The organism is Turneriella parva DSM 21527 (assembly GCF_000266885.1).
GTDB lineage: Bacteria > Spirochaetota > Leptospiria > Turneriellales > Turneriellaceae > Turneriella > Turneriella parva.
The window spans coordinates 1,599,114-1,656,784 of the sequence record NC_018020.1 but is presented as its reverse complement, the minus strand read 5'-3'; the positions used below and the strand labels follow the sequence as shown (position 1 = coordinate 1,656,784).

At 52.6% G+C, this 57,671-nt stretch carries 50 protein-coding genes and 2 tRNA genes (2 of these 52 cut by a window edge); 21 read left to right on the top strand and 31 right to left on the bottom strand.

Translation table 11 applies throughout. The features are described 5' to 3' along the window. The 7 genes from TURPA_RS08060 to tpx all read left to right on the top strand — a co-directional run. A protein-coding gene (locus tag TURPA_RS08060; protein WP_014802805.1) for an ankyrin repeat domain-containing protein crosses the window boundary here: on the top strand, positions 1-13 show its 3' end. 995 nt of this gene lie to the left of the window's left edge; the window shows 13 of its 1,008 coding nt (coding positions 996-1,008); its start codon lies beyond the left edge, outside the window; the stop codon is at positions 11-13. Between the two features lie 98 nt (positions 14-111). Next, on the top strand, positions 112-2,172 hold the full coding sequence (locus TURPA_RS08055; RefSeq protein ID WP_014802804.1) for an acyltransferase family protein: 2,061 nt from the start codon (positions 112-114) through the stop codon (positions 2,170-2,172). A gap of 120 nt (positions 2,173-2,292) precedes the next feature. Next, on the top strand, positions 2,293-3,153 hold the full coding sequence (locus TURPA_RS08050) for an HDOD domain-containing protein (protein WP_014802803.1): 861 nt from the start codon (positions 2,293-2,295) through the stop codon (positions 3,151-3,153). Beyond that, positions 3,150-4,928 carry an adenylate/guanylate cyclase domain-containing protein gene (locus TURPA_RS08045; protein WP_014802802.1) on the top strand — a complete coding sequence of 593 codons (1,779 nt, stop codon included), beginning with the start codon at positions 3,150-3,152 and terminating at the stop codon, positions 4,926-4,928. Before TURPA_RS08050 ends, TURPA_RS08045 begins: the two co-directional genes overlap by 4 nt. Positions 4,929-5,246: 318 nt before the next feature. Then, positions 5,247-6,074: an acyl-CoA desaturase gene (locus tag TURPA_RS08040; protein ID WP_014802801.1), complete on the top strand. Its 828-nt coding sequence runs from the start codon at positions 5,247-5,249 to the stop codon at positions 6,072-6,074. A gap of 42 nt (positions 6,075-6,116) precedes the next feature. Further along, entirely contained in the window at positions 6,117-6,869 is a 753-nt protein-coding gene (locus TURPA_RS08035; RefSeq protein WP_014802800.1) for a TetR/AcrR family transcriptional regulator, read from the top strand. Positions 6,870-7,139: 270 nt separating this feature from the next. After that, positions 7,140-7,646, top strand: a complete 507-nt coding sequence (gene tpx / locus TURPA_RS08030) for a thiol peroxidase (protein ID WP_014802799.1) — start codon at positions 7,140-7,142, stop codon at positions 7,644-7,646. A gap of 21 nt (positions 7,647-7,667) precedes the next feature. On the opposite strand, the gene TURPA_RS08025 is transcribed toward tpx, so the two are convergent. The 8 genes from TURPA_RS08025 to TURPA_RS24325 all read right to left on the bottom strand — a co-directional run bounded on the left by TURPA_RS08025 (position 7,668) and on the right by TURPA_RS24325 (position 15,909). Beyond that, positions 7,668-8,570: a class I SAM-dependent methyltransferase gene (locus TURPA_RS08025; protein ID WP_157210443.1), complete on the bottom strand. Its 903-nt coding sequence runs from the start codon at positions 8,568-8,570 to the stop codon at positions 7,668-7,670. A gap of 105 nt (positions 8,571-8,675) precedes the next feature. Beyond that, positions 8,676-9,020, bottom strand: coding sequence for a hypothetical protein (locus TURPA_RS08020; protein WP_014802797.1), 345 nt, complete (start codon positions 9,018-9,020; stop codon positions 8,676-8,678). Continuing rightward, positions 9,017-9,814, bottom strand: coding sequence for a hypothetical protein (locus TURPA_RS08015; protein WP_014802796.1), 798 nt, complete (start codon positions 9,812-9,814; stop codon positions 9,017-9,019). The genes TURPA_RS08020 and TURPA_RS08015 overlap by 4 nt, the downstream gene beginning before the upstream one ends. A 5-nt stretch (positions 9,815-9,819) precedes the next feature. Further along, positions 9,820-10,179 carry a DUF2237 family protein gene (locus TURPA_RS08010; protein WP_014802795.1) on the bottom strand — a complete coding sequence of 120 codons (360 nt, stop codon included), beginning with the start codon at positions 10,177-10,179 and terminating at the stop codon, positions 9,820-9,822. A gap of 38 nt (positions 10,180-10,217) precedes the next feature. Then, positions 10,218-11,396 carry an NHL repeat-containing protein gene (locus tag TURPA_RS08005; RefSeq protein ID WP_014802794.1) on the bottom strand — a complete coding sequence of 393 codons (1,179 nt, stop codon included), beginning with the start codon at positions 11,394-11,396 and terminating at the stop codon, positions 10,218-10,220. 106 nt (positions 11,397-11,502) lie between these two features. Further along, positions 11,503-15,129 (bottom strand): putative Ig domain-containing protein, encoded by a 3,627-nt coding sequence (locus TURPA_RS08000; RefSeq protein WP_014802793.1) that lies wholly within the window; start codon positions 15,127-15,129, stop codon positions 11,503-11,505. Between the two features lie 46 nt (positions 15,130-15,175). Next, positions 15,176-15,727: a 2'-5' RNA ligase family protein gene (locus TURPA_RS07995; RefSeq protein WP_014802792.1), complete on the bottom strand. Its 552-nt coding sequence runs from the start codon at positions 15,725-15,727 to the stop codon at positions 15,176-15,178. 5 nt (positions 15,728-15,732) lie between these two features. Continuing rightward, positions 15,733-15,909 (bottom strand): zinc ribbon domain-containing protein, encoded by a 177-nt coding sequence (locus TURPA_RS24325; RefSeq protein WP_217157640.1) that lies wholly within the window; start codon positions 15,907-15,909, stop codon positions 15,733-15,735. 203 nt (positions 15,910-16,112) lie between these two features. On the opposite strand from TURPA_RS24325, the gene gcvT reads away from it, so the two are divergent. Then, a complete protein-coding gene (gcvT, locus tag TURPA_RS07990) occupies positions 16,113-17,183 on the top strand; it encodes a glycine cleavage system aminomethyltransferase GcvT (RefSeq protein WP_014802790.1) in 1,071 nt (356 codons plus the stop codon). Between the two features lie 38 nt (positions 17,184-17,221). Continuing rightward, on the top strand, positions 17,222-18,079 hold the full coding sequence (locus TURPA_RS07985) for a hypothetical protein (protein WP_014802789.1): 858 nt from the start codon (positions 17,222-17,224) through the stop codon (positions 18,077-18,079). Here the strand turns inward: TURPA_RS07985 and TURPA_RS07980 are convergent. The 10 genes from TURPA_RS07980 to TURPA_RS07935 all read right to left on the bottom strand — a co-directional run bounded on the left by TURPA_RS07980 (position 18,071) and on the right by TURPA_RS07935 (position 28,941). Then, positions 18,071-19,186, bottom strand: coding sequence for an RNA polymerase sigma factor (locus TURPA_RS07980; protein ID WP_014802788.1), 1,116 nt, complete (start codon positions 19,184-19,186; stop codon positions 18,071-18,073). The two genes, TURPA_RS07985 and TURPA_RS07980, sit on opposite strands and share 9 nt — an antisense overlap. A gap of 1 nt (position 19,187) precedes the next feature. Then, positions 19,188-21,017, bottom strand: a complete 1,830-nt coding sequence (gene glmS, locus TURPA_RS07975) for a glutamine--fructose-6-phosphate transaminase (isomerizing) (RefSeq protein ID WP_014802787.1) — start codon at positions 21,015-21,017, stop codon at positions 19,188-19,190. A gap of 102 nt (positions 21,018-21,119) precedes the next feature. After that, a complete protein-coding gene (locus tag TURPA_RS22525) occupies positions 21,120-22,010 on the bottom strand; it encodes a TatD family hydrolase (RefSeq protein WP_157210442.1) in 891 nt (296 codons plus the stop codon). Beyond that, positions 21,984-22,067, bottom strand: a tRNA-Leu gene (locus tag TURPA_RS07965). The genes TURPA_RS22525 and TURPA_RS07965 overlap by 27 nt, the downstream gene beginning before the upstream one ends. A 54-nt stretch (positions 22,068-22,121) precedes the next feature. After that, positions 22,122-22,192, bottom strand: a tRNA-Cys gene (locus tag TURPA_RS07960). 281 nt (positions 22,193-22,473) lie between these two features. Beyond that, positions 22,474-25,083, bottom strand: coding sequence for a hypothetical protein (locus tag TURPA_RS07955; protein ID WP_014802785.1), 2,610 nt, complete (start codon positions 25,081-25,083; stop codon positions 22,474-22,476). Positions 25,084-25,666: 583 nt separating this feature from the next. Next, complete coding sequence (locus TURPA_RS07950) at positions 25,667-26,395, bottom strand: aspartyl/asparaginyl beta-hydroxylase domain-containing protein (RefSeq protein WP_014802784.1); 729 nt, start codon at positions 26,393-26,395, stop codon at positions 25,667-25,669. Positions 26,396-26,495: 100 nt separating this feature from the next. Beyond that, positions 26,496-27,176: an aspartyl/asparaginyl beta-hydroxylase domain-containing protein gene (locus TURPA_RS07945; protein ID WP_014802783.1), complete on the bottom strand. Its 681-nt coding sequence runs from the start codon at positions 27,174-27,176 to the stop codon at positions 26,496-26,498. Then, positions 27,173-28,003 (bottom strand): UbiA family prenyltransferase, encoded by an 831-nt coding sequence (locus TURPA_RS07940; protein ID WP_014802782.1) that lies wholly within the window; start codon positions 28,001-28,003, stop codon positions 27,173-27,175. Before TURPA_RS07940 ends, TURPA_RS07945 begins: the two co-directional genes overlap by 4 nt. 23 nt (positions 28,004-28,026) lie before the next feature. Beyond that, positions 28,027-28,941 (bottom strand): hypothetical protein, encoded by a 915-nt coding sequence (locus tag TURPA_RS07935; RefSeq protein ID WP_041948396.1) that lies wholly within the window; start codon positions 28,939-28,941, stop codon positions 28,027-28,029. Between the two features lie 102 nt (positions 28,942-29,043). On the opposite strand from TURPA_RS07935, the gene TURPA_RS07930 reads away from it, so the two are divergent. After that, the gene (locus tag TURPA_RS07930) at positions 29,044-29,688 is read left to right on the top strand and encodes a GNAT family N-acetyltransferase (protein WP_014802780.1); all 645 of its coding nucleotides are present in this window, start codon (positions 29,044-29,046) and stop codon (positions 29,686-29,688) included. 29 nt (positions 29,689-29,717) lie between these two features. Here TURPA_RS07930 and TURPA_RS07925 read toward each other — a convergent pair whose 3' ends face one another. Continuing rightward, complete coding sequence (locus TURPA_RS07925; protein WP_014802779.1) at positions 29,718-30,482, bottom strand: class I SAM-dependent methyltransferase; 765 nt, start codon at positions 30,480-30,482, stop codon at positions 29,718-29,720. Between the two features lie 309 nt (positions 30,483-30,791). Here TURPA_RS07925 and TURPA_RS07920 point away from each other — a divergent pair, with 309 nt between their 5' ends. From TURPA_RS07920 to TURPA_RS07900, 5 genes are read left to right on the top strand one after another with little or no spacing between them, the layout of a single operon-like run. After that, positions 30,792-32,384, top strand: coding sequence for a hypothetical protein (locus TURPA_RS07920; protein ID WP_014802778.1), 1,593 nt, complete (start codon positions 30,792-30,794; stop codon positions 32,382-32,384). Positions 32,385-32,386: 2 nt separating this feature from the next. Beyond that, entirely contained in the window at positions 32,387-33,070 is a 684-nt protein-coding gene (locus TURPA_RS07915; RefSeq protein ID WP_014802777.1) for a glycosyltransferase family 2 protein, read from the top strand. 50 nt (positions 33,071-33,120) lie between these two features. Continuing rightward, a complete protein-coding gene (locus tag TURPA_RS07910) occupies positions 33,121-33,789 on the top strand; it encodes a GNAT family N-acetyltransferase (RefSeq protein ID WP_014802776.1) in 669 nt (222 codons plus the stop codon). 12 nt (positions 33,790-33,801) lie between these two features. Next, entirely contained in the window at positions 33,802-35,373 is a 1,572-nt protein-coding gene (locus TURPA_RS07905; RefSeq protein ID WP_014802775.1) for a hypothetical protein, read from the top strand. Positions 35,374-35,376: 3 nt separating this feature from the next. Next, positions 35,377-36,060, top strand: a complete 684-nt coding sequence (locus tag TURPA_RS07900; RefSeq protein WP_014802774.1) for a glycosyltransferase family 2 protein — start codon at positions 35,377-35,379, stop codon at positions 36,058-36,060. 785 nt (positions 36,061-36,845) lie between these two features. Here TURPA_RS07900 and TURPA_RS07895 read toward each other — a convergent pair. The 3 genes from TURPA_RS07895 to TURPA_RS07885 all read right to left on the bottom strand — a co-directional run bounded on the left by TURPA_RS07895 (position 36,846) and on the right by TURPA_RS07885 (position 43,651). Next, positions 36,846-37,316 (bottom strand): hypothetical protein, encoded by a 471-nt coding sequence (locus TURPA_RS07895; RefSeq protein WP_014802772.1) that lies wholly within the window; start codon positions 37,314-37,316, stop codon positions 36,846-36,848. Continuing rightward, on the bottom strand, positions 37,313-37,837 hold the full coding sequence (locus tag TURPA_RS07890) for a hypothetical protein (RefSeq protein ID WP_157210440.1): 525 nt from the start codon (positions 37,835-37,837) through the stop codon (positions 37,313-37,315). Before TURPA_RS07890 ends, TURPA_RS07895 begins: the two co-directional genes overlap by 4 nt. A gap of 81 nt (positions 37,838-37,918) precedes the next feature. Beyond that, positions 37,919-43,651 (bottom strand): hypothetical protein, encoded by a 5,733-nt coding sequence (locus TURPA_RS07885; RefSeq protein WP_014802770.1) that lies wholly within the window; start codon positions 43,649-43,651, stop codon positions 37,919-37,921. Positions 43,652-43,892: 241 nt separating this feature from the next. On the opposite strand from TURPA_RS07885, the gene TURPA_RS07880 reads away from it, so the two are divergent. Genes TURPA_RS07880 through TURPA_RS07870 form a run of 3 tightly spaced genes read left to right on the top strand, consistent with a single transcriptional unit; the run spans position 43,893 to position 45,601 of the window. After that, a complete protein-coding gene (locus TURPA_RS07880; RefSeq protein ID WP_041948393.1) occupies positions 43,893-44,111 on the top strand; it encodes a hypothetical protein in 219 nt (72 codons plus the stop codon). A gap of 30 nt (positions 44,112-44,141) precedes the next feature. Continuing rightward, a complete protein-coding gene (locus TURPA_RS07875) occupies positions 44,142-44,516 on the top strand; it encodes a response regulator (RefSeq protein WP_014802768.1) in 375 nt (124 codons plus the stop codon). Positions 44,517-44,524: 8 nt separating this feature from the next. After that, positions 44,525-45,601 (top strand): PilZ domain-containing protein, encoded by a 1,077-nt coding sequence (locus TURPA_RS07870; protein ID WP_014802767.1) that lies wholly within the window; start codon positions 44,525-44,527, stop codon positions 45,599-45,601. Between the two features lie 169 nt (positions 45,602-45,770). Here TURPA_RS07870 and TURPA_RS07865 read toward each other — a convergent pair whose 3' ends face one another. From TURPA_RS07865 to TURPA_RS07825, 9 genes are all read right to left on the bottom strand, one after another. Beyond that, on the bottom strand, positions 45,771-46,970 hold the full coding sequence (locus TURPA_RS07865) for an LptF/LptG family permease (RefSeq protein ID WP_014802766.1): 1,200 nt from the start codon (positions 46,968-46,970) through the stop codon (positions 45,771-45,773). Next, positions 46,945-47,715 (bottom strand): type III pantothenate kinase, encoded by a 771-nt coding sequence (locus TURPA_RS07860; protein ID WP_014802765.1) that lies wholly within the window; start codon positions 47,713-47,715, stop codon positions 46,945-46,947. The genes TURPA_RS07865 and TURPA_RS07860 overlap by 26 nt, the downstream gene beginning before the upstream one ends. A 160-nt stretch (positions 47,716-47,875) precedes the next feature. Then, entirely contained in the window at positions 47,876-49,057 is a 1,182-nt protein-coding gene (locus TURPA_RS07855; RefSeq protein ID WP_014802764.1) for a trypsin-like peptidase domain-containing protein, read from the bottom strand. Positions 49,058-49,072: 15 nt separating this feature from the next. After that, a complete protein-coding gene (locus TURPA_RS07850) occupies positions 49,073-50,608 on the bottom strand; it encodes an NADH-quinone oxidoreductase subunit N (RefSeq protein ID WP_014802763.1) in 1,536 nt (511 codons plus the stop codon). Further along, entirely contained in the window at positions 50,608-52,089 is a 1,482-nt protein-coding gene (locus tag TURPA_RS07845) for a complex I subunit 4 family protein (protein ID WP_014802762.1), read from the bottom strand. Before TURPA_RS07845 ends, TURPA_RS07850 begins: the two co-directional genes overlap by 1 nt. After that, positions 52,089-54,062, bottom strand: a complete 1,974-nt coding sequence (nuoL, locus tag TURPA_RS07840) for an NADH-quinone oxidoreductase subunit L (protein ID WP_014802761.1) — start codon at positions 54,060-54,062, stop codon at positions 52,089-52,091. Before nuoL ends, TURPA_RS07845 begins: the two co-directional genes overlap by 1 nt. Next, positions 54,059-54,373 carry an NADH-quinone oxidoreductase subunit NuoK gene (nuoK, locus tag TURPA_RS07835; RefSeq protein ID WP_014802760.1) on the bottom strand — a complete coding sequence of 105 codons (315 nt, stop codon included), beginning with the start codon at positions 54,371-54,373 and terminating at the stop codon, positions 54,059-54,061. The genes nuoL and nuoK overlap by 4 nt, the downstream gene beginning before the upstream one ends. Positions 54,374-54,403: 30 nt before the next feature. Continuing rightward, positions 54,404-54,961 (bottom strand): NADH-quinone oxidoreductase subunit J, encoded by a 558-nt coding sequence (locus TURPA_RS07830; RefSeq protein WP_014802759.1) that lies wholly within the window; start codon positions 54,959-54,961, stop codon positions 54,404-54,406. Positions 54,962-55,041: 80 nt separating this feature from the next. Beyond that, positions 55,042-55,662, bottom strand: a complete 621-nt coding sequence (locus TURPA_RS07825) for an SET domain-containing protein (RefSeq protein ID WP_014802758.1) — start codon at positions 55,660-55,662, stop codon at positions 55,042-55,044. A 20-nt stretch (positions 55,663-55,682) separates the two neighbouring features. Between TURPA_RS07825 and TURPA_RS07820 the strand changes: the two genes are divergently transcribed. The 3 genes in view from TURPA_RS07820 to TURPA_RS07810 are tightly spaced (at most 45 nt apart) and all read left to right on the top strand, a layout consistent with a single transcriptional unit that may run on beyond the window. Next, on the top strand, positions 55,683-57,032 hold the full coding sequence (locus tag TURPA_RS07820; protein ID WP_014802757.1) for a saccharopine dehydrogenase C-terminal domain-containing protein: 1,350 nt from the start codon (positions 55,683-55,685) through the stop codon (positions 57,030-57,032). A 45-nt stretch (positions 57,033-57,077) separates the two neighbouring features. Beyond that, positions 57,078-57,392, top strand: a complete 315-nt coding sequence (locus TURPA_RS07815) for an ArsR/SmtB family transcription factor (RefSeq protein WP_014802756.1) — start codon at positions 57,078-57,080, stop codon at positions 57,390-57,392. A gap of 40 nt (positions 57,393-57,432) precedes the next feature. Beyond that, positions 57,433-57,671, top strand: the 5' portion of a protein-coding gene (locus TURPA_RS07810) for an SRPBCC family protein (protein ID WP_014802755.1). Its footprint extends 205 nt past the window's final position; only the first 239 of its 444 coding nucleotides appear in the window; it begins with the start codon at positions 57,433-57,435; its stop codon lies off the right edge, out of view.

The window sequence follows — 57,671 nt, the reverse complement described above, 5'->3', positions numbered from 1 at the left end:
ACTCGGTCGGTAAAAGATCACAAAGTAGTTCTGTAAATTTCAGTCTTGGCGCAGCATCTGCCATTTTGCAAGCTGCCCGCCAATGTCTGCTGATCAAGAGAGATTTTTCGCATGAGCAAGCAACTCGTCACGTACCGCGGCGACCTTCAGGGTGTGCGTGCCATCGCGGTCATTGCGGTGCTACTGTTTCATGTCTGGCCGTCGGTTTTTCGCGGCGGCTTCGTCGGGGTCGATGTATTTTTTGTGATATCGGGTTTTCTGATCACGAGCCTCTTGGTCGCCGAAATTGATCTGAAGGGAAAAGTCGACCTAATGCAATTCTGGGCAAGACGCATGATGCGCCTCTTGCCCGCAGCGACGGTCGTGCTGCTTGCGGCGCTCGCGGGTGCGTTGGTATTCTTGCCGCGTACCGAGTTCGTGAATTCGGCAAAACACGTACTGGCCTCTGCGCTCTATTTTGAGAACTGGGCGCTCGTCGCGCAGTCGGTAGATTACTGGGCGACGGGCCAGTCGCCTTCGCCGGTGCAGCATTACTGGTCACTCTCGATCGAAGAGCAGTTTTATTTTGTCTGGCCGCCCGTGATCGCTCTGACAGCATTTCTGAGCGGGCTCGGCTGGTTCGGTTTTCGCAAGGCCGCAACATGGTTACTTGCGGCCATCTTGCTCATTTCGCTCGCGCTCTCCATTTTGCCCGGACTCGATGCCGGCAGCACGTATTTCAAAACCACGACCCGCGCCTGGGAGCTGGCGCTTGGGGCATTGATCGCGGTCTGCTGGTCGAAGTTAGCTTTCGCGCAATGGGTGCGCAGTCTTCTGGGCTGGCTGGGGCTCACTCTTGTTGTGCTTTCCATTCTCTTTATCAATGAGCAGATGCGCTTTCCGGGTTGGGTGGCGCTCGTGCCGACCCTCGGCGCGGCGCTGCTGCTCGTGGCCGGTGATACACCGTGGTCGCCTTATCGACTGCTTGCTGCAAAACCCGTCGCGTATGTCGGCGACATCTCTTACGCGCTCTATCTGTGGCACTGGCCGATTGTTATTTTCGCGCGCCCTCTCGGCGAAGACGCGGGTAAAGCGGCGAATCCATTTCTGATTATCGGCCTGACGTTCGCGCTGGCGCTTGTGACGAAATATCTCGTCGAAGACCCGTTTCGTTACGGTCGCTTCAGTTTTCACCTGCGCTCGAGCACGCGTGCTCGCGGTATTCTGAAAGCTTTCGGCGCTGCTCTGGCGATGATTACTGTCACCGCAGGGCTCGCCGCCGCATTAGAGGTGCGGCAACTTCGCATCAACGACGAGCTCTTGCAGCAGAATTTTGCATCCGCCATTAAAGACCCCAACTACCCCGGCGCGGCAGCGCTCGACGCGCGTTGGCCCGCAAAAGTGCCGCCCGATATGCCGCTGCGGCCAAACCCGCAGATCGCAGAGACCGACATGCGCTACCGCTACCGCGACTGCATGAACATGGGCAAGGTGTGCGAGTTTGGCAACCCGCAGGGTAAAACTACCGTCGTGCTCGCGGGCGACTCGCATGCGATGCACTATGCACCCGCGCTCGAAACGATTGCGAAAAAGCACAACTGGAAACTTCTCGTGATGGTGAAGGTTGCGTGCCCGCTCGGTGACTTCGGCCTCTACAGCGAAGGCAAGTACCGCGGCGACTGCGACCTGTGGCGTGGCAAAATGACGAAGTGGATGCAAGACGCGAGACCCGATTTTATCGTGACCTCGGGTGGCCTGCAGGGGGTTTATGGCGGTTTGCCGCCGCTCGAAAAGCAGATCGAGGGTTACCGCCGCCTGTGGCAGTCGCTGAAAGGCGAGAAAGGCCGGCTCATCGTCATTCGCGACAACCCGCTGATTAAGCTGAACCCCGGCAAATGGCTCGAGGTACCGCCCTGCCTCTCATGGCACCCGAAAAACCCCGAGCGCTGCAACAAACCGCGCGAACTGACACTCGACAGCATGAAAGACGCAATGCTGCTCGCGGCAAAAGAACAGCCGCGCACCGGCACGATCGACCTGACTCAGTGGCTGTGTACGAAAGACACTTGCCCGGCGGTGATTGGCAATGTCGTCGTCTACCGCGATGCCCACCATTTGACTGAGACGTATATGAACACGCTGACGCCTTATATTGAGGCTGAGCTGCTGAGGGTGATGGCATCTCTCCATTAACCCGCTAAACAATAAACACCTGTATAGTTTTGCTTGACCGGGCGGGGTTACCGAACGACGTAGGTTTCGGCAAATTTACGACAAAAAAACAAATAGGTAAATTTGCAGGGGAACTGCAAGATGAAACTGACCGATATCGACTTCAAAACGCTGAAACTGCCGGTGCACCCACAGGCGCTCGCAGCCATTTTGCAGCTCGACGACCATACCGAGATGAATTTTAAAGAGCTCGATAGCCTCATCAGGGTCGACCAGGCGATCAGCGCCGGCATTCTGAAGCTCGCTAACTCTTCGTTCTATTCGCGCGGCAACAAAATCACCTCGCTGCAGAACGCGATCACGCTCTTGGGCTTCAAACTCATTCGCTCGATGGTTGTGTTGCTGACTACGAAGTCATTATTTGAAGAGGGCAAATACGAAAAGTTTCGCGTGCATGTCTACCGCCACTCCGTTGTCACGGCAATCGTAGCGAAAGGCGTCGCGGCGAGCATCGGCATGCCACACCTGCAAGAAGAGGCATTCGTTGCGGGCCTCTTGCACGACATCGGTAAAGTGATTCTGAACGTCTGCGACCGCACGAAGTTTATCGAGACTCTGAATCTGGTGATAGAGAAAGGTATCCCTGCAACCGAAGCTGAAATGCAAGTCTTCGGCATCACGCATGCCGAAGTGGGCAAGGCTGCCGCTGAAACCTGGCGGCTACCCGAAATATTAGTGAGGATTATCTCTGGCCATGAAGACCGCCGCTACAAAAAGCCCGACACCGACAGCGAGAAACTGGCGCTCATAGTGCAATATGCAGACCTGGTTGCGAAAAAGGCCGGCTACGGTGTCTACACGGCCCGTGTCGATCAGGAGTGTTCGGCCATCGCCACCGAGCTGGGGCTCACACCGGTTTTGCGCGACGCGAACGAAAAAGACCAGAAGGCCAGACTCGATGCCGACCCGTTCTTCAAGTTTTGCACGGGCATGGTAGCATGAGCAAAGCCATTACAGTCGCCGAACTCGACCCGCTCGCGCACCGCAACAAGGTTTTCAGAGTGCAGCTGTTCGATCTGTTCTCTTCTGAAGAGAAGCAGGTGCGTGACGCGATTTACAAGATCACCGACGCGTACGGCGGCCGCAAGCTCGCACCCGTCGTATACACCATGGTGCGCGAACTCGCAGTCAATGCACTCAAGGCTGTTTATAAAAAGATATTTTACGAACGCGTGATCGAAGAGCTCGGCATACCCGAAGTCAGCTACACCGAGTGGCTCGATCTCTTTAAAGCCGAAATCGACGCGCACCGCGCCGAGAATTTCTCGCGCATCGCACGCGAAGAGGGTGTCGGTATTTCAGTGTATTTGAAATTCAACGAAGATGCGCTCTCGATCAAGATTGTCAACCAGGGCAAGCCCAGCGAACTTGAATACGAGCGCATACAGAACGCTATAGAAAAAAGCCGTCAGGTTGCGAACATGCGCGCGCTGATGGAAGAACAAGATGTGCGCGATTCACACTCAGAGGGCGCCGGCATGGGAATTCCCATGTGTATCATGACGCTGAAGGGATTGCACATTTCACCCGACAACTTTCGTATCGAATTGAAATCGCGGGCGACGGTCGCGTCGCTTGAATTACCGTGGCAGAACCTGTTGCCGCCTTCGGCAAAAAAAGAAACTTCGATTCTGGCCCCCGAGGCTTTTTCGCGGGCAGGCTCTGATCTGATTGAAAAACTTGATTTCGCGATTCTTTGTTTCGACAGGTTTGAGAATCTAACCGAAGTCTCAGAGAGTTTTCTCGAAAAGCTGAAAATACCCAAAGAGCGCGTGGGCGAGGTGAAGGCGGTGATTCCGCAGCGGTTCTTTCGCGACATTTTTCGCGGTGTGCACAACATTCGCGTCGTGCAGCAATTCGAAAATTACCGCATTCGCCTGACGCTGCCGGGCGATGAAAAGCCTACTGAAGTACTCTATCACGTCAACGGCTACCTCGACGAAGACGGCACGCTGCGCACGATGTGGCAGCCCGTGGTGTTGCACGACATCAAGACACGACTCAGCGAAGGCAGTATTCTCGACAGCCTCAGAATTCAGAATATTATCAAACGCTATATACCCCAGAACGTGATGCGCAAGGCTGTCGAAATGACCGCTGCGGGCCGCGAAGAGCTGCCAAACGAAGTTGTGAACGCCACCGTACTCTTTGCCGATATTGTCGGCTTCACCCGGCTTTCAGAAAATATGCACCCGCTGGCGGTGATCGAAATGCTGAATCTGGCACTGGGCATGGTCGCAAACGCGCTGGTGCGCCATGGCGGCACGATCGACAAGTACATGGGCGATGCGGTCTTTGCGCTCTTCGACGACCCGCTGAAGGCTGTCGCGGCCGCCGTCGAGATTCAGAATCTTTACCTTGAGCTGAATGCAATGCGTGAAATCAGAGACCAGCCCCCGATTGAAATGCGCATCGGCATTCATAGCGGTAAAGTCATCATGGGCAACGTCGGCAGTGCAGAACGCCTCGACTGGACGGCGATCGGCGACGTGGTCAACACCGCCTCGCGCATCGAACAGAACTCAGCCGGCGGCCAGGTTCTGATCAGCGATTCAACCTATGCCATGATTCACGACCGGGTCGAATGGCAGCGCGAGATGCAGATCAGCGTCAAGGGCAAGGTCGAGCAGCTCAAGGTCTATTTTGTCAAATCGGTCAGTTTTCAACTGCGCGAAAAGACGCAGAAATTGCAGATTCCCGAACCATTGGCAGGTTAGGGAATATCTAAAAGTCGCGAACCGCGCAGCACATGCGCGGCGCTCAGGCGTAAACCGGCCTGCATAGGCCGTTTCGCGTGTATTTGCTGCAGGCAAATGCAGCGTTTTCGCCTGAGCGGCGAATTTTAGATATCCCCCAGAGAGAATCTGGCTTTACGTAATGAACAGCGTTAGATATCTGGTCATGCAATAACTAACGCCGTTAGATTCATATTTAACAGCGTTAAAAAATTTGCAACCTGAAGAGGCCCGAGGGCATCAAAGGGTGTAGAAATTGGGGGTTTTCGAAGAAAACCCCTTAGGAAAAAGGAGACAAGAATGGAAACAATCCTCATATTTTTCGCGGCGCATTGGTTCGCATCGGCTTTTGCGCAGACCTTCTTTCTGCACCGCTACGCTTCTCACAGCATGTTCACCATGAACAAAGGCTGGGAGAAATTCTGGCACCTGTTCACGATTATTGCACAGGGCCCTTCTTACCTGAACCCGCGCGGTTATGCGATTCTGCACCGCATGCACCACCAGTTCAGCGACACTGAAAAAGACCCGCACAGTCCGCACCATGCGAAGAACTTCTTCGACATGATGCTGAAAACGAAACACACCTACGACGACTACGCGTATGGCAGGGTGCAGGCATCAGCTGCATTTGTCGAAAACACACCGTCATGGCCGATTGTCGACAACCTTGGCCAATCGTGGGTTTTCCGCATTGGCGCTGGCGCGCTCTATGCATTCTTTTATATGGCGTATGTTCCCGAAGGCATGTGGTATCTGTACCTGCTGCTGCCGATGCACTGGTTAATGGGGCCGATTCACGGCGCAATCGTGAACTGGGGTGGGCATATGTACGGCTATGTGAATTTCCATAAAACGAAGGATCAATCAAAGAACACGCTACCGATCGACTTCTTGATTGGCGGCGAGCTTTACCAGAACAACCACCATGCATTCGGCACTAATCCGAACTTTGCCAAACGCTGGTTTGAACTCGACACGACATATCAGATTATGCGAGTGCTAAATCTATTCCACATTATTCGCCTCAAACAACCGGCTACGGAGCCGGCCGGTGCCGGCAGCAGCAAGAAAAAATCTTCGCAAGCTGTCGCACAACACAGTTCGAGCCGCCCTGTAGCGGCCTAACCGATCATGGCCGCGCCTGCCTCAAGGGGAGATCTTGACCCCATGAAGATCACCCCTGTGCAGCGGGCGGCGCGCATCAAGAACCTGCGCGAAAAGCGCAAACTCGAAAGAGAACTCAAAGTTCGTGACCGCGCCCTGAGGCTGCGTGCAAAAAAATCATCGGGCGGCGGCGATAGCGCCGAAGCGACTGAGAAAAAGCACCAACGGCGCGCCCGCGGTTCGCTGAGCCGTGACGAAATCGTCAAGGCGGCCTTCGACATCATCAGAGTCGAAGGCGTTGAAGGCCTGAGCATGCGCCGCATCGCCGATAAGCTCGGGTGTTCGGTCGCAAGCCCTTATGCACACTTCGAGAATCAAGAAGAGATTCTGCGCATTCTCATCACCAATGGTGAAAAGATTCTTACTCAAGACCTGCGCAGAGCGCAGACGAGCGCAACCGATGTGTACGACCAGCTCGACGCAATTGCGCATGCCTACTGGAACTTCGCGAGTGAAAATCGCCATCTGCACAGGCTGATGTTCAGTGCGAGCGGCGGCAAGTTGTATCGCAAGTCTTTTCCCACTTTGCCCACTTCGTACCGGGTCTTTCTCGAAACGATTCGCCGCGGCATCAGCTCGGGCGCGATACCACACCCTCGTAAGAGCTACCCGGCGATAGCGAGCACGATGTGGGCCTGGATGTACGGGCTCATCGTTCTCGACCTGAACGAAATGGTGCGCCAACCGAAAGGCGCTGACCCGGTAAAAGAAGGCATTGAATATTTCAAGCGCATGCTCAGGGTACCGCTCGATTAAACTCGCGTAAAAGAGCCTTTGGCGCTAGGGGCTGCGCGGCGGGTCGCCATATTCGAAATTTTAAAGCTTTAGCAAAACGCCGAATTTCGGGAAAAGCGGGAGTAAGCCCGTTCATAGAGCGATTTGCGCTTCGAAAATCGCGGAACTTTTCCTGAAATTCGTCGTTTTGCGGCCTGCCGCGTAGGCCCGCTTTTCAAGCTAGGTTTAAATAGCAGAGAACACAATATTTTATTATATTTTGAACAGTCAAAACAGAGGAGATTTTAATCAATGGCAAATGTAACACTTCGTGGCAAAGAGATTCACACCGTCGGCACCCTGCCCCCAATCGGCAGCAATGTACCCGATTTTCGCCTCACCAAACAAGACCTGTCTGAAATTAAGCCGGCAGACCTTGCTGGCAAAAAGGTCATCTATAACATATTCCCCAGCATCGACACAGCGACCTGCGCGGCGTCTGTGCGCAAATTCAACGAGCAGGCGGCGGCGGTTGAGAACACCACCATCGTCTGCGTCTCTGCCGATCTGCCGTTCGCGCTCAAGCGCTTCTGCGGCGCAGAAGGTATAAACAATGTCGTCGCTGCATCTGATCTTCGCGACAAAAGCTTTGGCAAAGTCTGGGGGCTCACCTTTACCGATGGTCCCCTCGAAGGCCTGCTTTCCCGCGCAGTCGTTGTCACTGACACCAACGGAAAAGTCGTTTATACCGAGCAAGTTGCCGAAATTGGCAACGAACCCGATTACGACAAAGCCCTCGCCGCCGCGAAGGGCGCGTAATGACTTTTCAGGCATGGTGCGTCAGGCACCATGTCTGATTTCATAACAGGTGTGTATCCACTTGTTACGGAAATCTTCGGGTATCGTCTGCGCGCTGATATTCTTCACCAGCGCACCTTCGGCATTACCATCATAGCGCAGGCTGAATTTGCGAAAATTCGTCGAGAAATAGAGAACTCCCCCCGGCTTTAAAGCCCTGAGGCAGTCGCGCACGAGCTGCGGGCTGTCGCGCAATACATCAAAGTCGCGCTCTTGCCTGCGGCTCTTGGAGAAAACCGGCGCATCGCAAATGATAATGTCGTAGAAACCCGGCGAAGCTGTCGCCAGAAATTCGCGTGCATCGAGACGAAAATTATCATGGGGCACGGCGCTAAGTTTATTCAGGGCAAGATTCTCATCAACGATACTCAGATAGCGCGCCGACAAGTCGACACTGTGCACCAAGGCTGCACCACCCGCAGCCGCGTAGACGCTGAATGAACCGGTGTAACAAAAAAGATTCAGAACATTATTACCGGCTGCAGATTCGCGCACAACCGAACGTAGGTTGCGATGATCGAGAAAGAGGCCCGTGTCGAGCCAGTTGTCTGGGTAGATTTTGAACTTCAGACCCGCTTCATGAACCACGACCCCCACCCCTTCGGAAAGCTTCTCGTACTGCTCGCCTTCGGTTCGCCTGACTCTGGTTTTGAGATGCAGATTTTCTGGGCGGATTTCCCACGTGCTGCGAAATATTTCTGTGGCCTGCTTTTTCCAGTCGTGATAGTCACGGCGCGACTGAATCGCTTCGCTCGCCATCTCGGTGAGAATCATGTGGTCTTCGTAAAGATCTGCAATGAACGGATATTCAGGTATGTCTTTTTCGTAGAGGCGGTAGCAGCTGATACCACGGCGGCGCGCCCACTTGCCGAGGTGCTTTTTCATGCGGGCAAGGCGGTTGGCAAGATCTTGCATCTGCTAAAAGAGAGGCTCGGGAAAAATTACGGCCGATGCAGCGACAAATTCAAGTCTATGGACGAGTTGCCAAAACTAGGGACTTGCCGGTGCTGTGATAACGACCTCAAGTCGATCTGCCCCTGAGGTATCGCACTTGATTTTTTTCTGCGAGTCAGACCTTGCCGGCGCTGTCGTGGTAAAACGGCAATCGGCGACGGCTCCCGGCTTTTTCGAGCTGCTCGCCACGACGCGGCCTTCTAACTGAACGTCTGCTTCTGCGCTGTTAACGATCTTGAGACCAACTTTTTTCTTCGGCCCCGGTAGTGCCACGGCAGTCACTTCGACTGAACCCCGCTTAACGACCAGCGACTCGAGCGGCGCTTCTGCATAGCCTGCACCGATGATCAGCGCGAGCGTAGTTATCGTGAGTTTTTTCATTTCGGCTTCTCCAGCTTTTTTCCATTCCACTTTAATGACACTTTCTCTTTTTTTACGGATTTTGGTACTTCATGTTCGCCTGTTTCGCGCAGTAGAATCACCATATCTTTTTTGCCGCCTTTGTCAGTGGGAAAAACCTGCTTTTCTGTCGCATAATACGGTGCATCTGAACCGTCGAATGAGCTGTGTGCATGAATTAGCTTTTCCCCTGTCCAAAAGAGAAACATCGTATTGCCTTTGCCACCGCAATATTCTTGCAAGAACTCGACCGCGAAAATATGCTGAACACCTTCGAGGCCACGACCGTCTGTCAGCGTCACTGTTTGCTTCGATTTGAAATCCACACCTTCTTTTATTTCAAGCTTCGCCAGCTCTTTGCCGTCTTTGGCGACACGAAACTGCGAGGTGTACTCGGTACCGACTGACAGATCTTTCTGTTTGCGACCGGTGCCAAACATGAAGATGAGACCGTCTTTCGATTTGGCCGCACCTTTCGCGATCAGGTTACCCCAGATGAAACCGTCTTTGGGTTTGCCTGCCTGCTTGAACTGGACCCGGTACCAGGGGGCTTCGACACCGTCGATGGTGGTAGCGTTGTTCACCTGCTCGGTCGGTATAACTTCGGCGCCGATGGGCAGCTCAGCTGCCACAGCTGCATTGATATCAGCCTCGACGCGCACCCGGGCTTTATTGCCGATGACGTAATGGGGTTTGTTCAGTTCGAGGTATTGAATACCAGAATCGTCGGCGTAGACGTTTAGCGCCACGCTGATTAGAAGCAGATATTTTTTCATGCAGCCTACGCGACTGCGAATCTCTGCAACAGGTCAAGATCAATATGCTCGAGCACAGAGACATGTGTTGCCTCGAGCACGACACGCGGGGCCGCGTTGGCGTTATACGCCTCAATCCACCTGGGCATGCAAAGGCACCAGCGATCGCCTTCGACAAGCCCGGTGAATTCGTATTGTGGCACCGGAGTCGAAAGGTCGTTACCCACCGATTTACTGAATTCAAGAAAGGCGTCCGTCACCTGTACACAGACAGTGTGCATGCCATGGTCGTCGGCATTCGTGTTACAGCAGCCATCGCGAAAGAAACCGGTCAGCGGTTCAAGGCTGCAGGGCGCAAGTTCGGTGCCGAGTACGTTGAGAGCCATGCGGGAGTTATAGAGTATTATTAGTTGGGCGCAATTTACTAGTTTATTCTCCGAATCTTGTGATTCCAATACTCGCCAACAAAGAGTCGATACCCGTCAGTAGTGATTCCATGTGGATTGAAAAATCTAGCAGATGTGCCAACGCCCTCAGTATCTCCCGAGGTCGTTGCACCTTGTGCGGGGCCGGCGACAGTCGTTACCGCGCCCGTAGCAATGACTATTTTTCGGATCTTTTGATTGGACGTATCGGCCACGTATAAACTTGTACCATCAGTTGTGATGCCGAGGGGATTATTGAAACGAGCGGAATTTCCCGTTCCATCGGTATCACCGCTCGTGGTTGTGCCCTGCGCAGGGCCTGCTAGAGTAATTACCTCGCCCGTCGCAATTACAATTTTGCGTATTTTATGATTTGATGAATCACACAGGTATAAATTGACGCCATCGGTTGTCATAGCCCCGGGAAGCCCGAATCGTGCGGTATTGGCCGAACCATCTGTATCACCAGACCCAGTTACACCTTGGGCTGGCCCGGCAAGAGTGCTGACAATGCCAGATGCGATGACGATTTTTCTTACTTTCCGATTGAGCGAATCAGCGACAAATAAATTGGTGCCATCGGTCACGATACCCTGAGGGTTGTTGAAACGTGCATCATTCGCAGTACCATCTGTATCGCCGCTGGTTGTATCGCCAGCAGCTGGCCCCGCGAGAACTGTCACTGCGCGTGAGGCTATAACAATTTTGCGAATCTTGTTGTTTGAGTTATCGGCCACGTAGAGATTAGTGCCATCTGTCGTGATTGCTCGCATAGAGCTAAAGCGAGCTGCTTCGCCAATTCCGTCGACATCGCCCGAAAGGCTTGTTCCTGGTCCGGGGCCAGCGAGAGTCGAGACCACGCCAGAGGAAATTACCGTCTTTCGTATTTTGTGGCCAAAATAGTCTGTGGAATAGATATTTTGTCCGTCTGTTGTCACCCCTGTAACCGCATTAAATCTCGCGGCACTGCCGGTACCGTCTGTATCACCACTTGCGGCCGTACCTTGTGAAGGGCCAGCGAGCGTATCAACTGTAAGGCTCAATGTTAGAGCACAATTGCTGCTTCGGCCTGCTTGTCTGGTCGGAACGCACCCAGAGGAATTTGATGAAGCAGCACTTGCTTCATCGTTGCGACTGCAATTTAGAATAAAGAACAGTAACACGAGGGCATATTTCATGACCGGCGATGATGAGGCTGTGCCGTTGCGTAAAGCGTTTTACGATGCAATATCCCATCATCTGCAAGTCGTATCGTCACTAAACCGGAAACCCATCGCGCAAAGGCTATGGCCGCAAGGTGCCCGTACTTGTTTCAACAATCGCCAGTCGATTCGCTGCGGTGCCCCCGTTCACGGTGGTGAACAAACCACCCACAACAACGGCAGTGCCCACCTTCGTAATTGCAAGAACCGAGCCATTGAAATTCGGGTGCCAGGCATTGGCGGTGTTCCCTGTCAAACCAGTCGAGCCCATAAAATTGCGGGTGGTACCGATGAATGCGTCGGTAGCAGTATTAAATGCGCCTCCGACATAGAGTGTGCTCGCGGCATTGTCGACGAAAAGCGCACTGACAACATCGTTTGCGCCAGTAAACGAGCCGTTGGCGAAACCTATGGAGCCACCGGTACTCGCCGAGACGGCCCCAAAATTATAGAATGTGATGCCACACGTGCCGTTAAAGCTGCCACCAAAATAGACATTGCCGCCCGAGGCCGCAATGGTATTTACGGGGAGGTCCGCACCTGCCGTGCACCAGCCTGTATAGGCACCACCTGCCCCTGTTGAAGCGTCGACCGCCGCAAGATAGTTGCGGCTGTTGCCACCCACTGTGCCGCCGGTAAAGGCCCCTCCGATTATCGCGGTGGAGCCAGCAATGGCAATGGCGTTCACCGCACCTGGCGCAGTTGAACTGGGATTCCACGCGTTCGGTGCATTGACACCCGCAGTAAATGCTGCCAGCTTGTTGCGACTGACAGAACCGTCGACCAGCGTAAATGAGCCGCCTGCGTAAATTATTCCCGAATCGACCGCGAGGGCATTGACGGCTGCGTTGGGTGCCGGCGACCATGCAGACTTTGCACCGGTCACGATGTTGAAGGCGGCAAGGTTCTGTGACCCGCCCGAACCAGCGTTGGTAAACGAACCCCCGACGATGAGTTCATTGCCATTTATCGCCAAAGCATTCACCGCACCATTTGTACCGAAAGCAGGCGGGGTAAAGCCGCCATTCAAGGGAAAACCTGTGGCAAGATCGATCGCGACAAGATTATTGCGACCTAACGACCCTGTTACCTGAGAGAAACTGCCGCCGACAAACAATGTGTTACATGAAATTGCCAATGCACGCACGTCGGTGCCTGTCGTAATCGCAGTTTTCATCAAAGCCTGCTGCGTGGTAAAGCCATGCACCGCATCGTACGGCGTCGGTAAGGGTACACCGTATGCGCTTTGAACGGCAGTGAGAATGCGCACGCGTATCGGGTAGTTGCCTTCAACGCAAAAGGGATTTGAAGGTGTAAAGGTTGCGCTCGACTGTGTCGGGTAAGCCATCGTGCCGCCCAGGCAGCTGGCAAAATTGTCAGTCGATACCCAGACAGTGCCAGAGCATGCGCCGTTTGCGCCCTGCGCATTGATAAGACCGGTATTCATATTCTGGTTAAAGTTGATCGTGACAGGGCTCGTGACGGGCCAATTCGTTGCACCGTTCGTCGGCGTGACGCTCGTGATGCCCGGCGGCGGGTTAACCACAATCGCTTTGCTGGCGCCCAATGAGTTGGCTGCCCCGGGAGTGGCGAGCGTCAAGACTGCATTGTTGCCGACGGCATCTTGAATTGTGCCTCCCGCAAGCGCCGCAGTCGAAACATAGTCGAGATCACCCGTCGTATTGCCATTGGCGACGACGTAATCGAATGTGAGCGTATTTGTACCCGTTCCCGAAACATAGTTTACTGGTGTCGTTGCGGGGTTGCCCGTAGCCAGTGACAGAACCGGCGTACCCGTTACATTGACGGGCTCACTGAAGACGACCTGTATCGAAATCGTCGCGCCGCTATTGTAGGTGCCGTCGGTAGTCGAAGCGGTGACACCCGTCACGGTGGGCGCCGCTGAATCTACAGTGTATGTGCCTGCGGTGACAGCAGAATCTGCGTAGGTTAGCTTGCAGCCGATCGCCTTGAGAGTTTGACCACCTGCGACCGCTACTGGCCCACTGTAAGATGTGCCCGAGGTACAGATCAGTTTCGTCAGCGCATCGCAAGACGGGTCGACACCGTTGGTCGAATAGCAGATGGTCGGCGAAGCGGGTGAGGCGACGGTGATTGTCACGTTCTGCGAGCTGTTATATGTACCGGCAGGCGGTGTAAAAACTGGATTGCTCACCGTACCGACAGGTGTTGTCATTGCCGAGATTTCACCCGACACTGTACTCAGGTTGGTCGCCTGGTCACGCGACCTGATGACGAAATAATAAGTGGTGCCGCCTGTGAGGCCCGTGACGCTGAAGTTGGTGGCACCGGCTGCAGTCGTGTGCGTCGCGGTGAACGTACCGCAACCACCCGAGGTCGTTGCCCGGCAGATTTCGTAGACAATGTTGCCTGGCGGCGTCAGATCATCTGAAGCGGCAGACCAGGTGAGATCGATCTGCGTCATACTAACGGGCGATGCGTTAAAGGGCGCCGGGGTAGACGGAGCCACATAATCAAACGTATACGTGCCCGTTGTGACGGCAGAGTCTAAATACGTCGGCTTGCATCCGACTGCTTTAAAGGTTGAGGTCGCCGACACCGCAACTGCCACCGAATAGAGCGTGCCGCTTGAACAGGCGAGCTTGGTGCCATCGCAGGCCGGGTCGACGCCGTTCGTCGAATAACAGACAGTCGAACTCGCGGGGGCAGCGACCGTCGCACTCACGTTCTGCGTAATATTGTAAAGCCCAGGTGCTGGCGCCAGTACAGGATTACTCACCGAACCGGCGGGTGTAGTCATTGCCGAGGCTTCACCCGAAATCGCGCCAAGATTATTTGCCTCGTCGCGTGCACGAACCACAAAGTAATACACGGTGCCTGCACTCAGCCCGGCAGAGCTGAAGTTGACGGCGCCTGCGCCGGTCGTGTGCGTCACCGTGAAAGTGGTACATCCGCCTGAGGCTGTCGCCCGGCAGATTTCATAAATCAAATTACCCTGCGCAGAAAAGTTATCCGTTGCAGCTGTCCACGTGAGGTCAATCTGCGCACCGCTGATCGGTGTGGCATTCAGGGCTGTCGGTGCGGATGGCGGTGTTGTTTCTGCGGTAATCGCAATGTTGATGCCGGTGTTGGTGCTGCCAAATGCATTGGTTGCGGTAATCGTGTACGCAGTCGAAACCTGGGCAATCGTCGGTATGCCCGTGATCTCGCAGGTGCTGTTGTTGATCGAAAGCCCCGGAGGTAAAGGTGGTGCTGATGCACACGTCGTCACGCTGCCGGTGAAAGTCGGGGTGAGTGGTGCGATTGAATTGCCCTGCGTAAAGGCAAATGGACTGCCAGTGTACACAAGCGAGGCAGGTGGGTTCGCGTTAACCTCAATACTGATCGTCGTCGCAGTGGAGCCGGTCTTGTTTGATGCGGTAATCGTATAGCCTGTAGGTGGCTGTATAACCGTTGGCACTCCGCTCAGCACGCAGTCAGACTGGCCGAGCTGCAACCCTGCGGGCAACGCCGGCTCTGCGAGGCATGCGCTTACCGTGCCCGTAATCTGTGGCTTTGCAGCGGGCATTGCCGTGTTAACCGTTATGACGAATGGACTGCCAGAATAAGAGAACCCCGAGGGAGGCGCGGCCTGAAAATCACCAAAACCGCGGCAGCCAACAGCGGCGAGCTGCAGCATCACCGCAATCTTGAGCAGCAAGAATCGTTTGTGCTTCGCGGTGGTCATATTACCCAGCAAGACATGGGACGATAAAATAGTCTCGTTGACGACGCTATTTTCGCTGTAGCGCGAATTTCTGCGCGGTATCCCAACTTGCGCCGTTGTGTCTCATGAGACATAATTCAACCACGGGAAAACTGGCATGAAACTTTCGCCCTGCAAGGCCCCGCCAGATTGCGGCGTGCTGCTTCGGCGTCACATCGCGGTTTGCGATCGTCAGGTGAGGAGTATAACCGGGGTGCAAAGGCGGGGCATGTATAAAGCCCGCCGGGCCACGCATGAATTCTTGCAACTCATTGTGCAGTTCGAGCAATTCGAGCGAGGGCGCAACCTGTATGAATATTACATCGTCACGAAAATAGCCAAAATCTTTGAGCGTCAGCTGAAACTCTGTCTTCGTCGCGAAGAAATCAGCTAACGCATCTGTGAGTTTTGGCGCAACTTCGTCGGGCAGACGAAAGGGTGCTTCGACGGTGATGTGCGGCGGCAATCGCATCGCGCGGCGCGGGCCGAAAGTATCGGCAATTTCTTGCTGCACAGCACGCACCTTCGCCACGGCCTCGTCTGGCAGTAAAACAGCGACGAACCACAGCGTTTTTTCCATGACGGTTATTCGTCTGTTGTTCTCACGCGCACTGATTCGAGTTCATACTCAGCGCTCGAATAGCGAATGTGCAATGGGCGGCAGCAGACTTCGCAATCCTCAATATAATCTTGAGTCGTTGGCTCGGCGAAGGTCTCGAGAACGACAGAAATGGGCGCCCCACACGCCGGACAGTCAAACATGTGCTCGCTCTGAAAATCCACATGGGATGAGCCTTGTCGAATCATAGCTGGTATTTGCGTTTGCGGCAGGCCACATATGGCTGCAATAATTTAGCCCACGGGCTCTGCGCAGCAGGTCGTCAGAATTGAATATCTGCCGATCGGCCTCTCTATGCATATCGATTGCCACCGCGCGGCGCGGGTCATATTCGGTACTGCAAGTCATGAAAACCACACCGCTCTTCGACGAACACAAGGCATTGGGTGCCAAATTTACTGAATTCGCAGGGTACAATATGCCCGTATCTTACGGTGCGGTGAAAGATGAGGTCACAGCGGTACGCTCTGCCTGTGGCATGTTCGATGTTTCGCATATGTTGCCGATCTTTCTTCACGCTGCCGACAATGCGACACTCGTTGCTGCACTCGATCAGGTCTGTGTGCGCTCAACGGCAAAGCTGAAACCCGGCAAAGCGCAGTACAATGCGCTCTATAACGAAAAGGCCGGCCTCGTCGACGACATTACGCTTTCGTCGATCGCTGAAAACCACTTCGCTATGGTCGCAAATGCGGGCAATCGCGATGCGGTCGTTGCACACCTGAAGCAACATTGCGGCAGCACAATTAAAATCGAACCGTGGAGCGATTATACATTGATCGCCGTGCAGGGCCCCAAGGCAGCCGATTTTCTGGCGAAAAGGTTTTCATTTTTAGATGAGCTTTATTATTACGAGGTTAAACTCGCTGCGCCAAAACTCTTTATAGGCCGCATGGGCTACACGGGCGAAGACGGTTTCGAAATTGCCTGCAATGCGACCGACGGCGTGGCGCTGTGGCGCGAACTCGCAACAGCCGGCGTAAAGCCCTGCGGGCTTGCGGCGCGTGACGTGCTGCGCCTCGAAGCACTGATGCCGCTCTACGGCCACGAACTTTCAACTGACCTCAGACCACAAGAGTCGGGCATTGCATTTATCTATCAGGACCATGACTGCATCGCGCCACGCGAGCTGCGCGAAAAGCCGGCCGACCATACGACCTGTGGCTTTCACCTCACCGGTGAAGGCGTGCCGCGGCAGGGTTACAAAGTTGTCACGTCTGCGGGCGCTGTCGTCGGTGAAGTCACCAGCGGCACGTTTTCTTTCACGCAAAATTACGGCATGGGCATGATGAGGATTCAGACTGCGGCGAAATCTGGGCCGCTGTTCATCGATATCCGCGGTGACAAGAAGCCTGTGGCAATTCTCGAGAAATCGCCGCTGCAGAGCAGCGTGCGCAGAAGGCCCAAAAAGACCTGAGTAAAGGCCGGTAACTGCAGCCGAGGTTCATAACGCCGATGAATCCGCATGATCGCGCGCAGAACCTCATTCGTGAGTTTGTCGAGTACAACGAAAAATATGCCTCGCAGATTCCGCTCGCGATACCGAAAGGCACGCTGAAGACGATCGACCACTACCGCGACACATATTTTCAATACCTGAAAGATTCAGAATTTAAATCGAACATCTGCTACATGCTGCAGCTCGTCGAATACGAGCTGTGGCAATACAGGCTGTTTAAGCCACAGTTTTCGCTCGAGAGCGCATTATTCTTTCAACTGCTCGTTACCCAGGGTATTATCATTGAAGCAATCGTGTTCGCTCTGGTGGCCAACCCGCTTGTGGTTTCTGACCAGAGCGACAGGTCGAAAGGCAACACCGATGCGCAGCACGCGAACCTGCTGAACGTGATACGCAAACGCACCTTCGCCGCACACATTCAGCAGCTGCGCTCGATGCAGATTCTGAACGAGGCGCTGTGTACCGAACTCGACGTATTTCGCAATGAAATTCGCAATCTGGTGCACCTGCAAAACTGGGATGGCCGCCTCTACCGGCAGATACCGCTCGCAGACTATTCAATGCACCTTGCCGCGTTCGATGCGCTGCTGAAACAACTGAACTCAGAGGCCAAAGGCGATCATGATCTGAACGAACTTCTGGGTTATTACGCCCTTGACGGCCGGGAAATGCGCGGTACGGTAAAGTTCTTCAATCGCAACAGCGGCAAAGGCCAGATCGACTCGCGCGGCCCCCATGAATATATTCCCTTTTTCATCGACGCACGGCCAGAGCAGGCTCTGCCGCGCAGGGGTGACCAGGTTGTATTTACGTTAACGGTGACTGAACACGGAATTCGCGCCCGGTTAGTTTGAGGGTTGGTTGGTGAGCGACTGGCTCAGCCTTTCAATAATGCGGATTAGCTGCACCGACAGCACGCCCTGGGTGCTGTTCAGTAAATCGCCTAGGTCTTTGTAAGGCACCCGAATCGAAAGCAGGCTCTTTTTCTGATGCAGCAACAGATTCTGCTGCTTTTTTTTCTTTTTCATGAGACTTTGAATCATGTCGATGATTTGCGGCGGTATCGATGCAGAGTAGAATTCTTCGCTCCAGCTTTCGCGCCGTTTGTCTAAATCGGGGTTTTCTCTGAAAAAGTTTTCGACTTTGGTTTCAAGCACTGAGATGCCCTGAAAGTTGGCCGTTAGTTTTTCTTCGAGCTCGCGCACTTCGACAGATTTTTCGTGGGCAACTTTTTTCAGATCGGCAAGACGGAGTAAAATCTCATTCTCTGGCTTCTTCTGCAGTTCGCAGAGGTAATCGAGTTCTTCTTTATCGAGCTCAAAGTACCAGGCGTAAGCCAGCTTAAAGAGCACGCGGTGCGGTATCGTGAGCGAAATGAGCGAAGCGTTGAACTGCTCGAACAAGGCTTCTTCGAACAGGTTCTGGTCGCGCGTGTCAGAAACCGAATCGATCGCTTCAACCAGTTTGCCCGAGGCATCAGCTTTGAGGTAAGTGGTATAACGCACCTTATCTTTCTGCGAACGCAAGAAGTCGATCGTCAGGTTTCTTAAGACTGCATAGAACCAGGTGGTGAATTTTGCTTTCCCCTGAAAACTCGAGATCTTGCGCCCATCGCGCAGGTGTTCGAACGCATACAGATAAAACTCGCTCGCTTCGTCTTCATTGAACCGAAACATGCGCATGGGAAAGTTGTAGATGTCGTCTGAGAACGCCTCGAAGAAGGCTGCGAGCGCGTCGGGGTTTTGTTTTTGAATACCGGCGAGCAAACCTTCGACCTTTTGGTCGCGTGCGCTGCGCTGTTCGTGAAGATCAGAGTCTGCGCCGGGTAATGCCAACTCTACCGGTTTGGGCGTTGTGGCTGATGCGGCGGATGAATTCTTTTTCTCAGGCTTTCTGGCCGGCGTTTTGGCTGCAACCTTACGTACAGGTTTTACAGCTTTTTTGACGGCCTTTTTCTTCATGCTATTCGACGGTTACCGATTTGGCAAGGTTGCGCGGCCGGTCGACGTCACAACCCCTTGCGATCGCCGTGTAATAGGCAAGCAGCTGCAATGGCACAGCCACAAGCAAAGGAGAGATGCTCTCTTGACACGGGGGTATCTCGACATAAAAGTCAGATTCTCTCTTTATCTCTTCGTCACCTTCGGTGATGATCGAGATGATTTTTCCCCCGCGCGATTGCGCCTCTTTGAGGTTTGAAATCATTTTGGTACGAATCTCACCCTGCGGCGCGATGATAACGACGGGTACGTTTTGGCTCACCAGCGCGAGCGGCCCGTGCTTAAATTCACCCCCGGCGTAACCCGAGGCGTGAATGTACGATATCTCTTTCAGCTTGAGTGCCCCTTCAAGCGCCGACGGGTAATTGTAGGTACGCCCCAAGAATATCGTGTCGTTTTTATCTTTGAGAAATTCGGCGATTTCTTTGATACGTTCGTGGCTCTTCAATATGGTGCGCATCTTGTCGGGCAAGGCGCGAATTTCATCGAGCACAGTGCGGCGCTCTTCGGCCGGCATCAACCACTTGATCGAACCTACATACAGTGAGAAAAACAGCAGATTTAACACCTGCGCCGTGAAGGCCTTGGTCGACGCCACACCAATCTCGGGCCCCGCCATGAGGCTGATCATTGCATCAGACTCGCGCGCCATGGTAGAATTGATGTTGTTCAGAAATGAAAGCACGCGCATGAATTTCGCTTTGGCCTCGCGCAGGCCCGCGAGCGTGTCGGCCGTTTCACCCGACTGGCTGATACCGACCACGAGTGAATCACCGCTTGCGAGCGGGTTGCGGTAGCGCCATTCAGACGAATAATCTGTTTCGGCGCTGATGTGCGCAAATTGCTCGAGATACATGCGCCCGATCATTCCCGCGTTAAGAGAAGTGCCGCACGCCTGAATCAAGATACGACCCACGCGCGCGAGATATTCTTTGCCGAATTTCAGTTCTGGAAAGTGTATGAATGTGTCGTCGAGGCGTTCTTTGAGAATACGCTCGAACACGTCGGGTTGCTCATAAATTTCTTTGAGCATCAGGTATTCAAAGTCGCCTTTGTCTACGTCTTCTTCTTTAAAGGCAACGGGTTGCCATTTTGGTGGTACTGGCTCGCCGCCCAGCGTAAAAATCGAAACCCCGCTGCTCGATATATATCCCCATTGTTCTTCTTCGAGATAGATTGCCTCGTGCGCAATCGGCACTACCGCCGGTATATCTGATGCGATCAGGTATTCGTTGTTGCCTTTGGCAATAATGAGCGGCGAGCCCTTGCGCGCAAAATAAATCTTCTTCGAGTCTTTTTCGCTGATCGCGGCAACGGCGTATTGTCCCTCAACGCGCTTCAGCATTCTGACGAATGCCTCTTCTGTCGAAAATCCCTCGTGCACATATTTTTCCATGAGGTGCGGCGCGACCTCGGTGTCGGTTTCGCTCAAAAATACATGCCCATCGTCGATGAGCTCGGCCTTAAGCTTGGCATAGTTCTCAAAAATACCGTTGTGCACGACGGCGATATCGCGGTGCCCGCTCAGGTGCGGGTGCGCGTTCGTCATCGAAGGTTCGCCGTGCGTCGCCCAGCGCGTGTGCGCGATGCCCGCAGAACCCAGAATCGGCTGGTTCTTCAGCTGCTTCTCGAGCTCAATAATCTTGCCGACTGCCTTGCGCGTCGCCAGTTCGTCGCCGTTCAAGACAGCCATGCCGGCCGAATCGTAACCGCGGTATTCGAGCTTCTGCAAACCGACCAGCAGAACCGATTCGATAGATTTAGGGCCAATATAGCCGACAATGCCGCACATGCGGCAAAATGCGCGACAACCACCGCGCGAAAAGGACAATAGAGGCAGGCAATATTCGGGTCTGCACAGCAGGCCATAAATCGACAAAATTCCGTTAAAGCTTCACAGCCTGCCGCGCAGCCCCAATTGGTAGAAATCCCGCGTGTTTTTTGTGCACGCGGCGGCCAGAATTTCGGCATCTTCACCTCTGAGTTTGGCCAGAAAATCGAGCGTATCGCGTACAAAACCGGGTTGGTTGGTCTTGCCCCGGTGCGGCACCGGCGCCAGAAAAGGCGCATCGGTTTCGACCAGAATCTTTTCGAGCGGGCAGGCTTTGGCAGCCTCTTGTAAAGCCGTCGCATTTTTGAAAGTCACGATGCCCGAAAACGAGATGTAGCAGCCCATCGCGACAAACTCTTGCATCTCTTCGAGGTTGCCTGTGAAGCAATGTATCAAAACGGGCAGGCCACTGGCTTCGGCCTTCAGAATATCCACCGTATCGCGGTGGGCTTCGCGCGTATGGATCGCAATACCCCGGCCAACTTCACGCGCCGCCCTGACAAACTGGATAAACACCTGCTTCTGCTCTGGCGCCTCGTCTGCATGGTAATAATAGTCGAGGCCAATTTCGCCAACAGCGACGAAACGCTCGTCATCTTTATTCTCTTCGATGAACTTCAGACCAAAAGATGCGTCGGCCGACTTGGCCTCGCCGGGGTGGTGCCCAATCGTGTAGTAAACCTCGAATTGCCGTGAGGTGTGCGCCAGTGTGCGTGCCCACAGCATCGCCTCTTTGTCGGCGCCAATCTCAACCAGGCCAGAAATATCATTGGCAATAAGAGTCTGCGTGATCTCAGCGACCGACAGCCCCCGCTCCACAACCATATCGAGATGGCAATGCGAATCTATAAGCGGTATGCGAGAAGTGAGGATCTCAGACGAACCGCCACCGGCCGCCGTAGTTGCTGCCGCACCGCCTGTCTCGTGTACCCGTGGCCGGAATCGAACCGGCACGGCATTGCTGCCCCAGGATTTTAAGTCCTGTATGTCTACCAATTCCATCACACGGGCCTAAATTTTTCTTTCTTCTTTGTGTGCAAAGCACACAAAGAAGAAAGAACATTGAGGTGTCGCCCGGATTTGAACCGGGGGTGGAGCTTTTGCAGAGCTCTGCCTTACCACTTGGCTACGACACCAAATTGGTTTGCAAGAACGCGACATCTTCGCGATACGAAAGCAGCGAAGCGCTTTAGCAGCAACTTTCTCTGAAAGTTGCGAGGCTTCCGTTTCGCTGTCAGCGTTCGAAGCAAACCGCGATCGGGGAAAGTACTTAGAAAAAGACAGGTCGTCAAGGATTATGGGGAAAGTCAAGCTGCGGCCAAGAATGCCTGAATACTCTGGGGTAGGTTTCTAATCGGGAATCGTTGAAAGCCGGCCCATTCTTCCCGGGCCGGCTCTATTACTCAGGATTCCTTTTTTATGGTAAAATTCTCAAATACATCGTTGAAGGTGAACCCAAATATGCACCGTCAAACTCAATGAATGTCGCATACTTTACGCCGCTGACTTCGGAGAGCGCGATAACCGAATTGTGCTTCGTTGCGGTTTCATTGAAGCTCGGCCCAGCAAAATTTGTCGGGCTACTCGAATTAAAATCAGGCACCCAGCTTCCGCCCGAAAAATGCTGCACATATGTCTGGAATGCTGCCGGATCCTCTTTATAAAATGCCAGATATGGAACCCCTGAGAAAAGACGCAGGGACACGAACGCGCCAGCTGTAAAGGGTGAGAAACTGTCGGCCGCACCGCCTCCCAAAAAGACATAAGTATCAAGCCCGGCATCATAATGCCCGGCGTAAACATTAGTCATACTACCGTCAAAGGCTGACCATGCCAAATAGATGTGGGAGCCATCAACAGCCAACTGCGGGCCATTGATTTGCGCGCCAGCCCCCGGAAAATTAAGGTCTCCCGAAACGGCAGAAGAAACGGCAGTCCAGGTAGAAACTCCATCCCATCGTCTCAGGGTTACAGCTCCGTCAGCTGAAAACAATACGAGCGGTTGCGACTGATAGAGTTCTATTTTAGGAAAGTAGCCGTTTACACCGACTGGATTCACTTGTGGCCACGAGGGGGATGACCAAGTATTGGTGCTGCTGTTCCATACAGAAACGTGTATATTATATAAGCCACTTGTTAGTTCCTGCCAAGTAGCATACAATAGGTTTCCATTTGCGACAATGTCAACCTGGCCAGTCGATGCACTGACTCCGCCGATTGCCGGTGACGCGATTGGCTCAAGCGCTGCGCCGTTCCAGCGAAAAAATCGGATATTCCTAGGCGCCGGAGAAATATCTTCTGCCGTGTAGGCGATAACGGGCTGGCCATTCACAAATGCAAGATCTGCATTAAAGATTGCAGTAGTTGAAGTTGCCGTTGCTAGGTGTATCCAGGCAGCTCCATTCCAGCGGCTTAGGATAAGATTCCAGCCCGGTGAGCCAACTTCAACCCAAATCGCATAGGTATCAGTTCCGTTATTCGCCAATCCCATTCCCAAAGCCATAGTGGGCACAGTAGGAGGTACAACCATTGCCGGCGGAAGGCCGTTAGTGGCCGGTGTTTGAACATTGATCAAAATACTATCCGCTACGCCATTGAGCGTGGCGACCAGTGTCGCACTTTGGGCTGTTGCCGGTGCTGTGTAGAGGCCTGTGGAGCTGATGGTACCTGCGCCAATAACGGGTACGAGTACAAACTGCGGCAGTACGTTCGAGGTGTTGCCGAATGCGTCGTAGCCCAGGATGTCAAAATCATACGTCGTGTTAGCGTTGATCGTGATCGTGTTGCCCAGTACGACGCCGGTCGGTGACAGCAGCGAGATGTGGTCGAGCAGGCCTGCATGCACGTTGATGTCGGCCGATGTCACAGAGAAAGCGCCCGCTGTGGCGGTGAGTGAACCAGTGCGCATCGCCTGCGGGTTAGCTGTTGTTCCGGTGACACGAATGACAGAGACACCGGTCTGCGTTGCGGTGCCGATGCCGCCGTTGAGCGTGAATGAATCAACGGGAATGTTCTGCGGCGTGCCGGTGTCGCTCAAACCCTGCACGGTGTACGAGCGCTTGAAACCTGCGGCGAGGTTCACGACAGCATTGCTGGTAAACTGGATGCCGGTGGCTGTGCGCGTGGGCACGTAGTTCACCGTGCGCGTGCGTTTGAAGCCCAGGCTGTTGTAGACTTCGTATGAAACGGTGAAGCCCTGCGTTGTGACCTGGCTTGCAGGAATCACAAAGCTGTAAAAATTATTTGCTTCGTCGTCATAGTCAGGCGCCAGGTTTTGCAATCCACCTGAACACGCAGTGGCCGGTGCGGTGTAGTAGCAGTAACGGACGGTGGCGATTTGGCCGAAACCAACCTGCACGCCGGTGCCGTTCGAAACCGGGGTGAGCTTGAAGTCGGTGATCGCTGCGCGTACTTTCACGGGCAAGCCCGCGATCGGTGTGCCCGGCAGGTAAGTGACGCTGATCTGCGGCAGCTGTTCGGCAACCGGCAGGTTAACCGAAAGGTTTTGTGCTGCGACCAGGTACGTAGAGAAGTGCTCAATGTTTGCCGACACGCAGTGTGTCGTCTTGTTCACCGAACCTCCAACTGAACCGTATTCGCCGGTCTGTGCATCGACGTAATAGACCGCGAGCGTCTCTTCGTAGAGACCCTGGCTCGCGAGAACCTGCGGGTCGTAGCAGACATTGAGCGCGACAGTTTTGTTGAACTGTGTGCCGTGTGCGCCGAGTTCAATTGATTTCGCGACGGGCACGACGATGCCCTGCGCAGGTGCGACGGACTTTTTTTCGACAGTGATATCGGTATCTTGCGTGAGAGCCCCGGCAGGTACCGTCAGCTGCACCTTGCTGCCAATAGCCAGCGTCGCACCTGTGTCGGCGAGCACGCGCGCCTGCACGCTGGTCGCTTCATTGAGTGCCTTGATGTCGTTGTTGCCAGGTGTTGCCACCTGCATGTTGGATTTTCCACTGCAGTGAAAGACGGTTGCACAGCAGAGCGCAACCAGAGAGACTCTGGAAATAGATTTCATTTACTCCTCCTAAGATCGATTAAAGATTGTGAACGAATGTACACTCCAAGATGCCGACTCCTATGGTACAGAAGAGAATCGCGAAGACGCAGAAGAAACCTGAACTATTTGTCACTTTATTCGAAAGTGCAAAGCCTGCGTCCGCTTGTTACGATCTGTGGTGCCGTGAACTGAACGATTGGCTATTCCGATGAAACGAATGGGCCACCATTGAATATGTGATAGGCTTCAGGAACTTTACCGCAAAATTCAAAGTTAGGTCTATATGGTTTTTGAAGTCTGTCTAGTCGGCGACACTGCTGGTGCCACAAACTTCGCCCGCATTAACACTTGAGACGAGTGTCCTATACGCGTTCTTAGGGGGTGAAAATTTGACGCCGGCACTGCCTGCCAGAATGCTGGCCCCGCGCCAGAAGTAGCGAACTTAAACCCATGTTGGTATAGGGCCCTGGATGCTAAAGGCAAAATAGAGGAAACCATCAGGGATTTCCATGGCCGTGGTTATGGTGTTCCGGTGCCTTACCCGTCAAATGGTCTTGCCGGAACTGCGGAGTTGTAAGAATCGCGCGCAAGCGTTTGCCAACTAGCTCAGCTTAGCAGGTCGCACTTGCATCTGCTTCCTGTCGGCCATGATCGGCAAAAAGACCCTCGATAGGATCCAATATGTAATGCCGTTGATCCAATTAATCGGCCAGGGGAGCCTTTTCTTTACGTCCATGAAGAGGACCACGCGCGGTAAATCGGAATCATTCCACACCTCGTGCCAGAAGGTGTCATCGAAAAGCAGGATTTTCCCCTCTTCCCACGTTCGAACTTCGTCAGCCACCCGAATCCGGCACAGGGCTTCGCCCGCCCTGCCGGGAACGATGAGTGCAAGGTGGCAACGCAAGACGCCGTGAAAGGGACCGCGGTGCGGGGGAATGTGCATGCGCGGATGCAGAATCGAAAAGAACGCCGTCGTGATGTCGGGAATCCCGGAAATCAGCTCCGTCGTCCGGGGACACAGCCTGCAGTTCTGCTCTATGAAGTGCCCGTAAGCCCTAAACATGAAGACCTTCCAGCGCACGTGCCTGAACATCTCCTCGCCTGGCGCGAGGTCGCTGAACGAAGGCAACTGGTCGGCCTGTAGCCGCATGAGCGCGTCCAGCTCGGACCGGATCTCCAGCCAATGCTCTTCCAGTCTCGCTGCCCAGGAAATCGTCGCCGGATCATAAAATGGTTTCGTCTGGAAAAAAAGCGAGAGAAATGCGCCGTAACCACGCGAGACCGGCGCGAACACGATCCTAATCAGCTTGTTAACCAAATTGCTCAATCGACCTCCCTAATCGACGTCATATCGCGCCCAAATTGACTTGGACGCCGCCTGCGTATCCTGTTCACAACTTCTTCATGATAGCGGCCAGGATGGATACTTACATACTCGCCCGCAACATTCGACCAATGAACGGCGATCTGCCAATCAGCCAAATCACGCAACGATTGATCGCGGCAAGCGGCTGCGGCAGCGGTTGAACATAGTCAATGAGCAGGGCAACGCGTCTTTCCTGGGTGCGATTCCATGCCTCGTGTTCGATTGTATCGTCAAACAGCACTGGTTTTCCGACCTGCCAACGGTACACTCTTTCTCCGACGCGAATGCCACAGTCGCCGTCGGGGACAATCAATGGAATGATGCAGCGCAGTACGCCGGCATACACGCCCCGGTGAGGGGTAATGTGCGTACCATGTTCCAACACGGAGAAAGCGGCCGAAGTAATTTCAGGTATACTGAGACACAGACGCGCGGTCTCTTTTGCCTGGAGGCAATTTTCCCGAAATGTGCGCCCGTAAGCCTTGAGGATGAATATCTTCCAGGAGTTTCCTCCGGTAATACGACGTTGCTCCGGCGAGATCATGCCATATTCGCGAATGTTTTCGTCGAATAATTGCAGAAACTCCGCACGCATTGTGTCGGTATACAGACAAAGATTTGCCACCCAACCGGGTTCTTTGATAGCCGGGCTGGAGTATCTTCGCAGGACATATTCGCTAACTGCGATAAATCGCTGACCACACCAGGATACGATGCGATAGAGTATACCCTGCCCTTTCATTTTCGCAACATGGGTAAGATAAGAGTCGGTAAGAGGACATGCCCCGCTAAGCCGTAAAACGCAACGAAAGTCATGATAAATTGTGAAATCAGCAGTTTATTTTTAGGTGTTATCTGTATTGTCAGAATACTCAGGGGAATCAGAAAAAAAATCACATACGTGATATTGCTCAGCTTGACCACGGCCAGTAGCAAAAAGGCTGATACAACCAGCAGTTTTGTAGCAGCCAGGCCAAACTGATTGGGAATCGTTTTGATCCCCGAAGCCTCGTCGCCCTCCATATCCTTAATATCCCAAAGCGGCTCGAACGGCATAAAAATGGCGAGCAAGACAAGGTTCTCCATGAACACCTGTCTGAAACCGGCGGTCGTATGCGATGCGGTTATCAATGTGAAGGGAATATACCACCAGAAAAGACTACCTGTGATATTTTTCAGATACAGTATCTTTTTGATTCGCCAAGACCCAATAGGTGCGCTGTATAGGAACATCAACGCGAACAGAACCGTGAAGCATAGCAGGCTGAATCCGAAATACCAGACCATCCAAGACGATAATAAAGTCGCTGCCACTGCCAGCAGCAATACGAGAGATGGCCTGGAGAAGACAGTACGCTGCCCCGTTATTTCATCTTCAATTGAATCAAACAAATTGTTGAACCAATGCATTGCGAAATTTTGAATCGTGAACGCCGCGAGTAGCAGCCATATATTCCCTTCAAACCTATAGCGCGTGAGAAAGCCAAAATTGACTGAAAAGTATATCAATGTGAACGGAATTTTCAGGCGATGAAACAATTTCCAGGTGCGTATTACTAAGGTACTCATCGATCAATACTGAACAGCCGAGCTCATGCGCTGGCTCGCATGGGTATCCAGTTCATGTTGTCCGCAGGTCTGTATGTTACCACAAAGTGCAAGAGCGACCATACCTGAAAATACGGATGCACAAAGAGGACTCCCGCCAAGGCTGACACAAAAACTGAATAAGATGAGTGAAAGCGGAAAAACATCAGGACACCCAGAAATAGATTTATGATCACCGTTTCGACAGAAAATCTGCGGAGCAATTTGCGATCTGCAGAAAATTTCTCGACGTAACGCCAATACCAGTTGGCACAGTGCATCAAGATCAGAAAATTCAACGCATTCGGGTTAAGGGAACCAGGAGCTGCCTTACCAGAAAGCGTCAACGTTGCCGCGATGCAGAAGGTTGCCAAAAAGTACCAATTACGGGCTGAAAGGCGGTGTATCCGGAGAATCTCCGATAGGATTAGCCAGAGCATATAGGCGGCGCTAACGACGAACGCCAGTTGTAGCAACAAAGCATACCGCAGACCAGCATAACGGTAGAGTGTTTCGGCGAAAAGTACGGCAATGGTCGGCAACGTGATTTTCCAGCCAGAGAATTCAGCTCTTTCCTTCAGCAGATACCGCTCATCATAAAAATAGTGCACCAGAAAATAAGTTGCCGCGAGCACATAGATGAGCCGCTCCACTGGTAAGAAAATGCTGGCGCCAAACAAGAGTACGGCGACCGGCAAATAAAGCATGGCGTAGGCCTGATTCATTTTTCCAGCTTTGTACTGGTACAGGTACCCCAACAAAAAATGGCCTTGCGCGACGATTGCCGTCACACCGCCTATGCTGTTTTCCGGCAGAAAGAAAGGCTCTACCCAGCAAAGTGTGCCGATGGTTAGAATGAAAAAAAAGCGAACGGGGTAGCTGAATTCCGCCAAAAAATGATCAAAATTCTTTGCCCCCATGCGCCCAACATGACTTTCATGCGATAATCCGTCAACAAGGTTATAGTGAACAGTTGAAAACAATCTTGACTCCGTATTTCTTGGGTAAGCATTCTAATTTGTATGCAGATGGATGAGACTTCCGAATACGAGCCGCTGACTCTAACGCAGTACGGTATTCAACTGCGGCGCATGACCGAAGCTGATAAAGAAATGGTACGTGTCGGCAGAAATAAGGAGTTTGTTCGGAACAATCATGTTTACCGTGAAATCATATCGATTGAGCAGCACGAGACCTGGTTTAGAGAAGTATCGTCGCCGTTACACTATATATTAATTATTCATTACCATGACCGGGATGTTGGTATTGTCATAGTCAAAGATTTCCTTCCGGATCGAATGGTGCCCCGATGCGGCGCGTTCATATGGGACGAGGACTACATCGGAACCAAGGTTCCGATTCTAAGTATTCTCATTGCGCTGGATTTCTTTTTCTATAACGTTGGAATCTCCGGCACGGAATCCGTGGTACTCAAAAGCAATTCTGCGGCGATCAAGATGAATCAATTTTTTGGATTCGAGTTCACTGAGCGAGATAGCGAATCTTATAATATCACTATGGACAAGAAGACTTACATGGCGAACAGAGACCGCCTCAGGGCATTCGCCTGCCGCGCAGCCAAAAAGAGGGAAGAGCAGGAGTTGAAAATCGGCGGCACCAAGAGCGCACTCAATCTTCCGGTAATAAATTCGTTACTGCCTGGTTGATTTTCGTGGCCCAATGCGTAAGGGCGCACTCACTGGCGCGTGCGCAACACGACTTCCCACCCCCCGACCAGGTTCCACCACCGATCGACCCGATGCGGTGCGATTTTCCCCTCGATGTGCGCCGGAAATTTGAGAGTATAGGCTACGAGGGTCCTTATAAATGCCTTGCGCCATTCCGATTCCACAATGGAAGGACGGGAAACGATGATATCCGCATTCAAGTGGAAAGTCTTGGTTATTCGGTTCCAGAACGATGCCCCCAGGTCGTGCACATGGGCCGGGTACACAAAGTCGATGAATCGCAGGTAAGCGATGAGATTACTCATGTAGGGGGTTCTGGCGTAGAAGTAGCCACCCGGCTCTATCATGCCGAATAGCAAGTTTAGAACCCCGTTCAGCTCGGGAATATGCTCTGTAACTGCCGAGGCGAGCACGATATCAAACTTCCGTCCTGGATCCTTTTCCTGAACCTGACTTAGTTCTGTAAGGTGCACCACCTGCACATGCTCCGGCACAGGCATCGCCCGAGGTTCTTGGTAGTCAACCAGCGTGATCGAAACAGGCCGCTTACCCAGATATTTCGCTATCGCCAGCGCCAAAGACCCATCGCCGCCACCATAATCGAGAATGCGCACTGGCGAAGTGCCTGCTGCTAGAGGCATGGCCCTGATCAGATGGCAGGCGAAACGCTCGATTCCCTGGAATGTCACACAAACGGCATCGCTTTCCCCCGCCGCTGCACTCGAATCGAAATAACCGGAATAGTAGTTTTGCAGAACTTCAGGTCGGGGCATCCATGCCGCCGAACGCCCACCACAAGCAGGGCAGTGCAAGAGATGAATTATGGGGTTGGACTGTAGCCGAATACCTTGAATCCTCTTTCCCGAGTAAAGGCAAATTGGACAGTGGGCCCGGGCATCGTACACTTCATTCTCTTCCAGATGCTTGCTCCGGTGATTGCAGGGAATGTTACGGGTTCTGGCATTTCGCATATTGAGAATAAAATTACTCCTTGGCAATTGTAGGCCTTGTGCCATGAGTCTACTGCTTGTTCTCCTGTAAACATACGTTGACAAGGCCGTCCCGATAAGCTGTCGGGTGGTGTGACCAACGCTAAACTGGTGATATCTGTCGTCCGCGATCACCGACATCTCACAATTGTGCTGGCGATAGTACTGGCGCTTTATTTGGCGTTTCCCCTACAGCTTCAATCCATTGAGCCCTATAACTATGCTGCAGCAATTGAGCGGTACTATAAGGACTCTATTGGTTTTTCGCTGGCTCAGGGCGAAAACCTACCGGATTTTGGCCGCTACCACCCAAACCATCCGTTAGGCCATGTACTTGCCGGTTGGGCCTACGACTGGCTACACATACCAGCCATGGCGTGGATGCGGTTCATGAACATGACCGCTTCTCTAGTTGGAAGCCTGTTCTTTTACCTCATACTCTTACAATTGCGATTTTCCAGAGGCCTTTCTGCTACGACTGTTGCACTTTTTCTGTCTACATACTGCGGGCTATTTACGATTTTTTCCGGCGAATGGCACATGCCCGCCCTGGCCTTGAGCCTTGGAGGCGTTTGGCAGGCTTTCACCTACGTGGTAGAGGGAAGGAAAAGGAATCTCTATGCCGCGGCCTTACTGATGGCGTTCGGCGCATCATATCATTTGGGAGCTTCCTATTTCATGATCCCGGTCGGTATCGTGCTCCTCTTCGTACGACCAATACACGAGCGGTGGCGGGAAATCTTAATTGCCGGTTTATTGATCTTTATTATCCTACTACTTGTCTATTTTGTAATACCATTCATTCTATTTGGTTTTCGCTCCGCTGAAGAGTTTCTCCGAACTTTTCTGATCTACAAGTATCTCCCCATTACCCGGTATGAGGGCTTTGTATGGTTGAGCGTCGCCGCCCGAACGCTTTTGCAATCAGTCATCTTTACACCCGCGGGGTTCAAAGGAACAGAGTTATACGCAGGTTTGCTCATTCTAATAATTTGCCTTGCCTTTTCGAGATTTTACCGGGCCCAAATCCAGCGGCATCTTAAGGCCATAATCTTACTCATGCCAGGCCCTTGGATTGCGCTGTACGTGGCCTTTTCGGCACGCCCCGATGCCCTGTTGGGCTGGCTTTTTCTGCTGCCATTCTTTATCCTAGTCGCCGTTAAGGCGATAGCTGATCTTCACCGGCGAGCCAAAACCTACCTGTCTTTTATCCCTGGCTGCCTGCTTATTTGCAACTTGGTTTTCGCGCTACTGCCTAACAGCCTGCAAAGGCGGGATAACATATTTTTTTTTGGTCTACCCCCGGCGGCGCCAACAAGTGTACCAGTGGCATTTGTCGAGAACTCGCCGGTGTTTACCGATCCTGAAATCTGGTTTGCGGGTAGCGAATTGGGATTCCGCAACCAGATGCATTTCTTTCCTTGCTGCGGAGAAAATAATTACTTTTCCCGACTAAAGAATTGGACTAGGAAGAATCCGGGATTTGTCCTTGTGAGCGACGGCAATGAATTCGGTTTGGAAAATTTGCTGCGAAGCGAAGGATTGCATTATGTACGTTGGATCGATCGCCGAGCAAAGTGGCCTCTGGATCTAGTCCCGTCGACGCTGTACGTGCAACACATCGCATCTCCGTGGAATGAGAAAAAATTGATTATTTGGGTTCCTGAGAATTTAGTCCGTTATTAATCATGGAGCTTTTCGGCCTATCTGTAATCATGCCGGTCTTTAACAACGCCAGGGTATTGCCGAAGACACTCTCAGCGCTTACCCATTACCTGTCCCGAGAGTTCGCAAACTATGAGTTGATTCTTGTGGATGACGACAGCACTGATGAGTCACCGAAGATCCTTATCGCCGCTGCATCTGACAATCCGAACATCCGTTTACTCATGCATAAACATAACCAAGGCCAACAGCAGACAATAGCTGATGGGGCCTTCCTCGCACGAGAGGAAATCATTCTGGCTGTCGACGCCGATCTCCCTTGCGCGCTCGCAGATCTTAAGGAGATGGCGATCATGACTCGAAAAGGTTATGAATTCGTAATGGGCAAAAGACCTAAAAATCTTCGCCGCAGCTGGTGGCGCGGTGTCGGTTCCCGAATCGCTACTATGACCTTTCGTCAACTTTACCCCTTCAAAATTTCCGACTTTGGGTGTGGCATTGCCGCGGCCCATCGCCGCTTGATTGAAGAACGCCGGTCAGATGCGAAGCCTGTCCGCCTTTTGAAACTGGAATTACTTAGATTGGCCAACACATACATTGAGATAGAAATTCATCCTTCCGAAAATTCATCTACAGCAAGCACAAGTTACTCCTTTGCGAAGCTCTTAACGTTGTTTTTGGCACTATTTTTCAGCCGATTTCGATAATATAGATTGTCAAGGGCATCGGAACATCAGATGCTGGCCTCGAGATAAGCATGCCAACACCAAATGAGCAGGAACGGAGGTATGAGCCGCTGACGCTGCGACAATTCGGAATCGAGCTTCGCCGAATGGTCGAAAATGACAAAGAAGTAGTACGACTCGGGCGCAATAAGGACTTTGTCCGAGAGAACCATGTGTACCGCAAGATTATTTCTGAAGCTGAACAGGATAAATGGTTCGATGAAATGAACCGAAAAGAGCACTATGTATTTGTTGTCATCCATGAGGAAAAGCGCATTGGTGTTGTGTACCTGCGTGATATACCTGAGAATCGGGCTAGCAGCACCTGTGGCTTATTCTTCTGGGATGATGATTATATCTCGACTAGAATACCCGTATTTGCGGCTTTGCTGGCACTTGATTTTGCCAGCTACCACTGCGAGGTGAATCGAATTGAATCGATAGTGCTTAAGGATAACACGGCTGGGATTAAAATGTACACGTTTTTCGGCTTCGATCTGGAAGAAAAAGATGGCGACTCTTTCCTCATTTCAATTAGCAGAGAGACGTACCTGCGGAAACGGGATTCGCTCATGAATTTCATCAAACGTGCCATCAAGAATAAGGCCGAACACGAACTGCGCGTCTTTGGGTCGCCAGGATCGCTAAACTACGATATTGTGAATCGGCTCCTCGCCAGTTACGCGAATGCTGCCACTTAGTTGATTTTCTCCATGATTCTAATCGTCCGCGATCATAGGCATCTGATTCTGGTGCTTGCCGTGGCTCTGGTCTTGTTTGTCGCCTTCCCCTTCCAGCTGCAATCAATGGAAGCCTACTCGTACGCTGCTGCCATTGAGAAATATTACAACCTATCCACCACTTTCGCTCTGGCTCAAGGTGAATACCTGCCGGATTTCGGACGCTATCACCCAAACCACCCCCTCGGTCATGTTCTGGCAGGCATTGCATTCGACTGGTTTAAGGTCCCCGCACTAAGTTGGATACGCTTTACCAATATTTTCTCAACTCTGGCTGCAGCGGTATTTGTTTATCTCCTCGCTCTGCAAATGCGATTCTCAAAGGGTGTGTCAAACGCGGCAACGGCACTATTTCTTACGACGCACTCATCGTTGTTGGCTGTTTTTTCCGGCGAATGGCACATGCCCTCACTGGCGCTATCCCTGGCAGGCACGTGGCAGGTTTTCGCTTTTGCATTGTCCGGGACTAAAAGGAGATTATACGTGGGGGCATTCTTATTGTGCGTTGCCGTATGCTACCACACTGCGGCGCTTTCCTATTCTGTCTGCCTGGTAGTGCTGCTGGGCTTCGTACGAAAGAACGAATGGCGGCACCTGCTTTTAGTTTGCGCAGGAGCATTGTTCGTTATCGGCATTGTGTACTTTGTTGTACCATTTTTCGTACTGCAAATTGAACATCCGTCGGATTTTCTACGAACTTTCTTCATATATGCACATCTCGATTATGAGCGTTTTGGGGGATTCACATGGCTTTGGGCAGCAATGCAAACTATATTTCACGGCTTTATCTTCATTCCGGCAACCATTCCCGTAATGAACTGGTTTGCGGTTCCGTTCTTTATGGGCATCGGTGTAGCCGCTTGGAGATTTTTTTACAGCAATGTCCAAATTCCGATTAAGATCTTTTGCCTCTTCATGCTGTTCGGATGGCCGATTGCCTTGGCTATCGCCGGTACGCGGGCGAATGCCATATACAGCTGGATTTTTTTGTCGCCGCTGCTATGCCTGCTTGTGGCATTTACGCTCCGCAAGCTGCACGCAGGCTTGATGACCTTAGCCTGGATCTTAGCCATTTTCTTGATAACATGGAATTTTAGCCAGTTGGTTATGCCCAATCACTTTTACAAACGCGAAAATGTCCACCTGTTCAAGCTCCCGGAAACTATGCCGAAGACCAAGCCTGTCGTTTTTGTAGTGAATGATCCAGTCCTTACGGTCGGCGAGATTTGGTATGCGGGGAGTGAGCTGAATTACCGTAACCAGAATATCTTTTATCCCTGCTGCGGCGAAGATAGTTATCTCTTCAGGTTGCGCCGCTGGTTAACCGCGAATCCCGAAGCCATTGTCGTCAGCGACGGCTCGCCAGAGCAAATTGAAGAATTCTTCAACTTTCAGAAATTAAGTTATGTGCGTTGGCTTGATCAGCATGTGACCTGGCCGGCCGCATTGCTCCCGGCCACTCTCTATTTCATTAGAGAACCCGAATACAAGTATCACAAGAGACTCATAATCTGGCTGCCACAATCAAAGATGACTGCTTATTAAGAAATGAAAGCAGATTTTGCCGTCTCCGTCATCGTGCCAGTTTACAACAATGCTGCTATCTTAGCGGAGACAATTCGCCAATTAACTTCATATCTTGCTAGAGAATTCACACGGTACGAGCTGATATTCGTAGATGATGCCAGCATTGATGAATCGTGGTCGCTGCTAAAATTGGCGGCTGGCGAAAATCCAAATATTCGTTTGCTGCGACACAGCATCAACCTGGGACAACAATGGGCGAGCGCGCGCGGTGCATTTGCGGCCCAAGAAGCTATATTAATATCCGTTGACTGTGACTTGCCATGCAAGCTCGAAGACTTAAAGAAATTGGCCATAGCGGCGTCGAACGGCATTGAACTGGTTTTGGGACGACGTATCGGAGGCAGGCCCAGAATCTGGTGGCGTGAGGTCGGATCGGCATGCGTTGCGGTATTGACGTCTCTTTTGTATTCGTACAGGATCCAAGACTTTGGTTGTAGTACTGGCGCAGCGCGGCGCGAGGTAATCGATCGTTTGCGAGGGAAAACTCCTAAAGTTATCAAAATTCAGTTGTTGGAAGAAGCGCATAGCTTCGCTGAAATTGAGATTGATGCTTCGCAGGAAATTAAGCGAACTGAGTCAGGGTATACTTTTCGTGCGCTATTTCGTCTGTTTTGGACCATAATCTGGTACAAAATAGCCCGATAAAATAGTAGAATGTTCCCCAAACGACAATGGGTGGGCAACTGCTCTTCCGGCGTTAACAGCGACAACATTGAGCGACCATCGAGACCGGAGTCAAGATGACTCAACGATGCTACCTAGACATTTAGTCAGCCAAATGAATATTTGAATCAAAAAGCCTGCCCTTTTCCTTATTAAGGTGGTGCGGTCTTCCGGCCCGGAGACGTGATTCTTGGTCGTAAGTTCGATTATCATGTTCAGTTTTGTGCTAAATATTTGCAGCTCCAAGTTTTTCTGATACTTGGTAGGTTAGTACTTGCGAGATCAGCTTTCGAATTAGTTTTTCATCGCTATGTATAACACGCCCCGCCCTGCTGAGGGGCAACTGCGGCTAACGAGCATTTTTGTAGTCCGAAACCTTTATCCCGAGGGCGACCGCTAGAGCATCGAAATACTGCTTATTGCCGTTTTGAAATTTTTGCGTTGCAATTCTTATCAGTATCTTGGGGGCATGATGTTTGAAAACAGGGCTTGTCATTAGGCCGTTTCCTTGCGACTGAGTTGATACCGATGTTTTTCGAATGGTTTTACTTTGCGGCCAATGCTTCCGTAGAAATCAAGAGCGCGGGAGTGTAGCGAATTTTCGGCAATCACAACCGTCATCACATCGTCGATTACGGAAAGGGCTTAGATGTTGGTTTTGACAGCGCAGACGGGATTTTTTTGGTTCGCTTGGCGTGCAAAATTCCGAGGCGACACAGCTTCGCGTGTAACCGACCGTGCCTGTTCGGGAAATGATACCTCGATCATTAATTTGGCGGTACTGTCATTTTATCTGCTATGCGTATCTTTGTGTGGATACGCTGCACGAGATCGATATACCTTTTTTGTTTGTTGAGCTTTTGATACCAATAAGCTCCATCCTTCTGAATTCGTTCGATATTGTCCTGCAGAAGCTTGATTTCCAATCGGTGATAGGTTCCGACGGCGCGCGAATCTTTGAGCAATTCAGGATATTTTTCGATCATGCGGCGCATATCCACAACGATACCATCCATGAATTTATCCAGGCGACCTAGCCCGTCCATAACCTTCTCCGGTGATGAGTTCCGCATAAAGAAGGGGGCCAATTCGTCCAGTTCACGATTCGCCTTGTTGAGGAAATTTTTCAAGTCTGGGGACCATTCAGGCGGCTTGCGGGAGCAAAAGATTAAGAGCACCGCAAAAAAAACCTGAAAGACAACCTGTAGCCGCGAGAAACGAAAGCCCGACGGTGTCATGGGGTTTTGCCATAGCGTGCGGACAAAACTGCAGGATTTTCATCAGATGGAAAGAATGTCAGTTTATGATCTGGAAACTCAACAACTATGCGCCTCTCATCAATGAAGGCTGAAAGAATCCCACCCTGGGTAAGCTTGGTGCCCTGAGGAAGCTCCCTGTTGTAGACGACCGAATAAATATTACGATCTTTGGTTGATTCGAGCTTTTTTAGGCTTCCGGCGCTCATTGTGAAATCACCTCCATCCACAAAAAAAAGTTCGTCACAAAAAGAACCTTCAATACGAAGATAGTAGTTGGTCATACTCAAGTTGATGTCGCTTTTGCGAGATTTTTTGAGATGCGACGCAAATTCTTTCAAGTCAACAGACCAAAAACCATTCATCGAACCTTTTATTTTCAATGGTGAACTGAAGAAAGCCTCAATAATCTTGGCCCGCATTGCAGTTTTTGCAGGTCCTTTGGGAGCGGTATTCGTTTTTGCACATGCTGCAACGGTGCAGATAACTGCGGTGAACAGCACAGAAAACAAGAAAGTTCGCATCATAACGGCGCCAAGAAGTTCGGCTAGACCATCATCGCATCTTATAGGATGACTCTTTTATCACGGCCCTAACTTCGGCGTGGCCGCACCTAATATAGATGGATCAAGATTGCAGCTCGGCCCTTGGTAGTTGCGCTCAGTTTTCCACGTACCACCATTTGCCACGCAACTTTGCGATAACGCTGTGCTTCCTGCAGCTCCGGATATTGATCCGACTGTAAGACTGTTACCAGCGGCACAATAGGTTCCCCAATAATATCCATTCCCTGTATCACCGGGGCGCATGTCTCCACCATTCAGGCCAACCCGAATACACTGCCAGTTGTTGCCGTCATTGCTACCCTGTGTGCAACGTGTAGTTGTACCGCCCTTCAGACCGGTAGTAGAGTTTTCACTATCACTATACACGCGTGGCGGCGGAAACCCGATGGCTGAACCGGTATCATTCATCATCGAACCAACGAAACCTGTGCCTTGACCTTTCAAGATAGCCCACATATCCAGGCAGCCCGAGCTGCCATCGCACCCGGCGTCAGAAATACCTGAACCAATTGAACCCAAAACTGTGGAAAATCCACTGTCAATAATCTCGTCGGTAACCTTCGTGCAAGACAGCCCCGGCAGACCTGAGGGTTCAGGCATAAAGCGTACGCAGTTTGGCGATCTCACCCCTTGATTTGTACCCCAAGTCCAATCGCCGTAGCGGTAGCCTGCAGTAAGTTCGCGCGGCCGCACGCACTGGTTACCAGTCGGTCTCGGATTTCCAACATAGCTTCTACCCACTGCCTTATACATGCCGCCGGTGCGGCCATCTTCGGCGCTACAGCTGGCGGTGTCTTGCGCTGCGTCTTTAGCCCAGCCGCAGTTCATAGCGGGTATTGATATCTGCCAACCGAGGTTACCGACTAAGCCTTCAAGATAAGGCCCGGCTTCGAGATTCATAACTGCTGCAAGCCGGCGCGGTCCAAGCCCGGTAAACTCCATGCAGTTTCCTGCAGGGCCACCAGTCATGCTGCGACCACCAGGTTGAGCTACCATCCTGATGCCGAAATGCACCATAGAAGCAAAAGCCTTCGCTGTATCGTCTTCGTTTTCTTCAAGATTATTCGCGAGATAAACGAGTGAACGTAATATCGCTGGCGGTTGCGTGTTATTCACGAGTGCCGCTGTTACGGTGCCCGGAAGCCATTTTACAAATTGGCTGAGCGTGCGCACGCGGCGAACGCCGTTGACCATGTTGATCGTCTTTGAAGTATCCTGCACATCGCCCACAACAACTGAGAAAGCATCACCGTTGGTAACACCCAACATTAGGGCAGTAATGCGATTACGCCCGTCATATCGATCACCGTTGTTATAGTAGATGCCAGAAGCGGGAGAAGAAGTAGTGGGTTTCTGATAACTAGGGTCGCCGCACAGATTATATATCGTGGCTGCCGGCACCCAGCAACCATAACCAGTTCCATCGACAGCTCCCGTACCGCCGTTGGCGGTACAATTTCCGACGTTCGTGCTGTTGTATTTTGCCCTCCAGAATAGTCCTGCCGCTGTGCAGGCTTCTTCAAACTGATAGCCCGCTTGAATTACATTCGAAGCATTCACACAGGCGGGGCCATTCTGAATGCGCTTGTCATACTGCGGCTTCAGACCACAGTACTGCACCTGGTTGATCACGCGAACAACGCGCATCTGCTGACCTAAACTGCGCGGTGTAACGAGATCTGCCTGATACCCGAGTTTGTTCATTGTATCAGCCAACACGAACTGTTCCCCTACTGCCTTCGTGTTACTGCCTGCGCCGACCAAATCACCTTCGTCCAAGTTGCCTTTGAGTTCGCTATTGCCCATACCGTTTATGAGGGCAACGAGCTTCGCCTTGTCTGCGCCTTCCCAATTCGCCACGCCGCAAGCGGCCGCGGTTGTGAGGGCCGGATTGGTCTTGCACTTCCCTACACCTGACCACGTGTTGGCCGCAGGAGCGCTTGCTGTCGCGCAAGTTGCAGAAGTGTCGGTGACATCGTTGACACCCGCGATGTAAACCCCGCAGGCGTCGGCGCCATTGATAACCCGGACCATAAGGTTAACATTTGTTAAACGGTTCACAATATCGGTCAGGTACTTGATACGATTCACGTTAATCACCAGGTACGAAACATACGTGATATCTTCTACGTCGTTGATGAGCGTGAGTGTGTTACCGATTGCATAGATGTTATTGATCATCTGGATCAGGCGACCCAACTGGTCTGTAGTATTGGTATCGCAATCAGATGTAGTGCACCCATAGCCGCTGGGGCTCGTCCCATATATTGCCCCAGCGTAGGAGCCAATTGCGCCAGCGCCGTAGGTATTATTTCCGTGCGTATCCACTAGCGTATCAATCGTATTGATATTGGTCGAACTATCATTTAGCAACTGCAACATCAGGTCTACACTCGTCATCTCTGATAGAAGTCGCGACAAATAGCGCATGCGATTAATGTTCTGCAGCAGCCAGGTCACCCTGGTGCTCATGTAACCCAGGTTAACTTCGTTTACCATTCGCGCCGTGTTAAGGCCTGCATTGCCGCCAGTCATGTCTTTGATGAATGCTGTCAGGCGGCCAAAATCCTCAGCTGTACTGTTGGACAGCGGATTGGTATAAGGAGCTCCTGAATTCTGGTTCTTCATTTCGAAGAGCACATCGACCATGCGCATAACGCCTGTGTTACCACCCGGGCCAGCGTTAGGGCGCAAGTTGCTCACGATATCAGCCACGGTAGTTGAACCTGAAGCCGAAGTAGCAATATCGTTTACAAGACGCACCAGATGGTTCTTGATACAAAAATCGTCTTCGTTATCGTTAACATTGCAAATGTTCGCGCTGCCGCTACCTTTGCTATTCACTGCGTTGAAGAACTCTGCGAGCTTTTGGCCACCGGTTCGGTTAGGCGAAGCAAAGACGGTTTCGTCGCCGGCCATTGCAGTGTGGGTTCCAGATTGAGTACCACCAAGCGTGCTGACGCGCGATGCGCACGTTTGGTCTGTCGAAAGCTCAAAGCTAGTCGCCAAGAGCGCGGTGTTGTTTGACGTACGGCAGGCATAATAGACGCGCCCGGAGAACAGACCATCAGGCAATTTCCCAGTAGTTGAAATCGAGACTCTAGCGTTCTGTACCAGCCCGTGGTTTCCGGCAAGCCAAGTGACCACCGCAGGGTTTGCTGCTGTGATCGTAACTGTTGACGAAACGGTGTTATAAACGTTCGCTGAGAGCTTTAAGCTGTTGAGAATCTCTGCCACGCGGATCGTATTTGCTACGCCATTTAGCAAGCGCGCCGTATCAAGCACGGGCGCACCGTTCGGAGTGTTCGCAAGTACGCGCAGCATATTCGATTTACCCGCGGCATTCAGGCTCTTCAGAATATCAGCAGTACGCACACCCGCCTGACCGGAGAGGTTGTTGATGAGTATCGGCAGGTTGCCGGGGGTCTCAATAAAGTCCATCATCGCCACCAATTGATTGGTCGAGTTCTGACCATCCATGTTGTTGAGGATGTCATACATAATCTGCAGAGACGAAATCTGGTTCACGGTTTCCGCAAGGCGTGGCAGATCGGTTATGAGCGCGGGATATTCAACCCGGTTCACCGTGTGAATCAGAGTATCAAGACCATTGTTCCAAGTAGGTACACAGGTAACGGTCGAACCTGTCCAGCACCCCGGTGGTGAATTCGGGACAGTAACATTGCTCAGAATATCAGCGACGTTCGTCAGGCTAGAATTTATGTATAGGTTGTTGAGCATGATAAAAGTCTTCTGTGCTGCAGTGCGGGCAGCACCTTTGTCGCCAGGCAGCGCAACCGTATCAATCCAAACTTGACCAGTGCTGTTCAACCTGCGTTGAACATCCCAGCGAAATCTATGAACGCCGCTTGTCACGGCAAAAGATAATTGCGACCACGCCTGTGTTCCCGTGCATGAACCGCATGTTTGCTGTACGTCATCAATGTAAAACCGCAAAACATCTCCGGTATTAAGTGCCGTTCTTCGATAGAATGTGATATTTCCACCAGTCGTGAGATTTGCCACAAGCTCAGCGGATTGAGTTTGCGTCTGTACGGTCGCGGCAGTTGGATCATTGCGGATAGAGCACGTGCCGGACTGCGCAGAATTGTTATCTGAGGCCCAGCTGCGGCCATTAAATGGCGCAGCAGCGCTGCCGTTGTTGGAGAACGCCCAGTTCAAACGATTGTCAAAGTTTCCAGTGACGCAGTTGAAGCCGCCGGTCGTGTCATCGAAATTCGTGTCGTTCGAAAAGACGCCGGTCGTATCAAGGTTGTTCACCAGGTAGGCCATACGCTTCATGCCCTCGGTACCGAATGAATCGGCATCGGCTGTTACGTAGAGTTTGTTGATAGTCGCAACCATTGAATCGACGCCATCAAAGACGTTGCCTGCGTCACCGGCGTAAGGTGCTGGCAGACCGAGGCCAATTGGCAGCGGCACAGTTGCACCACCCACCGGCCACTGCGGACGCTTGCCGTCGTTGCTCAGACCATTGACGATCGTATACATGTTGGGCACGTTTGTGATGTTATTAACGATTACCGGAATCTTTGATGCTTTCGTGCGCCACGTACCACCCGCGTCGATGCAGGCTTTACCATTTGTGGCGCCATTACCATCACACACACGATCAAGTTCGTTGATCATGCGACCCATGTTCTCGATGCCATCTGATGTCCAGGTGGCGCCAGCGCCCGTGCAGGCTGCGCGCGTTGTGTGCGTTGGATTGCTACAAAGAGTGTTTGTCCAAGAACCGCCAGCACCGGTGCACGTTGCTTGGGTGACATATTCAGGTTTAGAGCAATAAATGTTACCAGTAAGGCCAGCCATAACCGCAGTTATATTGCTGAGCACGGTGGTATTGTTGATGATGACAGCCAGATCTCGCATATCGCGAGAATCGTTGACCAATCGAATCAATTTAGTATTTCCAACGCTCGAGAAAGTGCCTCCCGTTAGGGCTGAATCCCAGCTATGGCCAGCACCAGTACATGCAGCGGTCATCGTAAACTGTGGAAAAACACACTTGCCAGAAGCCGCCTCCCATGTACCGCTTGCTGCATTGCAAGTGCCTTGGGTTGCATATGAATTATTCGAGCAACGTGGCGCCGACAAGTCGTTCACCAGTGTGGGCATGACACTCAAATTTTCGTTCAGCAAAGAAATCAAAAAGGCCAACCGGCTGATTCTATTCTGATAGGCAGACCCATTGAGGTCGAGAGGTTGATCTTGCACTCCGTGCACAATATTCTTGATGCCTTCCATACCCGCGACGGTCACGCCATTGATCATGTTGACCATTTTACCCAGGGTATCGCACCCACCACCTGGGTTGATTAAGGGGTCGGGTGAGGGGTTGACATATGAACCTGGCTGCTGGCATGCATCATCCAACTTATTCAAGAGCTCAAGCACGTTAATCGACGTCAGCTTTCTCGAGTTTGGCCCATCTGACATGAGGGCGGGCAATTTACCGGGAGTTGAAATGCCGTTCATCAACATTGTCATGTTCGAGATACCAATGCCATAGGTCAGCAAGTTGAGGTTATCTTGCCCAATACCCACAACCAATGCATCATACCGATCAGACCCCAACGCTGCGCGCAGTTGTTCTTCGGTGTAGGTTTGTCCCGCTTCGGCTTCTTTATTTTTTGCGAATTGGGTAATATTTCGTTTAGGGGCGCACGCCAAAGCATACGCCGCCAGTGTGCCCAAGATCAGTAGTTTCCAACGCATTGCGCTCTTCATGTTTCCCTCTGTATATATTGGACGACAGCAATGGCGCCTTTACGGCGCAATTTATGCCACTCCATCACTGTAATATGCGTCGCCATATAGTTCAGGGGCCAAAAAAAGCGATATTAGTGAACAAGTGTTGTGGATATCGAATTATGTCACATCTTCTGGTTTCATGTTGCTACGCAACAGGAAACCAGAAGATGCTTTTGGCTTGCAGCCCTCAGAACATTCATCAATCCTACTGCTTATTATGTGGCAAAAAATTAAAACCTATACCATAGCACACCTTCTGGGCCTCGCGCTTGTGGTCGGCGGCTGGTACCTCTCGATTATGAATACGAGCGCCGACCGCTGGCAATCGGTGAAATTTCTTTCGGGCGCGAACCTGGTCGGCCTGGTCATGATCATCATTGGCGCGTATTTGCCAGAAATCTGGATTTCGATAAAAAATCGCGGAAAGTCGTCGTAAAATCAAGACAGAACTCGTCGCTCCTTATATATGGCCGATAAGAAGAAAGTACTGATCGTTGACGATTCGGGGTATATGCGGCAGGTGATTCGCCGCCATTTAGAATCGAAAGGTTTTGAAGTTGCGGGCGAAGCAACCGATGGCAACGAGGTCGTCGAGATGGCGACGACGCTGCAGCCCGACCTGATCACGATGGATCTCTCGATGAAAAATCTGGGGGGCATTGAGGCCACGAAGCTCGTCAAGGCAGCTGTGCCGAACGCGAAAGTTATTGTGGTTTCAGCTCTTGGCGAAAGCCGCTTTATTAAAGAGGCAGTTGCAGCAGGCGCGCACGACTTTATCATCAAACCCTTCACCGAAGACCGGCTCATCTCGTCGGTGAAGAGCGCGCTGAAAATGACTTAGCAGCGAATATGCCGCAGGCCGCGCTCGCCGATACGATTTTCTTTCTGCACGGCGAGTCAGCGGCAGTCACCGATTCGATTTCACGTTACGTAGGCGCACGCGGCGCCGAAACACAGAACTTAACCAGGCTCGAAGACCTGCGAATGGCCGACGACGCCGAAGGTGTGCTCGTCGTGCACTACAGCGGGGCGGCGGGGCTTGCAGAAAAACTGCCAGCGATCAAAAAGAAGAACCCACTGCTCAGAGTGCTCGTGCTGCACGAATTCGTCGAGCGTGGCCGCGTCGACTCATCGCTGCTCGCCCACATCGATCACATGCTCGAGAAGCCGTTCACACGCGCAGCACTGGAAAAGGCGCTTGCACAGTTTAGTTTTTTCCCGCTGACCGGCAAAAATATTTTCTTGTTCGCGCCGGGCATCGACACGAGCGAAACGAAACTGCTGGGCCGACTGGGAGCGAACGTCATCACGCGTCTGCCAGATTCGGGCAAGAAACTTCCACTGGAGCTTGCAGTGCTTTCGCCCGAAGCAATCAATACCGAGTTTCGCGACTTGCTGGCAGCGTTTCGCGCCGCCTACGCTGATGTGCCTTGCTTTATGCTCTACGACGCACAGGCGCCGGGCGTGCTCGATGCCGGCATTCTGAATGAAATCGCGTATCTCGTGCAAAAGCCGGTCAGTCGCGCAGCGCTCAGACAGAAGCTACTCGCTTACTTTGAGCAGCCGCAGCAAGACCGGCGCAAGAATCCGCGCAAAAAAGGAATCAGCCAGGTGTGGATTTCAGCGTTCAATCTCGAGCTCGGCACTACCGAATTATTTGAATCACCGTTTCTCATCGACATCTCGCAAAGCGGGCTATCGTTTCAGACATACGTTGATTACGCCGAGAACCAATTGATGGCGATTTGGGTAGTTTCAGAAGAAGCACCCGACAAGATTCTCGATCTGCGCGGCCACATTCGCTGGAAAAAGACAGACCCCGCGCCCGAAGGCGGCTACGGCAAAGCATTCAAGTATGGTGTGGAGTTTATACGTCACGATTCTGAAGAGTATCTGAATTTTGCGCGAATGATTGCCATGCACTAGGGTTTTCTTCCTGAGAAAACCTTAGTGCATGGCAGGCGCCGAAGCCGAAAAAGTGGCAAGCAGCGCCGCGCTTTAGCAGCAGTTTGCGGCAGCAAACTGCGCGACCCGTCTCCGGGTCTCCGCTTCGGAGGCTTGCCGCTTTTTCGGAAGCTCTTTCGGAGCCTGCTGTCTAACGCCAGAAATTACGTATCGACTTCTCGGCCAGCCGCGACACTGAAAAATAGAATGCGCCGATTGCCATGAGAATATTCGCCGCGTGGGCCGCGAGCCACGGCGCGAGAATTGGCCTGGAAACCGAAAAGGTTTCGGCAGACAAGAAGAGCGCAAAGTAGGCGAAGATAAATATGACCGAGACGCCGAGGCCCATACCCTTGCCGCTGCGCCGGTTAACGATCGCGAGCGGAAACCCCACGAGCACAAAGAGTATTACGGAAAATGATAGAGCAAGGCGCTTGTGAATTTCGAGATGCGCCTTGCGGGTCAGCATCTCTGCTTCTGGATATTGTTTTATGGTATCGAAGGCCTGGTACAGCTGCGGCAAAGTTAACGAACCCATATCTTCAATGCGCTTCATTTTTTTGATTTTTTCGGGCTCTTGAATGTTCAGGTCGAACATACCACCCGAAAAATCGACACGCTGAAAGGTGCCGTCAGAACCCGTGCTGAACAGGTAGCCGCGGGTGAGCCTCAGGGCCTTAACCCATTCACCCTGCGGAGTTTGTTTGAGTATTTTACGGCCTTCTTGCGCGATAATAATTTCGGTCAACTGGCGAATACTGCCGACGTTGCCGATTTTGCGCACCTGAATATTCTGTAAAATCTCACCGCCAAAGTCTTTGGTATTGAGAGACTTTTCAATGTAGATTTTTCGCACGAAACCTTCACGCTTGTCGAGCGTGATGAACTGGCCTGGCTGAATCGTGGCAATCGGGTCGGTGGTGAGAATAAAGTTGCGCATGTTCTCCATGTTGTCGGCAAACGCCGGTACAACATAGTTCGAGAACCAGAGCAGCGCAGCGAAGAGCAGAACTGCAACAGCCAGAAACGGCCTCAGTATACGGGGATACGTGATGCCGCCTGCTCGCATGGCGATAATCTCTGAATCAGAGTTTAATCCGCCGACTGTTAAGATCGTTGAAAGCAGAAAGGCCATCGGTATCGTGAGGGTGAGTGTCCAACCGAGAGCATACCAGCAGAGCTCGAGCACGACCTGAAAGTCGAGATTCTTTTCGACCGCGTGCTTGATTGTCTCTTTGAGAAAGAAGACGAGCACAATGAACGTGAAGAAGCCGGCTGCAACCGCAAGCGACGGCAAAAAATGCCGCAGCAGATACGCATCAAGTTTAAATATTCTGAGCGAGCGAAGCAAGGTAGATTCCTTTCATCGTGAGGTTACGGTCGACAATGTCGAAGAAATCGGGGGCAAAATCAAGCGATTCTGAAATGCCACCCGTCGCAATTACACGGTGTTTTCTACCCTGGTCGGGCAGCTCGCTCTTAATGTCAGTAAGTATTTCTTTGACAACGCCGCGCCAGCCGACGTAGGCGCCGATCTCGATCGCCTCAGCGGTCGATTTGCCGATCGCGTTCGACGTACGGTGAAAGGCGATCTTGGGCAATTTTGCGGTTGAACTGAAGAGTGCCTCGAGCGATGAAGTTATACCCGGCGCAATGACCCCACCCTGAAATGCACCGTCGGTGACGACTGAGAAGGTAATCGCCGTGCCGAAATCAAGCACCACGCAATTCGGACCAAAATAATGCACTGCGGCGAGCATGTCGGCGATTCGGTCGGCACCCAAAGTCTGCTTCTGCGGATAATTGAACGAGAAGTTGAGCTTCAGGTCGGCCGAAAGCCATGTGCAGCGACTGACGCCTAACGCTGTAATCGCATCGCTGACAGCCGAATTGGCGGCGGGCACAACCGAAGCAACTGCCGCCGACCGAATAGTGCCGAGCACGTTGTTGCCGCTGATCCAGCTTCTGAGAAACAGCAGCCATTCATCTGCCGTGCGCCGGCTCTCGGTCGCGAGGCGCAGTGTGTCAATAAGGTTACCATCGCGCCAGATGCCGATGACAGAATGAGAATTGCCGATGTCAGCCGTTAAGGTCATGGTTCGACAAGCTCGCTAAGGCGAGATTGCATCTCACCATGACGATGCCCAGCACCTTTAGGCCGCGAACATTCAAGAATTTGCGCGCACTTTGTCATGGTGAGCCTGTTCGCCCTGAGCTTGTCGAATGGGTCGAACCATGACATAGTGCGCACTGTATTTACTGTTGCTGTTGCGGCGCTTCGGCGACTTTGACCGAAACAGTGACTTCTTTGCCCTGGCGTATCAGCTTCACCTCGATATTGGCGCCGACGCCCTTCTGCAGTACCGCAGACTTGAGTACTGAAAATTTTTCGGCGGGTTTGCCGTCGATGTGCGTTATGAAGTCATTCGCCACGATGCCTGCCTTGAAAGCCGGTGAACCGATGACGACCTGGGCAACGATAAGGCCGGTTTTGCCTTTGACGCCCAGCAGGTTCAGCTTTTCGTCTGTCTGTTCAGGGTCTACCGAGACGCCGATATAACCCTGGCGAATCTTTTTGCCCGCCTTCAGTTTTTCGATGACGTGTTTCGCATGGTTAATGGGTATCGCAAAACCGATACCGACGCTGCCACCCGATTGCGAATAGATCATCTGGTTGATGCCAATCACTTCGCCGCGCACATTCAAAAGCGGGCCGCCCGAATTACCGGGGTTGATCGACGCGTCGGTCTGAATTCGGCTCACACCGTCGGCAGAATTGACGTCCTGGCCTTTTGAAGAGATGATGCCAGTCGTCAGCGTCGACTGCAGGCCGAACGGGTTGCCGATCGCGAGAGATATATCTCCCACTTCAATTTTGTCAGAATCGCCCAGATGCGCAGTCTTTAGGCCTTTGGCGCCGTCGATCTTGATGAGCGCAATGTCTGAGTTCGGGTCAGAGCCGATCAGCTTAGCCGTGTACTCCTTTCCGTTCGTAAGTTTGACGGTGATCTTGTCGACCTTCTGCACCACGTGATGGTTCGTCACAGCAAAACCATCGCTCGAAATGATGAAACCCGAGCCTAAACCGGCGCGCTTCTGTTTCTGCTGTCCCTCGGGCACCTGAAAAAAGCGTCGAAACATCGGGTCGTTGAAGAACGGGTGGTTAATCTCCACAGTTTGTTCAGTCTCGATGCGAATAACAGCCGGATTTACTTCTTTATAGATTTCTCTAATCGCCTCTTGAAACTTCAGCACATGCTGTACTGCGTCAGATTTGAGCAGCGGATTGTCTGTACCCGCTTCGGCCACAGAGCCGCCGCCGGTGCAGGTGCCGGCAAACGGAGAGAATGCTACACCCATTAAGAATACGAACAGGGTGAAATTCGCTACTCCCAAGGCAGAGAGTCGAAACCTGCGTTGGTTAATTTTTCTGAACATAGAAACTCCCAAATTTCAGTAAATTTTCTGAACTGCGGTAACTCCGCTATTATATAAAAAGGCAGAAAAGGCAGCAAAAAAACTCAGAACAGCAATGAGCACATAGGCGCCCGCGCGCTGCGCGGGTGCCGCAGCCGGGGAATCTGCAGTTGCAGGACTTTCACTCTCGCCAAGGAAGATTGGCTTCAGAATGCGAATATACGCATAAACTGAAATACCACTGGCAAGACCGGCGATTGCCGCGAGCGTCAGATTTCCCGAAACTGCAAGGTATTTAAAGAGAAAAAACTTACCAAAAAAGCCGGCGAGTGGCGGCATGCCCATGAACGAAAGCACGCCGATGCCGAGTGCCCACGCAACAAACCGGTTATGCGCAGCAAGCCCGTTCAGGTCATCGAGGGTAATGTCGTTTTTGCCGGTTTGCATTTCGAGGATAGCAATCGCGCCGAAGGCAAGCAGCGAGGCGAATGCGTAACCCACAACGTAGATGTAAAACGCAGACCCTGCATCTTGTTTCAAGGTTCCCATGATGCCGACGTCGGTTCCCGCAGGTATTATCAAGAAGCAGAGCAAGAAGCCTGCGTTGGTGATCGAAGAGTAAGCGAGCAACCGCTTCAGATTCGTGGCAGCAAGTGAGCTGAAGGTACCGACAAACATCGAACCCACGGCGGCGAGGGTGAGCACCGGCGCAAGATATTGCCTGAAACCGTCGTGTACACCCATCGACACCTTGAACAACAACAAGGCCGCGGCAGCCTTTGAAAGCGAGGCCAACACCATCGTGAAGGCGCTCGTGCAGCCCGCATAGACGTCGGCAATATAACCCTGCATCGGAAACGCCGCCAGTTTAAAGAAGAAACCCGTCAAAATGAAGAGTTGTGCCAGCACGAGCACGCGGGTCTTGGTGAAATGCGGAGCAATTTCGCGCAGCTCCCTGAGTTTCAGCGTGCCCGCGCCCGCATAAACGAGTGCGATACCCATGAGCAGAAATGCAACGGCAAAAGCCGAAAGCAATAGGTATTTTAGTGCCGCTTCGTTGGCTGTCCGCGATTCACGGTTCATGCCGATGAGCACGATCACAGGCAAAGAGCCCAGTTCCAGGCCGACAAACAAAGTAATCAGGTCTTCGGCGCAGACCGCGTATGCATAGCCGGCAAGGCTCATGAGCAACAAAAAGTAATTTTCAGCAAAATCGATGTTCAGCGCCGGCAAAAGCGTGCGCATAAAGAGCAGCGATAGAATCGCGAGCGCAACAAAGAGAAGAATCGCATTGGCACTGAACGCAGTATAGCGAAACGTGTTGTTCATTGCCGAGACAGTATCTGAGCCGAGAAATGCCTGAGGCAATACGGTTACCTTGCCGGCTGCGTCGCTAAGGCCAAAGGCAACGACAATCGCAGTCGCGATGAGGGTCACGAGTGTAAGGTTCCAGGCGAGGCGGGCACCGCCGGGGCCGCGGATCAGAATCTGTGAAGTGAGTACCAACAGGCCGCCGCCCACCAGCAGCAGTTGCGGAGCCATCGCGAGCAGATCGTTCAGCGTCAGTAACATCAGCGATTCACTCCCGAGTTGACTGTCACAACACGCGCAGTGCTGCGCGCATTTTCTGCCAGAAATGAAGGTTGCAGGCCGAACCAAAGAATGGTCGCACACAGCAGGCCGAGACAGACCCGCTCAATCGGCGTTGGCGACCATCCGCTGTCGGTGCCGTTGGCGCGCATCTTGTGGTAGAGCCTCAGCATGTAAGCGGCGCTAAACACCAGGGTCAAGATTGCGGCAATGGTGAGCGGCCACGACCTGAACGAAAGGCCGAAGAGCATCAAGAACTCGCCGACAAAACCCACGGTGCCCGGCACTCCGATGGCCGAGAAGAGCGCGATAGAAAAGGCAACCTGGTAGAAAAAACTCTTCGGCGCCTGCATTGTCGCCAGATCGTCTGATTTGGCCCGTGCCAGGTGCATTGTCACAATTACAAAGAGCAATGCATTCGCGAGGCTGTGGCCCACGTTTTGAATGATAGCACCCGTGACGCCGTATTCGTTGTTTGTCAGAGTGCCGGCGAAGAGCAGACCCATGTGCGACAGCGACGAGTAGGCAATCACATAACGAAATGACTGCTGACGATACGCAACGAAGGCTCCGTAGAGCATCGAAAATATGCCCAGCGAAATGAAGACCGAACCCCACTCGGCAATAACGCCCGTAAAGTTGGGAGAGATGAACCGCAAGACGCCATAAGAGCCGAGCTTCAAGAATAATCCAGAGAGCAACAAAGTGCCGAGCGGCGCCTGAGTGTGGGTGAGCGGCAGCCATGCATGAAATGGAAAAATGGGCATTTTGACGAGAAAGGCGATCAGCAAGAACAAAAAGATCAGCCTCTGCTTTTCGAAATGCACGAGCTGCAGGTCGGGGGCGAATGTTGTCTTAAAATCGAAATCGGCACCAATGCGCGGGGCATAATAGACCAGCGCGGCAAACGCGGCGAGCATGAAGGCCGAAGAAACGAACGTGTAAATGAAAAACCGCGCCGCCGCGGCCTTGCGTTCTGCAAGGCCGAAGCGCCACATCAGAATTACGACAGGTATGAGAAAGAGCTCCCACAGCATGAAGAAGACGATGAAGTTGTAGGCGGCAAAGACACCGAGTACAATCGCTTCAAGCATTAAGAACGAAGCCCAGAACTGGCGAGTCAGCAACTGCGACTGCAGCTTCTGCACGTTCAATGAAAACAGCGCAGCAATGAAAAACAGAAAGGCAGTCGAAAGAAAGAGCGGCATTGAAAGCCCGTCGAGAGCGAAAGACAGGTTCAGGCCCGCCCCGGGAAAGGCGATCCACACTTCTTTGAGCTGGGCTTCGCCGTAATTGCCGGCAAACCTGCGCTGCAATAGAACTGCAACCACCAGAACCACAACCGTTGCCGCTATCGAAATAATTGCATTTCGGTTTCGAAACTTCGCGCCGATGGGTTCGTCTTTCAGAAAGAGTATCGCGAGGCCCACGACGAGCGGAGTCAGAATGGCGATGGCCAGCATTACAGAACCCCCATCGCGATCACGAGCATCAAGAGAAACCCGGCGAAACCGGCCATCGCATAGTGCGCGAATTCGCCCGTCTGCAGCCGGGCAACGGCTGATGCAACCGACTGTGCCAGCAGACCAAGGCCATCAGATATTCCCGGTAAGATGCGCTTTTCCCAGAGAGAGGCTTTTTCTGCGAGCGCCTTGTATGGTGAGACAAACACGAATTGATAAATTTCGTCAACGTATAGCTTATTGAGGCTCAGGCGTGCGACAGCACCGCGAAACGCGCCCTCTGCCGCCGGGCGTCTCTGCAGAACACCATAATAGACAATCGCCGTCGCTGCACCGATGACTGCCACACCGATGCCTGCGGCAACCAGTTTCATCTCAAACGCGTGATCGAGTGGGTTCTGGATCAGGCGAATAAATTCATTGAGCGAAACGGGAAAGTTTCGCGTAATATATTCGAAGAAAACAGACTCGCTGCCTGTGAATACAGCGGGAACTCCCACAAGGCCCGCGAGCACCGAAGGTACTGCGAGAATAATAAGGGGGAGATAGAAACTCACCGACGGTTCGTCGCCGTGCTCTGTATGCGCGCTCTTATGCTGCGAGGGCCCGTGAAAGACCACGATGCCGAGCCGAAACGTGTAGAATGCGGTGAGCAGCGACACACCCAAAGTCATCATGCCGACTATCGATCCGCCTGATTTGAGCGAGAATGCAGCGGCGAGAATATGGTCTTTCGAAAAGAAGCCAGAGAAACCCGGCAGGCCCGCGAGCGATGCAAGGCCGAGCCAAAACAGAATGCCGAGCACCGGACGTGAACGGATTAATCCGCCCATGCGGCGAATGTTCTGTTCATGGTGCGCATACGTAATGATTGCCCCTGCGATGAGAAAGAGCATCGCCTTGAAAAACGCATGCGTAAAAAGATGAAAAAATGCCGCCGCGTAAGCGCCACTGCCGACTGCGATCACCATGAGGCCGAGCTGCGACACGGTCGAAAACGCCAGAATCTTTTTGATGTCGGTCTGCCCTGCGGCGACAAACGCTGCGCCGAGCGCGGTGATAGCACCGGTTGTGGAAACAATCTGCGATGCTTCGGGCGCGACGACGAATACCGGTTCAAGGCGCAGCATCAGAAAAATGCCTGCCGTAACCATCGTCGCCGCGTGTATGAGCGCAGAGACTGGGGTCGGGCCGGTCATCGCATCAGGCAACCACGTATAAAGAGGAAACTGCGCTGATTTAGCCGCAGCGCCAATAAAGATCATGAGGCCGATGAAGTTGGCATAACCTGCCGCCACGCTGCCTTTGGTGAAGGCGAGCGCAATTTCGCGAAAATCACCCGTATTCGCTGCACGAAAGATTGCGAAGGCCCCCAGCAAGAGCGCTGCGTCGCCAATGCGGTTCATGATAAAGGCTTTTTTACCCGCTCGCTGCGCTGCGTCTTTGTCGATGTAAAACGAGATCAGCTTGTACGATGAAAGGCCGACGGCCTCCCAGCCGACAAAGAAGACGAAGAGGTTCGCCGCAACGACGAGCAGCAGCATGCTGAACATAAAGAAGCTCAGCAGGGCGAAGTAGCGCGCGATGTCGTGCTTGCGGTCGTGCAGGTAACCGACGCTGAATATCTGTACCATGAGCCCAACGAAAAGCACCACGGGCACCATAATCGAAGTGAGAGCGTCAAAGCGTATCGCCCAGCTGAGCGTCAGCGGGTACGTCATCGTCAGCCACCGCAGCGGAGAGACGATCGTCGCGGTGCCCTCACCGGTGAGCGATGGGTGCAGCTGAATCGTGACAAAGTGCGCGGCGAGAGCGAGCACAGTCGCCGAGAGCGACACCAGAATAGTCCAGTATTGAATTCGCTGCGAGCCGGCGCGCTGCGCCCAGCCAAAGAGGCACGCGTTGACGACTGCAGCCACGAGGGGCAGCAGGGGCACAGCAACGATAAAATAGGGTATCAGCTCGCGGTTCATGAGTCCTTCAGGTTTTGCAGCTCGTCGGTCGAAACACTGCGCGAATTGCGAAAGAACGCGATCACGAGTGCAAGGCCGATTGCCGATTCGGCGGCGGCGATCGCCATAACAAACAGAACCATGATCTGGCCGTGCGTATCGTTAAAGCCCCGTGAAAAGGCGACAAAAAGCAGGTTCACTGCGTTGAGCATAATTTCGATCGACATGAGCACCACGATGAGGTTGCGGCGCGTGATGACGCCCATGACACCGATGGCAAAAAGTATGAAGCCGAGAACGGCGAGCGCTTTGACCGACAGAAAATCATTCATGGCAGCTGTAGCTCCGGTTGGGTGAAGAGACTATTCATGGGTCTGTCGGTTTTTCTTGGCAATCATGATCGCGCCGACGACGGCAACCAGCAAAAGCAGCGACACAAGCTCGAATGCAACCAGGTAATCGCGAAACAGGCTCACCGAAATTACCTGCGCAGTATCGGTTAGCTGCTTGCCAGCGGCGAGCGTGGTTGTCGGCTGCGCGATCGGGTTCAGATCACCCCGGCCCGAACGTATTTGCAACAGCAGCAAGAGCTGAATGATAAAGGCGAGCGTCAGACCGGTGACGATGGACGCCCGGCCGATGTTACTCAAGGGGCTTTCGAAACTTTCTTCGCGTACAGAAATGAGCATGATGACAAAGAGAAACAGTACCATGATCGCGCCGACATAAACCAGCACCTGCAGCGTCGCGAGAATTTCAGCGCCGATGAGCGCATAGGTTGCCGCCAGCGTCACAAAGAAGCTGACCAAGAAAAGTGCAGACTTGACGGGGTTGCGATGAAAGACCACACCGAGCGCGGAGCCGGTGAGCACAAAGGCAAAACAATAGAAGAGCGTTTGCCTGAAGCTGATATCCTCCATTTCGTGCTATGTTAAAAAGCCGGGTTCGGCGAAAAGAGAAAAACAAGGGCCGCAGGCACCACCGTATAGCCTGACCGGCTCTACAGGCCTAGCGCAGCCATTCGCCTGATTACAGAATCGGGCAGTTTCGTCTTATTGAGCTGATCGCGGGCGCCGGCAACGAACCGTTTGAAAGTGGGGTCATCGAGGCCGTCGGCGAACGCCAGTTGACGATCAAACGACAAGTCGGTAAAGCCGCCGATATGGCCGAAGCAGCCACTGGCGCCACATAGGCAATCGAACGAATGCCCGTCGCAATCCCAGTCGAAAAGCAGGTAGTTGCAGGTAATTTCGTCGCCGGCCGCGATATCTTTCGCCGCGTGTGTGTAGTACCGCATTTTTTCGGCATCGCCAGGGTACATCATCGAAATTGTGTTGGCGTCACACGAATGGTTCATGAATGAATCGAAGCCAAAGTAATCGCGCATGCCATCGGCCCGCCTCACAGTATGAACCTTGATATCAATAGGCACCTCGCCGAGCGGTGTCACCAGAATTATTTCAGCGTCTTCGGGAACCGCGCGAAATGTGTGCGAATAGATGTCGGTACCCTTCTTGAAGTCGTACCTGGCAAAGATGCCAATGTACCCGTTTTTGGTTGGGCGCAGCTCTATCTGCGGCGGTATTACCGCTATTTCTCTGACAGGTGTGCTGGTTTTCATGGGGTCTCGAAAGGCTAAGAATGAAGATCGTTATCTTGGGAATCGGCGCCGTAGGCAAATGCTGCCTGCACCTGATCGATCACTTTGTCGATATAGATCCGCATAACGTTTATCTGATCGAGCGCAGCAACCAAAGTACCCATTATACAGTAAATGCATTTATTCAGCGGGGCGCGGTATATCTGCAGCGCAGTCTCAATCGGGAAAATACCGTCTCGTTGCTTTGTGAGGATCTCAAACTGAAGCGCGGCGATCTCGTCATCGATCTGACAACCGACAGCGACATGTTTTTTACGGTCGAGGTTTGTCTCGCGCGTGGTTTCATGTACCTCAATACGTGTATCGAAAGTTCTGCCGATGAGGTACTGCTCCATTACCGCAACCACGAAAAGATGTCCGAAATCGTGGCGCGACTCAAAGCGACCTCGGCGCAACCCACGGTTCTGTTCGATCAGGGCATGAACCCCGGACTCATTTCAGCCTTCGCGCAACAGGGACTTCAGGATATTGCATCGCATGTGCTCGCCCAGCGGAAAGATATAGAACTCAAGAGCTTGCTATCGGCCCGTGACTTTGCGGGTATCGCGAGACATCTGAAACTCGATGCGCTGCACTGCTCAGAACTCGACACGCAGACGGCAAGCCGCGTGCCGGCGAACAGCTTCGTCAACACGTGGAGCTGCCCCGGCTTTCTGGTCGAGGCGCTCGCGCCCGCGCAGGTTGCGTGGGGCTCTCACGAACGAACTCTGCCCGATGGCGCCGAACTCGTGCGCCCTCGCACCGCGATTTTACCCTCTGCCGGCTGGCAAACCCAGGCAAGGTCTTATGTGCCCCACCGCGAAATTCAGGGAATGGTGATACCACACGAAGAAGTCTTCACCCTGCAGAAGCTGCTTTCGCGGGCCGACTACGCCCCGAGCGTTTATTTCGTCTATGAGGTGAACCGCCACACGCGCGAATGCCTGCAGCGCGACTTGCCGGCCAGCGGCCAAGGTATCGTGCTGACACCGGGCGAGCACGGCCTGCAAGGTGAAGATAAAGTAGGATGTCTCTTCGTACTCGCGGCAAACCCACTGACGGGTGACCCGACTCCATGGTGCTGGTGGACTGGCTCGATTCTGAAAACCACCGACCCCGTTTATTCGGCGACTGTCATACAGGTGGCAGCCGGCGTGCTGGCAGGCGTCAAATTTATGCTCGAAAACCGCGACGCAGGCGTCTTGTTTCCCGAAAACCTCGACCACAAACGGCTGCTTCGAGACGCGGCCCCCTTTCTGGGCGAAATTTTTTCAGCGCCAGTCGATTACCACCCGAGGGGAACGCAGTTGGCTGATTTTGTCGAACTAGTGACCATTCGACATTCAGCTTGACATGCAGTCATTTACCTGCATATCTGCACAACTTGCAAATAGTGTATGGATGCCGACAATGTATTTAAAGCTCTGGGTGACCCAACACGCAGAAAGCTACTCGATTTGCTCTACGAGAAGAACGGGCAGACACTCGGCCAGCTGTGCGAGCATCTCGAAATAGCCCGGCAATCGACGACGCAGCACCTTGCGATTCTCGAGGCTGCAAACCTGGTCACAACGGTTTGGCGCGGGCGCGAAAAACTGCATTTCATCAACCCCGTGCCGCTGCACGAGGTCTATGAACGTTGGGTACGCAAGTTCGAAAGGCAACAACTGACTCTTTTGCATGATCTAAAGAATGAACTTGAAGGAGAATAAAATGGATAACGAGAAGACTAGCTTCATTTAAGTAACCTATATCAGGTCAACGCCCGAAAAGGTATTCGAGGCAATAACGAAACCCGAGGTTACGCGCCAATTCTGGGGCCATGAAAATATTTCTGACTGGAAACCCGGTTCAAACTGGCAACATGTGCGCACCAATGACGAGCGCACAGTGAATCTGGTCGGTAAAGTACTCGAGATCACCCCGCCGGTGCGGCTCGTTATCTCATGGGCAAGCCCGGCGCAGGCCGAAAACCCAGCGAGTTACAGCCG

Bases quoted from the DNA above. Each gene is read 5' to 3' on its own strand.
- TURPA_RS08055 (WP_014802804.1), top strand. From the start codon at position 112: ATGAGCAAGCAACTCGTCACGTACCGCGGCGACCTTCAGGGTGTGCGT.
- TURPA_RS08050 (WP_014802803.1), top strand. From the start codon at position 2,293: ATGAAACTGACCGATATCGACTTCAAAACGCTGAAACTGCCGGTGCAC.
- TURPA_RS08045 (WP_014802802.1), top strand. From the start codon at position 3,150: ATGAGCAAAGCCATTACAGTCGCCGAACTCGACCCGCTCGCGCACCGC.
- TURPA_RS08040 (WP_014802801.1), top strand. From the start codon at position 5,247: ATGGAAACAATCCTCATATTTTTCGCGGCGCATTGGTTCGCATCGGCT.
- TURPA_RS08035 (WP_014802800.1), top strand. From the start codon at position 6,117: ATGAAGATCACCCCTGTGCAGCGGGCGGCGCGCATCAAGAACCTGCGC.
- tpx (WP_014802799.1), top strand. From the start codon at position 7,140: ATGGCAAATGTAACACTTCGTGGCAAAGAGATTCACACCGTCGGCACC.
- TURPA_RS08025 (WP_157210443.1), bottom strand. From the start codon at position 8,570: ATGAAAAAGCACCTCGGCAAGTGGGCGCGCCGCCGTGGTATCAGCTGC.
- TURPA_RS08020 (WP_014802797.1), bottom strand. From the start codon at position 9,020: ATGAAAAAACTCACGATAACTACGCTCGCGCTGATCATCGGTGCAGGC.
- TURPA_RS08015 (WP_014802796.1), bottom strand. From the start codon at position 9,814: ATGAAAAAATATCTGCTTCTAATCAGCGTGGCGCTAAACGTCTACGCC.
- TURPA_RS08010 (WP_014802795.1), bottom strand. From the start codon at position 10,179: ATGGCTCTCAACGTACTCGGCACCGAACTTGCGCCCTGCAGCCTTGAA.
- TURPA_RS08005 (WP_014802794.1), bottom strand. From the start codon at position 11,396: ATGAAATATGCCCTCGTGTTACTGTTCTTTATTCTAAATTGCAGTCGC.
- TURPA_RS08000 (WP_014802793.1), bottom strand. From the start codon at position 15,129: ATGACCACCGCGAAGCACAAACGATTCTTGCTGCTCAAGATTGCGGTG.
- TURPA_RS07995 (WP_014802792.1), bottom strand. From the start codon at position 15,727: ATGGAAAAAACGCTGTGGTTCGTCGCTGTTTTACTGCCAGACGAGGCC.
- TURPA_RS24325 (WP_217157640.1), bottom strand. From the start codon at position 15,909: ATGTTTGACTGTCCGGCGTGTGGGGCGCCCATTTCTGTCGTTCTCGAG.
- gcvT (WP_014802790.1), top strand. From the start codon at position 16,113: ATGAAAACCACACCGCTCTTCGACGAACACAAGGCATTGGGTGCCAAA.
- TURPA_RS07985 (WP_014802789.1), top strand. From the start codon at position 17,222: ATGAATCCGCATGATCGCGCGCAGAACCTCATTCGTGAGTTTGTCGAG.
- TURPA_RS07980 (WP_014802788.1), bottom strand. From the start codon at position 19,186: ATGAAGAAAAAGGCCGTCAAAAAAGCTGTAAAACCTGTACGTAAGGTT.
- glmS (WP_014802787.1), bottom strand. From the start codon at position 21,017: ATGTGCGGCATTGTCGGCTATATTGGCCCTAAATCTATCGAATCGGTT.
- TURPA_RS07955 (WP_014802785.1), bottom strand. From the start codon at position 25,083: ATGAAATCTATTTCCAGAGTCTCTCTGGTTGCGCTCTGCTGTGCAACC.
- TURPA_RS07945 (WP_014802783.1), bottom strand. From the start codon at position 27,176: ATGAAAGGGCAGGGTATACTCTATCGCATCGTATCCTGGTGTGGTCAG.
- TURPA_RS07940 (WP_014802782.1), bottom strand. From the start codon at position 28,003: ATGAGTACCTTAGTAATACGCACCTGGAAATTGTTTCATCGCCTGAAA.
- TURPA_RS07935 (WP_041948396.1), bottom strand. From the start codon at position 28,941: ATGGGGGCAAAGAATTTTGATCATTTTTTGGCGGAATTCAGCTACCCC.
- TURPA_RS07930 (WP_014802780.1), top strand. From the start codon at position 29,044: ATGCAGATGGATGAGACTTCCGAATACGAGCCGCTGACTCTAACGCAG.
- TURPA_RS07925 (WP_014802779.1), bottom strand. From the start codon at position 30,482: ATGCCCCGACCTGAAGTTCTGCAAAACTACTATTCCGGTTATTTCGAT.
- TURPA_RS07915 (WP_014802777.1), top strand. From the start codon at position 32,387: ATGGAGCTTTTCGGCCTATCTGTAATCATGCCGGTCTTTAACAACGCC.
- TURPA_RS07910 (WP_014802776.1), top strand. From the start codon at position 33,121: ATGCCAACACCAAATGAGCAGGAACGGAGGTATGAGCCGCTGACGCTG.
- TURPA_RS07905 (WP_014802775.1), top strand. From the start codon at position 33,802: ATGATTCTAATCGTCCGCGATCATAGGCATCTGATTCTGGTGCTTGCC.
- TURPA_RS07900 (WP_014802774.1), top strand. From the start codon at position 35,377: ATGAAAGCAGATTTTGCCGTCTCCGTCATCGTGCCAGTTTACAACAAT.
- TURPA_RS07895 (WP_014802772.1), bottom strand. From the start codon at position 37,316: ATGACACCGTCGGGCTTTCGTTTCTCGCGGCTACAGGTTGTCTTTCAG.
- TURPA_RS07885 (WP_014802770.1), bottom strand. From the start codon at position 43,651: ATGAAGAGCGCAATGCGTTGGAAACTACTGATCTTGGGCACACTGGCG.
- TURPA_RS07880 (WP_041948393.1), top strand. From the start codon at position 43,893: ATGTGGCAAAAAATTAAAACCTATACCATAGCACACCTTCTGGGCCTC.
- TURPA_RS07875 (WP_014802768.1), top strand. From the start codon at position 44,142: ATGGCCGATAAGAAGAAAGTACTGATCGTTGACGATTCGGGGTATATG.
- TURPA_RS07870 (WP_014802767.1), top strand. From the start codon at position 44,525: ATGCCGCAGGCCGCGCTCGCCGATACGATTTTCTTTCTGCACGGCGAG.
- TURPA_RS07860 (WP_014802765.1), bottom strand. From the start codon at position 47,715: ATGACCTTAACGGCTGACATCGGCAATTCTCATTCTGTCATCGGCATC.
- TURPA_RS07855 (WP_014802764.1), bottom strand. From the start codon at position 49,057: ATGTTCAGAAAAATTAACCAACGCAGGTTTCGACTCTCTGCCTTGGGA.
- TURPA_RS07850 (WP_014802763.1), bottom strand. From the start codon at position 50,608: ATGTTACTGACGCTGAACGATCTGCTCGCGATGGCTCCGCAACTGCTG.
- TURPA_RS07845 (WP_014802762.1), bottom strand. From the start codon at position 52,089: ATGCTGGCCATCGCCATTCTGACTCCGCTCGTCGTGGGCCTCGCGATA.
- nuoL (WP_014802761.1), bottom strand. From the start codon at position 54,062: ATGAACCGCGAGCTGATACCCTATTTTATCGTTGCTGTGCCCCTGCTG.
- nuoK (WP_014802760.1), bottom strand. From the start codon at position 54,373: ATGAATGATTTTCTGTCGGTCAAAGCGCTCGCCGTTCTCGGCTTCATA.
- TURPA_RS07830 (WP_014802759.1), bottom strand. From the start codon at position 54,961: ATGGAGGATATCAGCTTCAGGCAAACGCTCTTCTATTGTTTTGCCTTT.
- TURPA_RS07825 (WP_014802758.1), bottom strand. From the start codon at position 55,662: ATGAAAACCAGCACACCTGTCAGAGAAATAGCGGTAATACCGCCGCAG.
- TURPA_RS07820 (WP_014802757.1), top strand. From the start codon at position 55,683: ATGAAGATCGTTATCTTGGGAATCGGCGCCGTAGGCAAATGCTGCCTG.
- TURPA_RS07815 (WP_014802756.1), top strand. From the start codon at position 57,078: ATGGATGCCGACAATGTATTTAAAGCTCTGGGTGACCCAACACGCAGA.